The organism is Ferruginivarius sediminum, from assembly GCF_003344765.1.
Classification (GTDB): Bacteria; Pseudomonadota; Alphaproteobacteria; order Kiloniellales; family Rhodovibrionaceae; genus Ferruginivarius; species Ferruginivarius sediminum.
The window spans coordinates 1-53,902 of record NZ_QPMH01000021.1 but is presented as its reverse complement, the minus strand read 5'-3'; the positions used below and the strand labels follow the sequence as shown (position 1 = coordinate 53,902).

Sequence of the window (53,902 nt, the reverse complement as noted above, 5' to 3'; positions counted from 1 at the left end):
CGGCCATCGCCATCGTGCGCTCGTCCATCCGCGGCGCACGCTGTTCCTCCCGCGTGATCGCGACGTCGCCGGCGACAAGGCGCACCTTCTCCGCCCCGATGGGCGTGGAGAGGCTGCTTTCCAGGGTCGCCATACCCGTCAGGTCCAGCGTCCCGGCCTCGTCGTCCCAGCGCGCGACATAGCCGGCGGACCACGACAGGCCGCGCGTGAGGTAACGAAGGGTCAGACTGCGGCTGCCCGCCTCGTCCACCCCGATTCGGAAGGTCGCGCGGGGTTCCGCGCTGAGGTGCTCAGGCAGTTCCGGGAAGACGATGCGACCCTCGGGCTCCACCTCGATACCGCCATCGACGCGCACAACGACGCCACCATCGACGGACAGCAGCGTCGCCGCCTGCTCCACGGGTGTCTTGCCGTTCCGAGCCGGGCGCACCAGCGTCACCTGCTTGCCGACGAAGGCGCCCAGCATCCGCTCGCGGGTGAGCGGCCAGGGGGTGAGTTCCTGGCCCATCAGGCGAATGTCGTCGCCCGAGAGATTCAGGCTCTCCGGCACGATACCGGGGCTGATCGGGCTCATGGCGATCTCGGCCTCGCCGGCCTGCAGTTCCACCGTGCGGTGGCCAGTCACCAGGGCCAGATCGTTGCGATAGATCGACAATTCAGTCGCGGAGGGCGCCTTGGCCCCGGTATCCTCCTGCGCGGCGGCCGGAAGGCCCGAGAGCAGAAGCGCGGCGGCAATCAGCAGGCTGCGGTGCATGGCCCTTGTTGTCCCTTTCGCGTGAACAGGATCGGTTGTCTTGAAAGCCAAGTGTCAGGCGGGCCGGCGCGCACGCAGGGCCGCCGTCAGGGTGCCGTCGTCCAGGTAATCCAGCTCCCCGCCCACGGGGACGCCGTGGGCCAGCCGCGTCACCTTCACACCCAGGTCCGCCAGCCGCTCGCCGATATAGTGCGCCGTCGTCTGCCCGTCCACGGTCGCTGAGAGGGCCAGGATCACCTCGCTCACCTCCTGCTCGCGCACGCGGTCGATCAGCTTGTCGATGTTGAGCTGTTCCGGCCCCCGGCCGTCCAGGGCCGAGAGCGTGCCGCCCAGGACGTGATAGCGCCCGCGAAAGGCCGAGGTGCGCTCCAGCGCCCAAAGGTCGCCGACATCCTCGACCACGCAGACGGCCGCCGTATCGCGCTCGGCATCCCGGCAGATGGCACAGGGATCCTGCGTATCCAGGTTGCCGCACTGCGAGCAGATGCGAATCGACTCGGCGGCCGCCTGCATCGCCTGCGCCAGCGGCAGCATAAGCTGGTCGCGCCGCTTCATCAGGTGCAGCACGGCGCGCCGGGCCGAGCGCGGGCCCAGGCCCGGCACGCGCGCCAGAAGCTGCATCAGGCGGTCGATCTCGCTGTTCGCCATCGGCTGTGGAAGACCCGAGCGCTGTCCCCGATCACATCCCCGGCAGCTTGAAGCCCGGCGGAAGCTGCATGCCGCCGGTCAGATCCTGCATCTGCTCCTGGGTGTACTGTTCGACCTTCGCCTTGGCGTCGTTGGCGGCCGCCAGGACAAGATCCTCCAGCACCTCGACGTCGTTCGGGTCGACGAGCGAGGGGTCGATCTTCACGCCGCGCATCTCGCCCTTGCCGTTCATGGTGACCTGCACCATGCCGCCGCCGGCGGCGCCGGTGACCTCGTGCTCGGCCAGGCGCTCCTGCATCTCCTGCATCTTCTCCTGCATTTGCTGCGCCTGCTTCATCATCTGGCTGAGGTTCTTCATGGCTCCTCGTCTCCTGGGACATCGTCCGGGTCGATCGGCACGCCGTTCTCCGCCGCGCCGTCATGGTCCTCACTTCCGCCGGGCGCCTCCGCGCCGCCGCGATGGGCGATCAGCTTGGCGCCGGGAAAGGCGTCGAGCACTCTCTGCACGTCGGGGTGCGCCATCAGGCGCTGGCGTTCCGCGGCCTCGGCGGCCTCGTCCTGCGCGGCGAGGGTTTCCTCGCCGGCCTGCGAGGACAGCGACACGACCCAGCGCCGGCCGGTCCATTCCGTCAGGCAGTGGCCGAGCCTGCCCGCCAAATCGCGCGGCGCGTACTCGGTCGGGCTCAGCTCGATCATGCCTTCCTCGAAGCGCACCAACCGTACCGAGCGCTTGAGTTCGGCCGCCAGCCGGGTTTCCCGCCGTTCCTGGCACAACGCCACCACGTCACGAAGACTTTGCGGCATCGCTATGGCGGATTCCGCCTTCGGCGCGTCGTCGGGTGGCGGCGGCGCCTCGTCGGCTTGCGGTCCCGGCTCGGGCGCTGGTCCACCGCCGCCGGCAACGGCCTGGGCACCGCCGCCATTCGCGCCGCCAGAGGGCTGCGGCGTCCGCTGCGCCGGCGCGCCGGCACCGCCGTCGGGCCGGGCTTTCGTCTCTCCACCGCCTTCGCGCAACTGGCGCACCAGATCGCCGGGGCTGGGAAGCTCGGCGGCATAGATCAGGCGCAGCAGCACCATCTCCGCCGCCTGCCGGGGCTGCGGCGCGTTCTGCGTCTCCTGCAGCCCCTTCAACAGCATCTGCCAGTTCCGCGCCAGATGCGCGGGGCGCAGCGTACGCGCCATCTCGGCGCCGCGCGTGCGCTCCACCTCCGGCAGGCCGGCCACCGCCTGCGCCTCGCCGACGACCTGCAGGCGCGTCAGGGTGTGCGTCACCTCCAGCATGTCCTGCAAGACGACGGCCGGGTCGGCGCCGGCGTTGTAGAGATCGGCCAGCACCTCCAGCGCCTCGGCCGCGCGGCCGCCCAGCACGGCATCGTAAAGGTCGTAGATGCGCCCGCGGTCGGCCAGGCCCAGCATCTGCTTGACCTGAGCCTCGGCGATGGTGTCGCCCGACAGCGCGATGGCCTGATCGAGCAGCGACAGCCCATCGCGCACCGAGCCGTCGGCGGCGCGGGCCACCATCTCCAGCGCCGCGTCCTCGGCGCTCAGCCCCTCTTTCTCAAGGATGCCACGGAAGTGCGCGGCCAGCGTCTCCTGCTCCACCCGGCGCAGGTCGAAGCGCATGCAGCGCGACAGCACCGTGATCGGGACCTTGCGAATCTCGGTGGTGGCGAAGACGAAGACCACATGCTCCGGCGGCTCTTCCAGCGTTTTCAGCAGCGCGTTGAACGCCTGCTTGGAGAGCATGTGGACCTCGTCCACGATATAGACCTTGCGCCGCGCCGAGACGGGGCGATAGCGCACGCCGTCGATCAGGTCGCGGATGTCGTCGACGCCCGTGCGGCTGGCCGCGTCCATCTCGATGACGTCGACGTGCCGGTCTTCCGCTATCGCGGTGCAATGCTCGCACACGCCGCAGGGTTGCGTCGTGGGGCCGCCCTGTCCGTCCGGGCCGATGCAGTTCAGCGCGCGGGCGATGATGCGCGCGGTCGTCGTCTTGCCCACACCGCGCACCCCCGTCAGGACGAAGGCCTGCGCCATGCGCCCGCTGTCGATGGCGTTCGACAGCGTGCGCACCAGCGCATCCTGGCCGATCAGGTCGGCGAAGTTGGTGGGGCGGTATTTGCGGGCCAGCACCCGGTAGGGCGCGCGCACGGATTCGCCGGTCTCGGCGGCGTGGGGCGTTGCGGCGTCGGTTGGATCGGACATACAGCCGGGCTTTTCGCGCCGTTCTCCCGGCCCGCGCCGATCGGCGCCGGGCCAGACGTGCCGGGTAAGCGGGTGGGAGGCTGAACGAACGACCCGAGTCAGACCGGTTACGGCTGCTTCCTTCCGGACCTGACCGGATTAGCCGGCGACCCGTCCGCCGCCAGCCTCCCGTGCCTGACTATATCAGGATGGCGCCCGACGCAAGCAAGGGGAGGCGATTCAGGTTTCCGCCATCGGCTCCAGGATGATGCGCGAGCCGTCCTTCTTGGTGTTGAACTCAACGCGCACCAGGCGACAGCGATCATCGTACCACAGCTCGCGCGCCATTTCGCCGGTCACGCTGTAGTGCCGCGCCTCGACCTCGCCGTTGCCGACGGGCACCGTCTCCCTCGCGACGAGCTGGCCCTTGATCAGCTTGACCTCGCCGTCCTCGATGTCCATCAGGCCCTGCTCGAACGGCGTGTCGCGGTGCCACAGGCTGGTCGTGACGACATAGCCGGAGACCGAGCGATTCTTCTCGCCGTTCACCACAAGGCGCATCGCCTCGTCGCGACGCTCGCCGCGCAGGCTTTTCTTCTTGCCATCCTTGTTGGTCGTGCTCTCGACAGCGGTCAGCCAGCCCTTTTTCCAGACCTCTTCCGAGCGGTGCTCGTAGCGGTAGACCGGGATGCCCAGCATCTTCACGACGATCTCGATATCGTTGATGGCGATCAGATCGTCGCCGCGGCGCTTGAAGGTGGCGATGTGCTGGCCGATCTCGTCGCCTTCACGCAGCACGCGATAACCGATCGACCCCTCCGGCGGAAACACGCAGCCATCGGCGGCCGCAAGGCGCGGCAGCATGGAAAGGCCGACACCCGCCGCCCCGGCCGCAAGCAAATCCCGACGATTCAACTCAAACATGGCCCCGTCTCACCCCTTTCGGATCCACATCGTTGTATGGTGAGGCAATAATTGGGCAGCGCTTTGGCGCCCGCAAGCACGGAATTGCGCGTCCGACGTGCTTGTGCGATGAAAGCCAAACCATGTCGATTGCACGAATGCCCTACACCGACAGCCCGCTGGACCGCGCGGCGCACTTGCGCGGCGACCCGGACTGGGTAGCGGCGCGCCTGCGCGACCCGGAAAGCCGATTCGTCGCTGTCTGGCGCAATCGCAACCACGTCGACGCCGCGAACGGTGGCGCGCCCGTACCTCTCTACATCGGCGGCGAGTCGGCGGCGCCAGCGCTGGAGGTGGCGGACAACGTCGTTTTCCTGGGCCTGATGGCCTCGCGCGCGGTCTTCGCGCTGGACCTCTCCCCGCTGGAGGAGGATGCGGCGCGAAAGGTGCTGGGCGAGCGCGGCGGCTTCGAGGATCTGCGCACGGTAGGGCCGTTGATGGGACAGGCCGAGGGGGCGCTGCTCGCCTACGCCCGCGGCATCATCTATTGGCACGCCCGGCACCGCTTCTGTCCCCGCTGCGCCGGGCCGACGGAGGTGCGGGATGCCGGGTTTTCGCGAAGCTGCGTGAACGACGGCTGCGAGGCGCGGCATTTCCCGCGCACCGATCCCGCCGTCATCATGCTTGTCCACGACGGCGGCGACCATTGTGTCCTGGGCAGCCACTCACGCATGCCGCCAGGGATGCATTCGACCCTGGCCGGCTTCGTCGAGCCCGGCGAAAGCCTTGAGGAAGCCGTCGCCCGCGAGGTGGCGGAGGAAGTCGGTGTCCACGTCACGCCTGGCAGCGTGCGCTACTTCGCCTCGCAGCCGTGGCCGTTCCCCGCCTCGCTGATGGTGGGCTTCCACGCCCGCGCCCCCCTTGCGCCGCTGAACGTGGACTTCGAGGAGCTGGCCACGGCGCGCTGGTTCCACCGCGACGAGGTCATGAACTCGCGCGAGGACGAGCTGTTCCGGCTGCCACGCGCCGATTCGATCGCCCGCAGGCTGATCCAGGCCTGGCTGGAGGGGCGGGCGTAGGGTTTTCGGGATTTTCGCGGCGACACGGTGAGGGGTAGCCGCTGCGCCGAACCCTAAAGCCCGCCGACGGGTGCACCCTGGCGGAACGGCGAGGCGTGGTAGACGCCGAGGATGCGCACCTCGCGGGAGAAGAACCCAAGCTCCTCCAGCGCCAGCCGCACCGGGCGATGATCGGGGTGCCCCTCGATATCGGCGTAGAACTGCGCGACCGTGAAGCGCGCGTCGAGGATGTAGCTTTCCAGCTTCGTAATGTTGACGCCATTCGTGGCGAAGCCGCCCAGCGCCTTGTAGAGCGCCGCCGGGACCGAGCGGACGCGGAACACCATCGAGGTGATCACCGGCCCGTCGTCCGGGTCCGGATCGATCGGCTCCCGCGACATGATGAGGAAACGCGTCGTATTGTGCTCGGCATCCTCGATATCCTGCGCCAGCGAGCGCAACCCGTAGATCTCGCCCGCCAAGCGCGAGGCCACGGCCGCCTGCGTCTTGTCGCCGAGGCTGGCCACCTCCGCCGCCGCGCCCGCCGTATCGGCGTGCACCACGGGGCGCAGGCCGTTGTCGCGCAGGTACTTGCGGCACTGCGAGAGAGCGTGGACGTGGCTGTGCACCACCGAGATGTCGGAAAGCTCGGCTCCCGGCACGCCAAGAAGCTGATGGTTCACGCCCTGAAAGTGCTCGCCGACGATATGCAGGCCGGAGTCCGGCAGCAGATGATGAATGTCGGCAACACGCCCGGCGGAGGAATTGTCCACCGGGATCATGGCGTATTGCGCCCGCCCTTCCTTCACGGCCGTGAAGGTATCCTCGAACGAGGCGCAGGGCAGTGTCGCCATATCGGGATAGACGGCCCGGCAGGCCATGTCGGAATAGGCTCCGGGAGAGCCCTGGAACGCGATCAGCTTGCTCGGGTCCGTCTGCTCGGACATGCGTTTGTCACCAACGTCAACGTCTCGGAAAACCGCGGGATTGCCTGCGACGCCCCGTCAACCGGCCTGCGCGGCCAGAATGTCGCGAGCCTTGGCGAGATCGGCGGGAGTATCGACACCGAGCGGCACGGTGTCAACGAGGCCCACGTCGATGCGCATGCCGTTCTCCAGCGCGCGCAACTGCTCCAGCCGCTCGCGCTGTTCCAGCAGGCCGGGCGGCAGCGAGACGAATCGCCGTAGCGCCTCCCGGCGATAGGCGTAGAGGCCGATGTGGTGATAAAGGGGCTGCCCGGCGTCGCCACCGTCCCAGGGCACCGCGCTGCGCGAGAAGTAAAGCGCGCGGGCGGTGGTCGATCCCGACGCGAAGGCCGTCGCGACCTTGACGACGTTCGGGTCGTGGCGCTCCGCCGGGTCGCCGATACGCGCGGCGATCGTGGCGATGTCGACCTCCGGCTCCGCCAGCGGCCGCAGGGACGCGCGGATGCTTTCCGGATCGATGGTCGGCAGGTCGCCCTGCAGATTCACCACAACGTCGTGCGCACCGTCCGGATCGATCTGCTCCACCGCTCTGTGCACGCGGTCCGAGCCCGAGGGGAGGCCGGCGTCGGTGAGGACGGCCGTGCCACCCGCGGCCGTGACGACCTCCGCGATTTCCGTCTCGGCGCTGGCCACGACCACCGGGCCGGCATCGGCCTCGCAAGCCCGGCGCCAGACGTGGACGATCATCGGCTCGCCGGCGATCTCGGCCAGCGGCTTGTTCGGCAGGCGCGTCGCGGAAAGGCGGGCGGGTATTGCCACTATTGGGTTCATGCGTGCCGGCTTTCTCCGACGGTTTTGGTGGTGTTTCAGGCTTGCGGCACCAGGCCGCAGGGGCGCGACCAATTGGCGCACCCGATTGCCCTGGCGTGCGAGCGTGCGAGGTTAGCGTCCGGTTGCACGGGGGGAAACCGCTTTCTCCCCTTCACTCTATTGAACGGCCGCACACGTGCGGCTATTGTCTCGCCGCTTTCGAAGGGGCTTCTGGGGTCGTCCGCATGTCGTTGGAACTGAACAAGATCGCTGCATCGGTGCTGACCGCCGGTGTCGTTGCCATGGGTACAGGCTTCATCGCCGACATCCTGATTCACCCGCATGTGCCGGAGGAGCCGCACTATTCGGTCGCGGTGAAGGCGGACGATGGCGGGGCCGAGCCGCAGGAGCCGGCGGGTCCGGAACCGATTCTGCCGCTGCTGGCCGAGGCCGACCCGGCCGCCGGCGAAGGCTCGACGCGTGTCTGCCAGGCCTGCCATTCGTTCGAGAAAGGCGGCCCCAACAAAGTCGGGCCGAATCTCTACGGTCTGGTTGGGAACCAGATCGCCGGTGTGGAAGGCTTCAGCTACTCCAGCGCCCTGTCCGGCAAGGAAGGCGAGTGGACGTATGAGAAGCTGAACGCCTTCCTGTACGATCCCCAGGGCTGGGCGCCCGGCACCAAGATGACGTACAACGGCGTCAAGAAGGTGCAGGACCGCGCCAACATCGTCGCCTATCTGCGTTCACTGGCCGACGAGCCGGCACCGCTGCCCACCGAGGAGGAGATCGCCGCGGTCACGGGCGGTGGCGAGGAAGAGGCCGACGCAGGCGAGGCCGAGCAGGCCGAGGCTGAAATGGCCGAGTCGGGCGAGGCCGAACAGGGCGGCGGCGGCGACGGCATCGCCGCCAAGATCGCGGCGGCGGATCCGGCGGCCGGCAAGAGCGGCTCGCGCGTGTGCATGGCCTGCCACTCGTTCGACGAGGGGGGCCCGAACAAGGTCGGCCCGAACCTCTACAACGTGGTCGGCGCCGACATCGCTTCGGTCGAGGGCTTCAACTATTCCGACGCCCTGAAGAACAAAGAGGGCAACTGGACATACGAAGACCTCTGGGCCTTCCTGGAGAGCCCGCAGGGCTGGGCGCCGGGCACGCGCATGACCTATCCGGGCGTGAAGGATCCGCAGAAGCGCGCCGAGGTAATCGCCTACCTGCGCGAGCAGAGCAAGAACCCGCCGCCGGTCGAGTAGCATCGGTGGCCCGTCGCGGCACGGACCCGGCCCAATGAGCGAACCGCAGGCGCCCGACGACGCTTTGATCGCCCTTGCCGAACGCCTTGCGGATGCGGCAAGGGCGGTCATTCTGCGGCACTTCCGCTCGCCGGTGTCGGTGGACGACAAGCCCGATGCCACGCCGGTCACGGTCGCCGACCGCGAGGCCGAGCAGACGATGCGGGCGCTGATCGAGGAAGCCCGACCCGACGACGGCATCATCGGCGAGGAGTTCGGCAGCGTCCGTACCGACGCCGATTATGTCTGGGTCCTGGACCCCATCGACGGCACCAAGCAGTTCATCACCGGCCGGCCCACGTTCGGCACGCTGATTGCGCTAACCCACCATCGGCAAAGCATTCTTGGCTTTATCGACGCGCCCGGCACCGGAGAGCGCTGGATCGGCGCATCGGGCCGGCCGAGCCTGCATATGGAGCGGGACGGCACGCGCGCCGAGATCCACACGCGTTCTTGCGATTCGCCGGGCAAGGCGGTCCTGTGCACGACCTCGCCCGACATGTACCGCGGCGCCACGGCGCAGTCGTTCCGTCACCTGAAGCAGTCGGTGAAGCTGCCGCAGTTCGGCGGGGACTGCTACAACTACGGGCTGCTGGCCAGCGGTTTCTGCGACATCGTCACCGACGCGGCGATGAGCTACTACGACTACGCCGCGCTCGTGCCGGTCGTCGAAGGCGCGGGCGGCGCGATGACCGACTGGAACGGCAAGCCCCTCGGCCCCGATTCGCCCGGCCAGGTTCTGGCGCTGGGCGATCCGCGAATCCAGGACACGGTGCTCGAAATCCTGAAGGGCTGACCCCGGACTGCCGGGCTCGCGAAAGGCCCTCGCGCCACCGTTCATGACCACGAACGCCATTTTCCTGCCACGCCGAACGGCCATAAGATCACGCTGCCTCTTTACACAGCCATCGGTTTTAAGCTCGATTGCGTCCATGCGCTGCGTGGTTCTCGCCTTTCTGATCGCCCTCGTGACCGGCCCCGCCCTTGCCCAGGCGGTGGACGGCGTCGAGCCGCGCCATGGCGTGGCGATGCACGGCGACGTCAAGTATGGCCCGGATTTCCGGCATTTCGACTACGTGAACCCCGATGCGCCGAAGGGCGGGACGATACGCCTGGCGGCGGAGGGAACCTACGACAGCTTCAACCCCTACATCATCAAAGGGGTCACGGCGGAAGGCGCCGGCCTCGTCTTCGAAACACTGATGGCCTCGTCGAGCGACGAGGCGTTCAGCGAATACGGGCTGCTGGCGGAAAGCGTCTACGTGCCCGAAGACCGCTCCTGGGTGGCCTTCAAGCTGCGCGAGAACGCGCGCTGGCACGACGGGACGCCCGTCACGGTCGAGGATGTGATCTTCTCCCTCAATGTCCTGAAGGAGAAGGGCCACCCCTTCTATCGCTTCTACTACAAGAACGTCGCGAAGGCGCAACGGGTGGGCCCGCGGACCGTGCGCTTCGACTTCTCCGGCGGCGTGAACCGTGAGTTGCCCCTCATCGTGGGGCAGTTGCCGGTCCTGCCGAAACACTACTGGGAGGACCGCGAATTCGGCCAATCGACGTTGCAGCCGCCGCTGGGAAGCGGGCCCTACCGCGTGGCCGACTACGAGCCGGGCCGCTATGTCGTCTACGAGCGCGTCGAGGACTACTGGGGCAAGGATATCCCGGTGAACCGGGGGCGCTGGAACTACGACACGATCCGCTACGACTACTTCCGCGACCCCACCGTCATCCGCGAGGCGGTGAAGTCCGGCACGGTCGACCTGCGCCTGGAGAACCAGGCCAAGGCATGGGCCACCGCCTATGAAGGCCCCGCCGTACGCTCGGGCGAGCTGACGCTGGAAGAGATCGACCACGACCAGCCGACCGGCATGCAGGCCTTCGCCATGAACACGCGGCGTCCGCCCTTCGACAGCCCGAAGGTCCGCGAGGCGATGGCGTACGCCTTCGACTTCACCTGGACGAACCGCAACCTGTTCTTCGGGCAGTACAGCCGGACGGAAAGCTATTTCTCCAACTCCGAACTCGCTTCCAGCGGCGTGCCGACCGGGCGCGAGCTGGATATCCTGGAGCGGTTCCGCGCCCAGCTTCCGCCCGAAGTCTTCACGCAGGAATACGATCCGCCGGAAACCAACGGCGACGGCTATCCCCGCGAGAACCTGAAGGCCGCGCTGAGTCTACTGAACGAGGCCGGCTGGGTGGTGCGCGACATGAAGCTGGTGCGCGAGCGCACCGGCCGCCCCTTCAGCTTCGAGATTCTGCTGGTCAACAAGGCATTCGAGAGGGTGGTCCTGCCCTATGTCGCCAATCTTGAGAAGCTGGGCATGGAGGTGGAGGTGCGCGTCGTGGACAGCGCGCAGTACCAGAACCGCCTGGACAGCTTCGATTTCGACATGATGATCGCGGGCTGGGGCCAGTCGCTGTCGCCCGGCAACGAGCAGCGCGACTTCTGGAGCTCGCAGGCGGCCGAACGCAACGGCAGCCGGAACTACACCGGCCTCGCCGACCCCGTCGTCGACCAACTCATAGATATGATCATCCAGGCGCCCAGCCGCGAGGAGCTGGTCCTGCGCACGCGCGCACTGGACCGGGTCCTGCTGTGGCACCACCTGGTCGTGCCGAACTGGCACATCGGTTATTTCCGCGTCGCCTACTGGGACAAGTTCGGTCGGCCGGAGCTCAACCCGCCCTATGGCCTGCCCTATCTCGACGCGTGGTGGGTGGAGCGTGACAAGGCCGCCGCGGTGAAGACCGCCCAATCCGAGGCCGGAACGCCCGAAAGCGCGGAAGGCGGCGGCGAGACGGCCATTACCGCGATCGTGCTGGCGGCGCTTGCGCTTCTGGCGCTCTTCTTCTTCCGCCGGCATCATGCCGGACGGGCAAGCTGAGGGAGGCCGGCCGAGGCGATGACCAGCTATATCATCCGCCGCCTGATCCTGGTCGTGCCGACGCTGATCGGTGCGATGCTGATCAACTTCCTGATCGTGCAGGCCGCGCCCGGCGGGCCGGTGCAGCAGGTCATATCGCAGGTCACGGGCACCGGCGTCGCGGCGACGCAGCGCGTCACCCAGGCCGGCGGCGAGCTTGAGACCGGGGCGGGTAGCGGCCAGCCCGGCGGCGGTGGCGGCAGCGGCGACGTGCGCGGCGACTACCGGGGCGCCCAGGGTCTGGATCCGGATTTCATCAAGAGCCTGGAAAAGCAATTCGGCTTCGACAAGCCGGCGCACGAACGCTTTCTGCTGATGCTCGGGAACTACGCGACCTTCGACTTCGGGGAGAGCTTCTTCCGCAGCCGCTCGGTCACCGAGCTGATCATCGACAAGATGCCGGTGTCGATCTCGCTGGGCCTGTGGACGACGATCCTGACCTACCTGATCTCGATCCCGCTGGGCATCGCCAAGGCGGTGCGCGACGGCTCGCGGTTCGATTTCTGGACGTCGGTGGTGGTGCTGGTCGGCAACGCGATTCCGGCGTTCCTCTTCGCGGTGTTCCTGATCGTGGTCTTCGCCGGCGGCGCCTACCTCGACTGGTTCCCGCTGCGCGGCCTGGTCTCCGATGACTGGGAGACGTTGTCGTGGCCGATGAAGATCGTCGATTACTTCTGGCACATGGCGCTGCCGCTCCTGGCGCTGGTGGTGGGCAGCTTCGCCGGGCTGACGATGCTGACCAAGAACTCGTTCCTGGACCAGATCAACCAGCAGTACGTCATCACCGCCCGCGCCAAGGGCCTGGCGCAGCGCCGCGTGCTTTACGGCCACGTCTTCCGCAACGCGATGCTGATCGTGATCGCCGGCTTTCCGGTGGCGTTCGTCAACATCCTGTTCACCGGCGCGGTGCTGATCGAGATCCTGTTCTCGCTGGACGGGCTCGGCCTCTTGGGCTTCGAGGCGGTGGTGAACCGCGACTATCCGGTGATGTTCGCCACGCTGTACATCTTCACGCTGCTGGGCCTCGTGCTGCAGCTTATCAACGACATCATGTACACCATTATCGATCCGCGCATCAGCTTCGAGGCGATGAACTGATGGTGGTGCGAGGGATGGCGAACGCGGTTATCAGCCAGTATTGGGGGCACTCCCGATGAGCGTTCCCGCAAGCCAGCGCCGCAGGCGTCCGCAGGACCGTTTCCTCGGCATGCCGATCTCGCCGATCACGCGGCGGCGGCTGCACAACTTCCGGGCCAACGGGCGCGGCTTCTGGTCGCTGTGGTTCTTTCTGATCGTCTTCGGTCTCAGCATCTTCGCCGAGGTGCTTGCGAACGACGAGCCGATCCTCGTCGTCTACGACGGCGAATTGTACCTGCCGATCTTCCACGACTACCCCGAAACGACCTTCGACGGGTATTTTCCGACGAAGACCGACTACAGCGACCCCTTCGTCAAGCAGCAGATCGCCGACAACGGTTTCATGGTGATGCCGTTGATCCCCTATGACCACCGCTCGGTCGACTGGAAGCTGACCGACCCGGCGCCGACCGCGCCAAGCGACCGGCACTGGCTGGGCACCGACGACCAGGCGCGCGACGTGGTGGCGCGGGTGATCTACGGCTTCCGCATATCGGTCGTCTTCGGCTTGCTGATGACCTTCCTCACCACGCTGATCGGCGTCTTCGCCGGCGCCGTCCAGGGGTATTTCGGCGGTTGGGTGGACCTTATTTTCCAGCGCGTGATGGAGATCTTCGGCACGCTGCCGATGCTGATGATCCTGATCATCCTGGCCAGTATCGTGGAGCCGAGCTTCTGGTGGCTTCTGGGCGTCATGGTGCTGTTTGGCTGGCCATGGCCCGTCGGCTATGTGCGCGCCGAGTTCCTGCGCGCCCGCAACCTGGATTTCGTCAAGGCCGCCAAGGCGCTGGGCCTGGCCGACAGCATGGTGATGTTCCGCCACATCCTGCCCAACGCCATGGTCGCGACGCTGACCTTCCTGCCGTTCACGCTGGCGGGGTCCATCACTACGCTGACGGCCCTCGACTTCATCGGCTTCGGCCTGCCGCCCGGCTCGGCCTCGCTGGGCGAGGTGCTGGCGCAGGGCAAGGCGAACCTGCAGGCGCCGTGGCTCGGGCTTACCGGCTTCTTCGTGCTGTCGATCATGCTGAGCTTGCTGTTCTTCATCGGCGAGGCGGTGCGCGACGCCTTCGACCCGCGCAAACTGTTCCAGGGCGAACCGACACCGGCCGAGCCCGGCATCGAGGCGAAAGACACCGCCGTCGCCAGCCGCGCGCAGGGAGGCGGGGCATGAGCATTGCGGTGAAGGCACGGATGGGTTGGGGGAATCCCCCTCACCCTGTCCCTCTCCTCCGACGCGGGGGCGAGGGGACGACAATCGACAGGTTCCCGCGATTCGGCCGAGTGGCCGTACCGGCGCGTTTATCGTTCCCTCGCCCCGCTTCCGGGGAGAGGGACAGGGTGAGGGGCCTATCCCCGGCATGGCGGGCGAAGGGGGCGGAATGACCGAGCGGCTACTCGAAATCTCCCGCCTTGGCGTCACCTTCGGCGGCGGCGAGAACCGCGTGGAGGCGGTGAAGGAGCTGTCCTACGGCCTGGATCGCGGCGAAACGGTCGGGCTGGTCGGCGAGAGCGGAAGCGGCAAGTCCGTGAGCGCGCTGTCGATCATGCAGCTTCTGCCCTACCCGCTGGCCCAGCACCCGCCGGGATCTTCCATCCGCTTCAAGGGCGAGGAACTGGTCGGCGCCGGCGAGGCACGGATGCGTCAGATCCGCGGCAATGAGATCGCCATGATCTTCCAGGAGCCGATGACCTCGCTCAACCCCCTGCACCACGTCGAGAAGCAGGTCAGCGAGCCGCTTCTGGTCCACAAGGGCATGAGCCGCGATCAGGCACGCAAGCGCACGCTGGAACTGCTGGACATGGTCGGCATTCCCGAGGCGCGCAAGCGGCTGGGCGCCTATCCGCACGAACTGTCCGGCGGTCAGCGCCAGCGCGTCATGATCGCGATGGCATTGGCGAACGAGCCGGATCTGCTGATCGCCGACGAGCCGACAACGGCGTTGGACGTCACCATCCAGGCCCAGATCCTGAAGCTGCTGCGCGAGCTTGCACGCGAGTTCGACATGGCGCTGCTTCTGATCACCCACGACCTCAACGTCGTGCGCAAGATGGCCGACGAGATGGTGGTGATGACCCAGGGCGAGGCCGTGGAACAGGGCCCGGCAAAGCAGATTCTGGATTCCCCGCAACACCCCTACACCCAGCGCCTGCTGGCCGCCGAACCCAGGGGCGAATTGCGGCAAGTGCGATCGAACGCGCCGATCGTCGTTCAGGGCCGCGACGTCAAGGTGCACTTTCCCATCAAGAAGGGCGTGCTCAAGCGCACCGTGGACTATGTCCGCGCCGTCGACGGCATCGATCTCACCGTGCGCGCCGGCCACACCGTCGGTATCGTCGGGGAAAGCGGCAGCGGCAAGACGACGCTGGGCATGGCGTTGTTGCGCCTGATCGCATCGCGCGGCGGCATCCGCTTTCAGGAGCGCGACATCCAGGGCCTTCGCCCACGCGAGATCCGGCCGCTACGCCGGGAGATGCAAGTCGTCTTCCAGGACCCCTATGGCTCGCTCTCGCCGCGTCTGTCGGTCGGGCAGATCGTCGAGGAGGGCCTGAAGGTGCACGGCCTTGGCGCCGACAGCGACGATCGCGAACGCCTGATCGTCGAGGCGTTGGAGGAGGTCGGCCTCGACCCGGACAGCCGCTTCCGCTATCCGCACGAGTTCTCCGGCGGCCAGCGCCAGCGCATCGCCATCGCCCGCGCCATGGTCCTCAAGCCCCGCTTCGTCGTGCTGGACGAGCCGACAAGCGCGCTCGACATGTCGGTGCAGGCGCAGATCGTGGACCTGCTGCGCGACCTGCAGAAGCGCAACGACCTCGCCTACCTCTTCATCAGCCACGACCTGCGCGTCGTCCGCGCGCTGGCCGACGACGTCATCGTCATGAAGGACGGCGTGGTCGTCGAACAGGGCCCCTCCGCCGAAATCTTCGACCGCCCGCGGGAGCCCTACACCCAGGCTCTGATGAAAGCGGCGTTCGAGCTGGAGGCGACGGAGACGGGCGTGGTGAGCATGTAAGCTGGCAACCCGTCGAGACCGTGACCCAATCCAAAGTTCGTGCTAGTCAGCCTGCTTTGGTTTGCAACAGTTTCTAGAGACTGGGCGGTTCATGACCATCCTTTTCCAATCGAACCACAGCGGCGACGCGGACGTCTGGCGGCGGATGCTGGCGCGGCACCTGCCGGGGGAGGCGTTCCGGGTCTATCCGGACGAGTTGGGCGACCCGGCGGAGATCGATTACGCGCTGGTCTGGAAGCCGCCGCGCGGGATGCTGGGGAGTCTGCCGAACCTGAAGGCGATCTTCTCCTTGGGCGCGGGGGTCGATCACTTGGCCACCGATCCGGAGCTGCCGACGCACGTCCCCGTCGTGCGCCTTGTCGATCCCGGCCTGACCGAGCGGATGACGGAGTTTGTGACGCTCACCGTCCTGCGCCATCACCGCCGGCTGCGCGAATACGAGGAACTGCAGCGCGCGCACACCTGGGAGGAACTGCCGGTGCCACTGGCGCGCGACCGCCGGGTGGGCGTCATGGGGCTGGGCGAGCTTGGCAGCGACGCGGCGCGGGCCTTGCGCGCGCTGCGCTTCGACGTTGCGGGCTGGTCGCAGTCGCGCAAGGAGATCGAAGGCGTCACCTCCTTCGCCGGCGCGGACGAACTGGATGCTTTCCTAAAGCGTACCGAGATCCTGGTGTGCCTGCTGCCGCTGACCGAGGCCACGCGCGGCATCCTGAACCGCGACACCCTGGGCCGCCTGCCCGAAGGGGCGTGCGTGGTGAACGCCGGGCGCGGACAACAGATTGTCGACGCCGACCTGCTGGCGCTTCTGGACAGCAGCCACATCGCGGAAGCCAGCCTTGACGTTTTCCACGAAGAGCCGTTGCCGGCGGATCATCCCTTCTGGGCCCATCCGCGCGTGCTGGTGACGCCGCACGTGGCCTCCGCCACGCCGCCGGACACGGCGGCCGAGGTGCTGGCGGCGAACATCAAACGGATGCAGCGCGGAGAGCAGCCCTACCCCATCGTCCACCCCGCCAAGGGATACTGACCGGGACAACGCGCACACTGGCCGGAGCGGGAAAAGCGCCCCATCTCTACCAAAGCGAGATGGAGAACCACGATGCCACGAATGCTTGTCCTGCTTGCCGTGATCCTGCTGCTGCCGATGCCCGCGCCGGCACAGGACCTGTCCGCCGGCGACCGCGACGCCATCCGGCAGGTGATCGAAAGCCAGCTCGACGCTTTCCGGCGCGACGACGCGGGAGAGGCGTTTTCCTACGCCTCGCCGATGATCCAGGAGAAGTTCGGCAACCCCGCGAACTTCATGCGGATGGTGCGCGAAGGCTATACCCCGGTTTACCGGCCACGCTCCGTCGAATTCCAGGATCTGAAGATGCAGCAGGGCCGTCCCGCGCAGGAAGTGCTTTTTGTCGGCCCCGACGGGCGCGCCGTCCTGGCCCGCTATTTCATGGAAAGGCAGCCAAGCGGACGCTGGCGGATCGATGGTGTGGTCTTGATGAGGGCACCGGATCGGGTCGTGTGAACGCAAGACGCCATAGGCTACGTCAAACCGTTTCCGCCTGCCGGCTGGCAAGGTCCCCGAACTCGCGCAGGAAGACCGAGCCGGCGACGGTGCGCTGAACCAGGATGCTGCGCTTGTCCGCGTCGTCCTTCTTGCGCCGGATGAAGCCCAGATCGCCCAGCCGGTCCAGCGCCCGCGTCACCGCCGGCTTGGATATGCCCAGGATCGCCGCCAGTCCGCGAACGGTGTGCGGCGGATCCGCCAGATAGACGTGCAAAAGCACGGCCATCTGCCGGGTCGTCAAGTCCGGCTGGCCCTCGGTCATGCCGGCCAGCGTGACCGAATGCCAGAGCGACAAAGCCTGCTTGGGATCGAGTTGCACGGCCCTTCCTCGTTGCATGAACGCAACGAAGTGTAGCGTCTTCAAACCACGGATGGAAGCGCCGATCACGTCCTTTTCGCGGTCCTTACTTGACCGTCACGACGCCGCAACTCGCCAGCGAGGAGACCTTGTGCGACACGCTGCCCAACAGCGCCCCCTCGACATCGCCGACGCCGCGCCGGCCCATGACGATGGTGTCCGCCTTGGTGCGCTCGGCGAACTGCACAATTGTGCGCGCGGGCGGGCCGACCTTGACCTCGGTCTTGAAACCCCTGACGCCGCAGCGCTCGGCACAGGCCTTGGCGGCATCAAGGATCTGCTCGGTCATCTCGTCGAGGACGTATTCCAGGCCGCCGGACAGCTTTTCCAGCTCGATGTAGCGCTTCACGGCCTCGTTGACCTTCAATTCCTTGGTCACCGTCAGGAAGGTCAGCTTGGCGTCGAACCTGGCCGCCAATTCGGATGCCGCCTGCGCCGCACGCTCCGAATGCCTGGAGCCGTCGACGCAGCAAATGATGTTACGGAACATGATCGCGATCCCCCCTGTTCTTGCGGATTGTTGTGGCCGAAGACTACCACGGATCGCTCTACTCGCGTTTTTCCATCGTGCCGGGAACTGTCCGGTTCCCGCCTCAACTCGTGTGTTCGGCGACCCAGCCGTTCAGCGCGGCAAAGGCGGCGCGCAGGCTCATCGCCTCGCCCCCCTTGGGTCGGCCCGGCTTGGCGGCGGTGTTCCAGCCCATAAGGTCGAAGTGGGCCCAGGGCGTGTCCTTCGGTGCGAACTCGCGCAGGAACAGGGCCGCCACGATCGCGCCGGCGAACGGTCCCTCGGCAACGTTGTTGAGGTCGGCCACCGGGCTGTCCAGCCACTTGCGGTAGGGATCGAACAGCGGCAAGCGCCAGACTGGATCCTGCTCGCGCTCGCCGGCGTCCAACAGACGTTTGGCCAGGGCGTCGTCGTTGCTGAAGAGGGCCGGTAGGTCGGGTCCAAGGGCGGAACGCGCCGCCCCCGTCAGCGTGGCGAAATCGATCACCAGATCCGGCTTGTCGCGCTCCGCCTCGGCCAGCGCGTCGGCCAGCACCAGCCGGCCCTCGGCGTCGGTATTGCCGATCTCGACGGTGAGGCCCTTGCGCGTCTGGATGATATCCTGCGGACGGAAAGCATCGCCGGACACGCTGTTCTCCACCGCGGGAATCAGCAGGCGCAGGCGCACCGGCAATTCCGCGCCCATCACCATCTTCGCCAGCGCCAGCGCGTGCGCGGCGCCGCCCATGTCCTTCTTCATCAGCTTCATGCCGGAAGCGGGCTTCAGGTCCAGGCCGCCGGTGTCGAAGCACACGCCCTTGCCGACGATGGTGATCCGCGGCCCCTCCCCGTTGGACCACCGCAGGTCGACCAGCCGGGGTTCCCGCGCGCTGGCGCGGCCGACCGCGTGGATCGCCGGATAATTGCGCTTGAGAAGCTGCTCGCCCGCGATCACCTGGGTTTTCGCGCCATAGCGCTTGCCCTCCGCGCGCACCGCCTCGCCCAGCTCCTCGGGACCAAGGTCGCTGGCGGGGGTATTGATCAGGTCGCGCACCAGGGTGCAGGCCTCGACCGTCCGCCTGACCGTGGCCCGATCCGCCGATTCCGGCCACACCAGTTGGGCCGGCTCGGCCTCCCGCTTCTTGTAGCGGTCGAAGGCGTAGCAGCCCATCGCCCAGCCGACGACCGCCCGGTTCACCGCGTCCTCCTCGACCTCGGGGTCCAGGGAGTAACGGCGGCTGGGCAGCGCCGTCGGCAGACCGGCGTAGGCCCAGATGTCGTCGCGCCGTTCCACGCCCAAAAGGACGCGCTCCACCTCGCCGTTATCGTCCGGCACCAGGGTGTGCGTTCCCGCCTTGGCGGTGAACCCGCTGGAATGCACCCAGGCGGCAACACGGGCCGGTTGACCCGCCAGCCAGCCTTTCAGCGTGTCGGGCGCGATCGGGGTAATGGGCAGGGTCGTGGCATCGGCGCTGTCGACAAGGTACTCCATGCGCTAGGTTCCCCTCTCCGAATTGCTTCCAGCCAGTGCGGGCGGACTCCGTGATAGCGGGATTCCCGCCGGCTGTCTGCCCCCACTGGCGGCGAACCGTCCATGTCGGGCGCGCATCGGCGCCGCTCAATCCGGAAAGGAAATCAGACGGCGGCCGGGCCGCGCATTCAATCCTCCTCCGCGGCTCCGCTATCGGACGGCACCACCTCCGATGGCCCCGGCCGTTCGTCCGGCTCGATCTCGCCGGCCTCGACGTACCAGCGCCGTGCGCCGGGGTGCAGCGGGACGCCCAGGCCGTCCAGCGCGGTCTCCAGCCGGATCAGCTTGCCCTTGGGATGGCCGTTGTCCAGGAGGCGGCGGGTATTCGGATGCCACAGCGCCCGGGTGATCTGGTAGACCGTGTCCTCGTCGATGCTGGCGTCGATGATCCACTGCGCGCCGACCGACAGCGTCTGCGTGTAAGCGACGTTCTGATAGGTGCCGGCGGAGATGCTGTGCGGCGCGAAGAAAGGATAGGCCTCGCGCAGGGTCACCACCTCGGGGCCGAAAAGTGGAAGCAGGTGGATGGCGACATCCTCGGCCAGGTCGGAGATCGCCTTGGCCGGCGTCCCGGCGACGAAGAAGAAGCCGTCAAGCTCCCCCTCGCGCATCATGTCGGCGGCCTGCCCGGCGGGGACGTCGACCTCCTGGATGTCGTCCTTCGACATGCCGAAGGCCTTCAGGATCAACTCCGCGTCGACACGCGTGCCGGAGCCTTTGCGATCCAGCGATATCCGCTTGCCGGCCAGTTCCGGCACGCTGCGCACGCGCGTATCCTCGCGAACCACCAGATGGACGGCTTCGGGATAGAGGTTGGCGATGGCGCGCAGGTTCTCGACCGGCCCCTGGTCCTCGAACAGGCCTTTGCCGTAATAGGCCCAGTAAGCGACATCGGATTGGACCAAGCCGGAATCGAGCGCGCCGCTGGCGAGCCGGCGGACGTTGTCGACGGACCCGTCGGTGGATTGCACCACCGCGATCAGGTTGGGCACGCCGCAACTGCCACCGCGCTCGCACGGGCGGCTGCCCGGCGGATGGCTGATGGCGTTGGCCAGGATGCCGCCAATGGGGAAATAGGTGCCGGCCGTGGACGCCGTGCCGATGCGCAGGAAGCGCAACGGCGCGTCCTCCTGCGAAAATGCGCCGCGCAGGGGCCAAAGCATGGCAGCCCCGGCGACCGTCGTCAGGAAGGTCCGGCGGGTCCATGCTTGGCGGTCGTCCATCGTCTCGGCCCTTCTCGCGTGCGACATCGAGTCTAACACTCCAGCGCCGCCATCACCACTGGCCGGCAGGCCGATTGACGGCCTCGCGCGCGGCCTTTACAGCATTCATCAGCAAGGAATTATACGACCGAATACGGCGAAACCGGGGAGGATCGGGATGAACCTTGCGGCGTTGCTGCGGCGCGCGGGCCAGGCATACGGAGATATGCCGGCGGTGGCCCTGGGTCCACGGACCGTCCTGGATTATGCCGGTCTGGCCCGGCGGTCGGCCGTGCTGGCGGGCGGCCTCCGGGACCGGCTGGGGCTGGCCCCTGGTGCGCGGGTGGCGCTGGTGATGACCAACCATCCCGCCTATGTCGAGATCCTCTACGCCTGCTGGTGGGCGGGCTTGGCCGCCGTTCCGGTGAACGCGAAGCTGCACGAGAAGGAGGTGCGCTACATCCTGGAGTCCAGCGGCGCCGAAACCGTCTTTGCCACGCCGAAGTTGGCCGACGCCCTGGGCCGTGTGGCGGAAGGCCTGCCTGCCTCCAGCCGGGTGATCGACGTGGACAGCGCCGACTACGAAAAGCTGCTGACCGGCGAGCCGGCCCCCATGGCCGAGGTCGCGCCCGACGATCTGGCGTGGCTGTTCTTCACCAGCGGCACGACGGGACGGCCGAAAGGCGCCATGCTGACCCATCGCGTCCTGCAGGCGATGACGCTCAGCTATTTCGCGGACGTCGACTCCATCCGGCCCGGCGAGGCCATCCTCCATGCCGCGCCGATGTCGCACGGCTCCGGCCTCTATATCGCGCCCCACGTTGCCGGGGCAGCCACACAGATCATCCCGGAGTCCGGCGGCTTCGAGCCGGAAGAGATCTTCGACCTGCTGCCCGGCTATCCCGGCACCGCGATGTTCGCCGCGCCGACGATGGTGAAGCGCCTGATGGAGCACCCCGCCGCCGCGAGCGCCGATACCCGAAACCTGAAAACGGTGGTCTACGGCGGCGGCCCGATGTACGTCGCCGACCTGAAACGGGCCATCGACACCTTCGGCCAGGTCTTCGTGCAGATCTACGGACAGGGCGAAAGCCCGATGACCATCACCTGCCTGCCGCGCTGGGACCACCAGAACACCGCCCACCCGCGCTATGAAGCGCGCCTCGCCTCCGTCGGCCGGCCGCACGCGGTCGTCGAGGTCATGATCGCCGACGAGGACGACAGGCCGCTGCCGCCCGGCGAGACCGGCGAGGTGCTGGTGCGCGGGGATTCCGTGATGCCGGGCTACTGGCAGGCGCCCGAGGCGACGGCGGAAACGCTGCGCGGCGGCTGGCTGCACACGGGCGATGTGGGCGCGCTGGACGCCGACGGCTACCTGACGCTGATGGACCGCTCCAAGGATGTCATTATCTCCGGCGGCACCAATATTTATCCGCGCGAGGTGGAGGAAGTGCTGCTCCGCCACCCCGGCGTCGCCGAGGTCTCGGTGGTCGGCAAGCCGCATCCCGAGTGGGGCGAGGAGGTCGCCGCCTTCGTCGTCGCCCGCCCGGACGCGGCGCCGGCGGCAGAAGCACAGGCGCTGGACGAGCTTTGCCTTGGCGAAATCGCGCGCTTCAAGCGGCCGCGCCACTGGTACTTCGTCGACGCCCTGCCGAAGAACAATTATGGCAAGGTGCTGAAGACGGAGTTGCGCAAGCGCCTGCAGGCGGAGGGCGAAGGCGCCGCTTGATAGCGGTACGGCCGCGCGGCTTCGGATCCTGCAACATTCGACCTGACCCGAGCCATGCTTCGAGCCGCCCGCATCCTCTCGATCGCTCTCGCCGCGAGCCTGCTAGCCGGCCCGCTGCCGGCGCAGGACCATTTCACGCCGGTGGAGCGCCGCGAAGCGGTCGGCAACACAATCCGCATCGGCTGGAGCGCCAGGGCCTCGAACGAGGCGACGGCGCAGCTTGCCGCCACCGTTATGCAACGGCGACTGGGCTACCAGGTGCGGCTGGTGCTGGCCGATACGGCATTCCTTTACAGCGCACTTGCCGCCGGAAAGCTGGACGTGATGCTTGGCTCCTGGCAGCCGGACGCGCATGCCACCTACCTGGAAGCGATCGAGGGCCGCGTCGAAGACCTGGGCGTACTCTACGACGGCGCCCGGCTGGGGTGGGTGGTGCCGGATACCCCGGCCAGCGCCGGTATCATCTCCATGAGCGATCTGTCGCGCGCGGACGTGCGGGAGCGCGTGGACGGCCGGATACGTGGCGGCGAGGCCGGCACGGCGGTCATGGCGCTGTCGCAGCGCGCCCTCGAAGTCTACGGGCTGGACGGCTACCGGCTGGAGCCGTCGAACGACGCGGGCCCGTCCCTGACACTGAAACGCGCTATAACGAGGGGCGAGACTGCGGTGGCGGTCGGCCGGCGGCCACACTGGGTCTTCGGCGTTTACGACCTGCGCTTCCTGGACGATCCGGCAGGCGCATTGGGCGGACCGCAGCGCGTCCACGTCCTGGCACGCGACGGCTTCGCCGCCGATCATCCTTGGGCGAGCGCGGTGCTTGGCCGGATGTGGCTGGCGCTGGCGGATGTCGAGGCGCTGATCGCCAGCGGCCGAGAGCGTGGCTACGCGGACGCGGCGGCGCGCTATCTGGATGGTAGCCGCGCCCGCGCCGACTATTGGGTTCACGGACGGATCGAGTAGGCGAAAGAGCGCGCCCCGCCCGCGAAGCTTGGCCTTACCAGGTGCCGGTGTTCTCCATGCTGGCCCAGGGCTCCTTCGGCGCCTGCGCCTCGCCCTTCTGCAGCAGTTCGACCGAGATGCCGTCGGGGGAGCGGACGAAGGCCATGCGGCCATCGCGCGGCGGCCGGTTGATGGTGACGCCGCCGTCCATCAGGCGCTGGCAGGTCTCGTAGATGTCGTCCACGCGGAACGCCAGGTGGCCGAAGTTGCGGCCGCCGCCATAGGCCTCCGGATCCCAGTTGTAGGTCAGTTCAAGCATCGGCGCCTTGTCCTCGCGGGCGCGCTGCTCGTCGTCGGGGGCAGCCAGAAAGATCAGCGTCGCGCGGGCCGGTTCCAGGTCCGTGCGGCTGATTTCCTTGAGCCCCAGCTTGTCGCAATAGAAGTCGAGCGACTCGTCGACGTCGCTGATGCGGACCATGGTGTGGAGGTATTGCATGCCGGCGAACTCCCTGAGCTTGAGCGCGGTTTCGGATTGCCCCGCAATCTAGGCGGCGCACCCCGTCCCGCCAACCCCGCGCCCTTCGAGCGCGTCTGCAACGACGGCGGCATCCGGCACCGTCAGCAGATGAGCGGGGCAAGCGCGGCAGTCGGAGCTACCGAAACCCGGCAGCGGTACGCTAACCCGCCGGTCCGCCTGCACGCCCGCGCGCCACGTGCACTCGTCGCCCTCGGGCCAAACCACCACGCCTACCACCTCGCCGCGCGCCAGCAGGCGGTCGATATGCCAGTGCGGCCGCCGCCCCGCGCGCAAGCGCACGTGCCGTCCGACGCGCGCCGCCAGTCCGCCGGCCCCCTTGGCGCTGCCAAAATAAGCATATAGGCCGGGTGGAAGCGTGCAATCCCGGAAGCGTCGTATATCGCTCAGCGGCAGGGAAGCGCGCAGACGCAGGACCAGCGCGTAGGCGCCCGGCGATGCTGGGATATTGCCACTGTCGCCGCCCGTGCGCATATCAGCTTCCGTCGTGCGAATGGTGGCCCGGCTCCGGTGCCGGTGGCAGGTCGATGCGCTGCCAGACGCGGCGCATCACCTCGAATAGGAAGGCGGTGCTGAGGCCGAAGAGCAGCATTCCACCCGCCCCTTCGAAGCTTGCCAGCAGGCGCCACTTCTCCGACATCGTGACATCGCCGTAGCCCACCGTCGTGAAAGTGGACGTGGAGAAATACAGCGCGGGCTCCAGCGTCGCGAACTCGCCCACCACCATGAAGACCACGGCCCAGATCCACACCTGGACCACATGCGACAGGAACGCGCCCAGCGCGGCCAGCAACAGCAGGTAGAACCGCCAGCGCAGGCGCAGCGGCCTGGGATGCCGGGCTTCTAGCCGCCGCAGCAGCAGCGCCAGACGGTCGAGCACGAAGGCATGGATCGCCACCGAAGCCGCGATCAGCATCGCCCCCGCCAACAGTTGCGCCAGCATCCGGCCCCCTCGCCGTCCCTTACGTCTCCAATGCGTCACATGATCCGGCAGACAATCGACCTTGTCGATATGGGGACATGTCCCGCGATCGTTGGCAGAGAGACGCAACCATCGGCTAGAACAGCTCCGCCTGCCCCGTCGCGCCGCCGCTGTCCAGCGGTTCCACGAGGTCCGGCCCGTCGTTGGCGACGCTGTTGACGCGCGTCGATACAGGGTAGACTGCCATCTTCCCGGCCGGAAAGGGCTTCAGGAGCGCTTCGGCCCGCTCGGCCGCCACCGAGGTGTCGAGCCAAGGGTCGAAATCGGTCGGATCCACGATCACCGGCATTCGCTCGTGGATGTCGGCCAGCAGCGGGTTGGCATCCGTCGTCAGGATGGTGCAGCTTTCGACCGTACTCTGAGTTTCCGGGTCGTTCCAACGTTCCCACAGACCCGCGAAGCCGAAGGGGCCGCCGCCCTTCAGTGTGGCGCGATACGGCTGCTTCGCCGCACCCTTCTTCTGCGGCTTCTTCCACTCATAGAAGCCGTCTGCGACGACAAGGCAGCGCCGTGCCTTGAACGCGGCCCGGAACGCGGGCTTGGTGGCCGCGCTCTCGGCGCGGGCGTTGATCAGGCGGTTGCCGATCGTGGCATCCTTCGCCCAGAACGGGATCAGGCCCCAGCGCAGCAGCACGAGGTGCCGCGCCCCGTCCTCACCCAGGCGCACGGCCGGCACCTCCTGCGTCGGGGCGACGTTGTAGCGCGGCGGCAGGTTCGGCCGCTCCGGCACCTGGAACAGCTTCTGGATCGCCTCCGTCGGCGAGGTGATGGAGTAGCGCCCGCACATGACCCGGCCCTTCTTCTATCCCCCATGGGATCCCGCATGCAGAAACGCGGCGGTGCACGACAATTCATGGTTGGTCATGCCCGCCCGCTTGGCTAGGATCGCGCCAATCTCGCATGCCGCGACGACCGGCGGCGACCACCATAAAGCGCGGAGACCGTCATGGGCCAGTTCGGCATAGGCCAGCCGCTCGCGCGTGTCGAAGATGCACGCCTTCTGACCGGCCACGGCCAGTACACCGACGACATCAACCGCGAGAACCAAGCCTTCATGGTGTTGGTGCGCAGCCCGCACGCCCACGCCGATATCGCCAACATCGACACGGCAGCGGCGCGCGAGGTGCCGGGCGTGCTGGCGGTCTATACCAGCGCCGACCTGGACGCCGCCGGGCTGGGCGACATCCCCTGCATGGCGCCGATACCCGGCAAGGACGGCAAGCCGCCGGTCATGCCGGGCCACCCGATCCTGGCCAGGGGCCGCGTGCGCCACGTCGGCGACCCAGTCGCCGCCATCATTGCCGAAAGCGTGGACGCCGCGAAGGACGCCGCAGAGCTTGTCGAGGTCGACTACGCCGAGCTGCCGCATGTCGTAGACGGCAAGGCAGCCCTGGCGGACGACGCGCCGCAAATCTGGGACGAGGCACCCGACAACGTTTGCCTGCGCTGGGCACAGGGCGACGCCGAGGCGACCGACGCCGCGATCCGCCAGGCGGCGCACGTCACCCGCCTCGAACTGGTGAACAACCGCCTCGTCGCCAATCCGATGGAGCCGCGCGACGCCATCGGCGTCTACGACGCAAAGAGCGAGAGCTTCACCCTGACCGCCGGCAGCCAGGGGGCGCACGACCTGCGCAAATGGCTGGCAAAGCACATCTTCAAGCTGCCGGCCGAGCGCTTCCACGTGATCACGCCGGACGTCGGCGGCGGCTTCGGCACCAAGATCTTCCTCTACGCCGAGTACGCGCTGACGCTGTTCGCCGCGCGCGAGTTGGGCCGGCCGGTGAAATGGACGGCGGAGCGCAACGAGAGTTTCCAGTCCGACGCCCAGGGCCGCGACCACGTGGCCACGATGGAACTGGCCTTTGACGCCGACAACCGGATGATAGCGCTGCGCATGAACTCGGTTGCCAACGTCGGCGCCTACCTATCCAACTTCGGAACCTACGTGCCGACGGGCGCGGTGACGAAGATGCTCTCTGGCCTCTATCGCATCCCGGCGATCTACGCGGAGGTGACTCTGGCCTTCACCAACACCGTGCCGGTGGACGCCTATCGCGGCGCCGGGCGGCCGGAGGCGGCCTATTTCGTGGAGCGCACGGTGGATCAGGCGGCGCGGGAACTGGGCGTCGGCCCGCACCTGCTGCGCCGCCAGAACTTCATCCCGCCCGAGGCGATGCCCTACACCACGGCAACCGGCCTCACCTACGATTCCGGCGAGTTCCAGCGGGTGATGGACGCTGCCTTGGACGCGGCCGGCTGGGGCAATATCGCGCTGCGCAAGTCACAGGCGCGAAAGCAGGGGAAGCTGCGCGGCCTTGGCTTCGCCTGCTATGTCGAGGCCTGCGCTGGACAGATGGGCAGCGAGGATGCCCGCCTGCACATCGCGGAGGACGGCGGCGTCGCACTTTACGTCGGCACGCAGAGCAACGGCCAGGGCCACGCCACCGCCTATGCCCAGATACTCGCCGATGCCCTCGGCATCGACCCGACCAAGGTGACGCTGCATCAGGGCGACACCGACGACCTGCCGAGCGGTGGCGGCACCAGCGGCTCGCGCTCGCTGCTGATGGGCGGCGGCGCGACGGGGTTGGCGGCCGATAAGCTGGTGGACAAGGCCCGCAACTTGGCCGGCTTCGTGCTGGAGGCGGCGCCGGCGGACCTGGAGTTCGAGGCCGGCACCTTCACCGTCGCCGGAACCGACAAGCGCATCACCCTGACAGAGCTTGCCGGCCACGCGGGGCGCGACGACCTGCCGGAAGAGCTGCAAGGCGGGCTGGAGGAGAGCGCCACCTTCGACCCGCCCGACGTAACCTTCCCCAACGGCTGCCACGTCTGCGAACTGGAGGTGGACGAGGAGACGGGGGTCGTCGATATCCTGCGCTACACGGTGGTCGACGACTTCGGCGTCATCGTGAACCCGTCCCTGGCGCGGGGCCAGGTGATGGGCGGCACCGCGCAGGGCATCGGTCAGGCGCTTTTGGAGAACACGCACTACGATCCCGAGTCCGGGCAACTTGTCACGGCCACCTTCCAGGACTACACAATGCCGCGTGCGGACGACGTGCCCGGCATCGACATCCGGTTCCTGGAGGTGCCTTGCGCCACCAACCCCTTCGGCATCAAGGGTGCCGGCGAGGCGGGCGCGATCGGCGCGCCGCCGGCGGTGATGAACGCGCTGGCCGATGCGCTGGCGCCGCTGGGCGTTCACCACATCGATATGCCGGCCACGCCCGACAAGGTTTGGCAGGCGATCCAGGCGGCGAAGGCGTGAGCGGCACGAACCAACGCGGCGGAAGCTGAACAGGCGGAGCGATATGACCGAGGCGACAGCCACCACGAAGGAAGACCTCGACGACCTGCTAGGCGTCATCCGCACCATTGCGGAGCGCGCGGGCAAGGAAATCCTCGCCTACTACGTCGAGGGCGAGGAGATCGAGGTCACCGAGAAGGCCGACAAGTCGCCGCTGACACAGGCGGACCTCGCCGCCGACCGGCTGATCACCAAGGCGCTGGAGACGCTGACGCCCGACGTGCCGGTGATCTCCGAGGAAGGCGTCGAGGAAGGTCGTATCCCGAAGGTGGACCGGCGCTTCTGGCTGGTCGATCCACTGGACGGGACCAAGGAATTCCTGTCGCGCAACGGCGAATTCACGGTGAACATCGCGCTTGTCGAGGACGGCCGGCCGGTCGCCGGCGTGGTCCACGCCCCGGCCCTGGCCATGACGTGGTGCGGCGCCGTCGCGCCGGACGGCAGCCGCCACGCGACCTTCAGCGAGACCGATCAGAAGACGATGAACATCGAGGCCCGGACGATCCCGGCCGAGGGCGCCACCGTCGTCGCCAGCCGCCGTCACGGCGACCCGGAGCAGATGAAGGCCTTCCTCGGCGGCCAGGCCATCGCCGACACGCGCAACGCCGGCAGCTCCATCAAGTTCTGCCTCGTGGCCAACGGCAAGGCCGACATCTACCCCCGCTTCGGCCGCACGATGGAATGGGACACCGCCGCCGGCCACGCCGTCCTCGCCGCCGCCGGCGGTCGCGTGGAAACGGTGGACGGCCAGCCCCTCACCTACGGCAAGCCGGACTTCGCCAACCCGGAGTTCGTGGCTTACGGGAAGGGTTAAACACGGTTGGCGATTGGCCAGTATCGAAGCAGGACTTTGGCGACTGCTTCACGATCTCGCTCCGCCAACCTGCCCTTGCGATCAAGGATAACGGGCTCGTCAACGGTCGCGAGTTTGGGGATGCGCACGACGGACGGAGCAGGAAGGCCCGCGGCGTTCATGTCCTCTATTGGAACGTCGTCCGCCCACCCGTGATTCTTGGCGCTTGTTATTTGCAATAGCCAGTAAAGACCGTATCGCTCGGTAAGCGCAGGCGGTGAGATGACAAGCGCTGGCCGTCGCTTCGAACGATTCTGATCCGCAAACGGGAATGGGACAACCACGATATCCCATTCTCTATAGATCACGGTACGCCTCTTCGTCCGCCTCAGATAACCATTCGCTGAACGCGTGTTCCTGGAATCGGAGAAAGTCCATGTCGATAGGACGCGCTTTTCTGATCACGACCTGATCATCGATAATCTCATAAACGACGCTGTCTCCGGGCCGTACATCAAGATGCTCCCGCACCTCGCGAGGAATTGTCGCCTGTCCCTTTGTCGATACCTTGGACAACGTCGAGCCTTTCCGCTCCATAATCGACCACCTCTACCGTAGGTCCGTAGGACTGCCTTACGGTAAGATATAAGTGCGTGCGGCAAGTGCGCAAGCGCGCTCAAGTTCCCACCAACTCCAGCAACTCGTCCGCCAGCGCGCCGATTTCCGCCGCCGCGCGGCCCTTTGGCTGCATTTCGCCGACGGCGCGACCCTGGGCCAGGGCGGAGGCGAAGACGACGCGGTTACCGATGCGGGCCTGCGTCACGGTGACATCGAAATCCTCGATCTCGGCCAGCATGTCGTCGGTGAGGCGGGCACGCGGCGGGACGCGGTTGAGGACGATGGCGATCGCGCGGCGCTCTTCTTTCGCGAGGTCGAGGGTTGGCCGCGTCGCCCAGACGTCCATCGGCGAGGGCTGCACCGGCACCACGACGAGGTTCGCGGCGCGCACGGCGGCGCGGGCCTCCGTTTCCATGTGCGGCGGGCTGTCGATCACCACGATATCGTGCTGCTGGGCCAGCCGCTCCGCCTCGTTGCGCACGCGCCAGCCCCTGATCTGGGTCACAAGCAGCCCGGCCCCGGCGTTGCCGCTGCGCCGCTCACGCAGCCTGTACCAGTAGGTCAGCGACATCTGCGGGTCGATATCCACCACGGCGACCGACTTCCCCGCCGCCGTCCACGCCACGGCGAGGTGCGCGGCCAGGGTCGTTTTCCCCGCCCCACCCTTCTGCTGGGCCACGGTGAATATCTTGGCCGTCATTGCTGCCCCCCGTACAATATACTGTGAATGAATGGTGCACGTGCGAAAGTCGAAGGGCAACACCCGCCGCCCTTTGCTGCACTGCACGTGAAGTGGCTTGCGAAACAGGCCGCTTGAGTCGCATGCTTGACTCCCGTGGGCGGAAAACCGGTCACGGTTTCGCCGCCGCAAAACCCGTGCGGCGACGCGGCGGGTTTCGCAACCTAGGGCGGAACCACGTCATGAACGAACGGCAAAGAGGCGCCGGTGGCTGAAACCGCCGGCGCCTGTCGTTTATGCCGTCGATGCCCCTTTTTGCCGTCTTACCCTCTTTGCAGGGCCGTGCGAGGCGTTATCCTGCGCGCCGCCATGTCCCACGCCGCCAACGTCCGCCCGGCCAGCGACCCGGCCACCATCGACGCCGCCGCCCGCATCCTGCGCGACGGCGGCCTTGTCGCGTTCCCGACCGAGACCGTCTATGGCCTGGGCGCGGACGCCACCAACGCCCAGGCCGTCGCCCGCATCTTCGAGGCCAAGGGCCGGCCCAGCTTCAACCCGCTGATCGTCCACCTCGCCGACGTGGCAGAGGCCGAGTCCCTGGTGCACCTCGACGCAAGGGCACGCGAAGTCGCCGCGCGCTTCTGGCCCGGTCCGCTTACACTCGTACTGCCGCGCCGCGCCGACTGCCCGGTCTCGCTGCTGGCCAGCGCCGGCCTCGACACCCTGGCATTGCGTGTGCCCGGCCATCCGGTCGCCCATGCCCTCCTGCAAGCGGCCGGCCGCCCCATCGCGGCGCCCAGCGCCAACGCTTCCGGTCGGATCAGCCCGACGACGGCGCGGCACGTGGCCACCTCCCTGGGCAGCCGGGTCGACATGATCGTGGACGGCGGCGCCTGCCCGGTCGGCATCGAAAGCACCGTGATCGACCTCAGCGCTGAACCACCAATCCTGCTGCGTCCAGGCGGCCTTCCGCGCGAGGAGTTGGAAGCCATTCTCGGCCCCCTGGCGGAGAAAGGCGACGCGGCCGGGCCTGCCGGTTCCCCGGGGCGCCTTGCCAGCCATTACGCACCGGGCTGCCCGTTGCGCCTCAACGCCACGCGGGCCGAACCCGACGAAGGCCTGCTCGCCTTCGGCCCGGATGTCCCGGCGGGCGCGGCCGTCACCTGCAACCTCAGCCCCTCCGGCGACCTGCGCGAGGCGGCCGCGCGCCTGTTCGCCTGCCTGCATGAACTGGACCGCCCCGAGTTGACCGCCATCGCGGCGATGCCCATTCCGGAAGAGGGCCTCGGCGCCGCCATAAACGACCGTCTGCGCCGGGCAGCGGCACCCCGCGACGCCTGAACGGTCATGGCCTCTTGGAGGGTCGCCCGCTGGCGCGCTAACCTTCGTCAATGAATGAGATTCTGGAAAAGTCAGACCCGCTGCTCGACCGCCTGAAACAGGTTGTCGGCGCCGGCCACGTCGTCACCGAGGCGGAGGCCCTGGCCCCGCGCCTGATCGATTGGCGCAAGCGCTACCAGGGCGCGGCGCGCTGCATGGTCGAGCCGGCAACGACGGCAGAGGTTGCCGCCGTCGTCCGCGCCTGCGCCGAGACAGGGACGGCTATCGTCCCACAGGGCGGCCACACTGGCCTTGTCGGCGGCAGCACGCCGTTCGAGGACGGCCGGGCGGTCATCCTCTCCACCCGGCGGCTCAATCGCATCCGCGACCTGGACGCAGCCAACAACACCATCACGGTGGAGGCCGGCTGCATCCTGCAGCATATCCAGCAGGCCGCGGACGAGGCCGACCGTCTGTTTCCCCTCAGCCTGGCGGCGGAGGGCACGTGCCAGATCGGCGGCAACCTCTCGACCAACGCGGGCGGGCTCAACGTCCTGCGCTATGGCAATGCACGCGAGCAGGTGCTGGGGCTGGAGGTCGTGCTGGCCGACGGCCAAGTCTGGGATGGCCTTCGGCGCCTGCGCAAGGACAACACGGGCTACGACCTGAAGCAGCTCTTCATCGGTGCCGAGGGCACGCTCGGCATCATCACGGCGGCGGTCCTGAAGCTCCATCCGAAGCCGCGCGAGGTCGCGACCGCCATGGTCGCGGTGCGTGATCCGGCGGCGGCGCTCGACCTGCTGAACGAACTGCAGGAGGCAACGGCACAGTCGGTGGTATCTTTCGAACTGATGCCGCGCCTTGGCATCGACCTTGCGGTGAAGCACGTCGCAGCGGCGCAGGACCCACTGGCGAACCGGCCCGAGTGGTATGCCCTTGTCGAGGTCTCCGGCGGCAGCGGTGACGGCGACCTGAAAGCGGCGCTGGAGCGGACGCTGATGGAAGCCTACGAAGCCGGCACGGTCGCGGACGCGGCGCCGGCGGAGAACGCTGCCCAGCGCGAGGCCTTCTGGCACCTGCGCGAAGCCATCGTCGAGGCGCAGCGTCACGAAGGCGCGTCCATCAAGCACGACATCGCGGTTCCCGTCTCCAGCGTCCCGGCCTTCCTGGACCGCGCCCTCGCCAAGGTCCGCGACATGATCCCGAGTGTACGCCCCGTGCCCTTCGGCCATCTCGGCGACGGCAACCTGCACTTCAACCTGACACAGCCGGAAGACGCTGACGCCGATGCCTTCCTGGCTCGGTGGGAGGAGGTGAACGCCGCCGTCCACGACATCGTCCACGCCTTCGGCGGCTCCATCAGCGCGGAGCACGGCGTCGGCCGCATGAAGGTCGGCGAAATCCAGCGCTTCAAGCCCCCGGTCGAGATCGAGATGATGCGCGCCATCAAGCACACCCTGGACCCGCAGAACATCATGAACCCGGGCAAGGTCGTGGAGGTGTAGGGCGGCGGGGGCTTCGTGCCCGGCACTACCCCCGCCCGGCGGCGATCAGGAACTCGACGTTGCCTTCCGGGCCGCGGATGGGGCTTTCCGTGATGCCGAGGACGTGCCAGCCGGGCAATTCCTCCAGCCATGCGCGAATTCGCTCGCACACCTCATGGTGGAGGTCCGGGTCGCGGACGACGCCGCCCTTGCCGACGCGCTCGCGGCCGACCTCGAACTGCGGCTTGATGAGGGCGATCAGGTGAGCGTTGGCCGCCGCGAGGGCGAGTGCGGCCGGCAGGATCGTTTGCAGGCCGATGAAGCTGGCGTCGCAGACGATGAGGTCCACCGGCTCCGGCACATGCTCCGTCGTCAGGTGACGGGCGTTGGTGCGTTCCAGCACGACGACGCGGCCGTCCTGGCGCAGTCTCCAGGCAAGCTGGCCGTGGCCGACATCGACGGCGTAAACCTTCGCCGCGCCACGGGCGAGCAGGACATCGGTAAAGCCACCCGTGGACGCGCCGACATCCAGGGCCACAAGGCCAGAAGGATCGATGCCGAAGTGATCCAGCCCGTGGACGAGCTTCAAGCCGCCACGGCTGACCCAGGGATGGTCCTGCCCCTTGAGCTCGATTGGCGTATCCGGGGCGACTGGCTGGCCGGGCTTCTCGATCCGCTTCGTTTCGGAATAGACCAGCCCCGCCATCACCAGCGCCTGCGCCCGGGCCCGGCTTTCGGCGAGGCCGCGATCGACCAGAAGCTGATCGACACGGATTTTGGGGGACTTGCTCTTCGCCATTCCTCGACACCGCCGGCGGCGTGGTTTGCAGAGCGCCCGCCCCTTGCGCCCCTACTTTTTCCGCGCCACCACGAAGCGCGCCGTCTGGGCCAGAAGGTCCGCCTCGTCGCCGAACCTCTCCAGGTGGCTGCTGGCGGACTCGACCAGCTCTTCCGCCCGCTTGCGCGCGGCGTCCAGGCCCAGGAGGCCGACGAAGGTCGCCTTGTGCAAGGCCTCGTCCTGGCCAGTGGGCTTGCCGAGCTCTTGCGCGCTGCTCTCCACGTCCAGGATGTCGTCGGCGATCTGGAAGGCCAGGCCCAGGTCCGTGGCGTAGGCGGCCAAGGCGTCGCGCGCGGCCTGGTCGGCGCGGCCCAGCACGGCACCCGCCTGACAGGCGAACCCGATCAGCGCGCCGGTCTTCAGACGCTGCAACTCCGTAACGCCGTCGAGGTCCAGGTCGGTGCGGTCGTCGGAGATGTCGATCATCTGGCCGCCCACCATGCCGCTGGCCCCCGCCGCCGCCGCGAGGCCGCGCACAAGTTCCGCCCGCACGTCGGAGTCATTATGGGTGGCGGAGTCCGCCAGGACCGCGAAGGCCTCGGTCAACAGGCCGTCGCCGGCCAGGATGGCGGTCGCCTGATCGTACTTCTTGTGTACTGTCGGCTTGCCCCGGCGCAGGTCGCTGTCGTCCATCGCCGGCAAGTCGTCGTGGACCAGCGAATAGCAATGCACCATCTCCACTGCCGCTGCGACACGGAGCGCGCGCGGGTCGCGCACATTGAACAGCCGGGCGCTGGCAACCACCAGGAACGGCCGCAGGCGCTTACCCCCGCCCAGCGTGGCATAGCGCATGGCGTCCACCACGCGGCCGCGCGGGCCGACCGCCTTGGGCAGAAGCTGGTCGAGCTGACGGGTGACGGCGGCCGCCGTCCCCTTCATCGCCTCTTCGAGTTCGGTCACCGCTGGCGGCCTATTCCACGTCCAGCGGCTCGGTCGTGGCCGAGCCGTTTTCCGAGAGACGGATCTTCTCGATCTTCGCCTCGGCTTCCTTGAGCTTGGCCTCGCAATGCTGCTTCAGCCGGGCGCCACGCTCGTAGGCGGCAATCGCCTCGTCCAGCTTGCCCTCGCCCTTCTCCAGGCGCTCCACGATCTGGCGCAACTCGGCAAGCGCGTCCTCGAAGCTCATCGCCTGCACATCCGGCGCCTGTCCGCCGCCGTTTTCTTCAGCCATTTGCCCGTTCTCCCTTGCCCCTGAACCAGCGGTGTCCCTGAACGACCGGCCGCGATTGCTGGGCGAATCGGCGGCACTGTAGGAGCCCTGGTACGCCGCAGCAAGACAGGGATGCTCAGGCCCCACGCAGCAGGGCCCGTACGTGGGCGGCGGCGCTGGATGCCATCGACTCCAGCTCGTACCCGCCTTCCAGCACCGAGACCACGCGCCCGCCGTTGGCGCTGCGCGCGACCTTGAGGATCTCCGAGGTCGCCCAGTCGTAGTCGTCCTCGTGAAAACGCAGCGAGGCCAGCGGATCCTTCTCGTGCGCGTCGAACCCGGCCGAGATCAGGATCAGATCCGGCTGAAACTTGGCAAGCTGCGGCAGCACCACGTCGCTGAACACCTGCCGGAAATCCAGCGACCCGGCCATCGGCGCCAGCGGCACGTTGACGATGTTGTTCGCGACACCGCGCTCATCCGGCCGCCCCGTGCCGGGATAAAGCGGCATCTGGTGGGTGGAGGCAAACCAGAGGTCGGGATCGCTCCAGAAGATATCCTGAGTCCCGTTGCCGTGGTGGACGTCGAAATCCACCACCGCCATGCGGTGCAGGCGATGCCTGTCGCGGGCGTGCAGCGCGCCGATGGCGACGTTGTTGAAAAGGCAGAAGCCCATCGCCCTGTCCCGTTCCGCATGATGGCCCGGCGGGCGCACGGCACAGAAGGCGTTGTCGCACTCGCCCGCAACAACGGCATCGACGGCGGCGCAGACGCCGCCCACCGCGCGCAGCACGGCCTCGCGCGAACCCGCGGAGACGGAGGTATCGGCATCGATCTGCGCCATGCCCTCGGCGGGAATGGCGGAAAAGATCCGGTCGATGTAGGCGCGCGGGTGGGCCAGCTCCAGCCGGTCCTCGCCGGCCAGCGGCGCCTCCCGCCTGACCAGCGCGGCGAATTCGGCACCTTCCAGCGCCGTCAGCACCGCCTTCAGGCGCGCCGGGTGCTCGGGATGCATGCGGCCGGGATCGTGGCCGAAACAGTCGATATGCGTGTAGAGTCGTGTGGTCATCCTGCCGTCCTTTGCGGTCGGGACCGCGCCCCGGTGCAAGCCTCTATCTCAGCGGCGTCAAGGGTAGCGGGCATAGCCCGGCGGCGGCTGTCAACGCTTAGATTGATAATTGCAGTAATTTTTGCATCTTGTTTCGATCGCGCTAGTATGACGCGCATTGACCGCGTCTTGCAGCGCAGCCATTTACCGTTCGCGCCGCCCTTGGAGGTTCCCCTGTTCGACGCCACGCCACGCCCGCCCGTTCCGGTTGTCTATATTATCGCCGCCGCACTGATGGCGGCGGCCGGCGCGCTGTTGCCGCCGCCAGCCGCCGCGCAGGGCAATGGCGCCGCTCGCGTGCTGGTCGACGAGGTGCGGGAGGTTCCCCTGGCCCAGACAGCGCCGGTGATCGGCCGGCTCGTGGCCACGCAAAGCGGCGTCGTCGCCGCGCGCGTCGGCGCCCCTGTCGAAGCCTTCCTGGTGGAGGTCGGCGACCGCGTCGAGCGGGACCAGACGCTGGCCCTGCTGGACGACGAGGTGCTTGCGGCCCGCCGCGCCCAGGCAGCCGCCGCCCTGGCCGAGGCGCGCGCGCGTCTGGCAACCCGGCGGGAGCAGCTTGGCCTCGCACGGCAGGAATTCCAACGGCTGGAACGCCTGAAATCCTCGGCCGCCTTCTCCCAGGCGCGCTATGAGGACCAACGCCAGGAAGTCGCCATCGCCGCCGCCGAGGTGGCCTCCGCCGAGGCATCCATCGACTCGGCCCAGGCGGACCTGCAACTCGCCGACATCAACCTGAAGCACGCCGAGGTGCGTGCACCCTATGCCGGGGCCGTCACCCAGCGCATGGTGGAGGCCGGCGCCTATGTCGGCATCGGCGAGCCGCTGGTGCGCATGCTGGCGGACCGCTCCCTGGAGGTCGAGGCGCAGGTGCCGTTCAACCGGCTGGCCGTGCTCAAGGCTGGCGATGTGGTCGACATCGAGCTTGAGGATGGCAGCCGGCATAGGGCACGCATACGCGCCGTGCTGCCGCAGGAAAACCCGCAGACCCGTACGCGTACGGTACGCGCGGTGCCGCGCTTCGACGCCCCGCATCGCCCGCTGGCCAGTGGACAGAGCGTGACCGTGCACGTGCCCCTGGGCGATGCCCGAAACGTGCTGAGCGTGCACAAGGACGCGATAATCCGCAGCGAGGACAAGGCCACCGTCTTTGTGTACATCGACGGCAAGGCCGAAATCCGGCCGGTGCAGCTTGGCGCCGAGGTCGGCAGCCGCTTCGAGGTGCTGGAAGGGCTGGAGCCGGGCGCGCAGGCCGTCGTGCGCGGCAACGAGCGCCTGCGCCCCGGCGACGACCTTAAAATCGAGGATGCGGGCGGCGGAAAGGATGGGAGCGCGGCGGGATGAACCTGATCCGCCTTGCCATCGAGCGTCCGATCGCGGTGATCGCCGCCGTTCTGATGGTGATCATGTTCGGGCTGGTCGCGCTCCAGACCATCCCGATCCAGCTTGCCCCGGACGTGCGCCAGCCAGTGATCACCGTGCGCACGATCTGGCCCGGCGCCGCGCCGGCGGAGGTCGAGCGCGAGATCCTGACCCGCCAGGAAGAGGCCATCAAGGGCGTCCAGGGCCTGGAGCAGATGACCGGCACCGCCGAGACGGGTCGCGCCGACCTGGAGCTGGAGTTCCAGATCGGCGCCGATATGAGCCAGGCGCTGCTTTTGGTTGCCAACCGCCTGGACCGCGTCAGCGGCTATCCCGACGAGGTGGACGAGCCGACGCTGGACACGAGCGGCGCCAACGACAGCCCCATCGCCTGGTTCGTCTTCACCCCGCTCGAGGGCAACGAGCGGCCGCTGCACGAATACGGCGACTTCATCGAGGACACCGTGCAGGAACGCCTGGAACGCGTTCAGGGCGTGGCGCGCGTCAATGTCTTCGGCGGCAGCGAGCGGCAGCTCGAGGTCATCATGAAGCCGGAGTTGCTGGCACGCTACGGCATGACGGTGAGCGACATCGTGGGCACGCTGCGCGAGGCCAATGTCGCCGTCTCGGCCGGCGACGTGGACGAGGGCAAGCGCCGATACGTGGTCCGCACGGAAGGGGAACTGAACACCGTCGAGGCCATTGAGACCGTCGTCCTGCGCACGGAAGCCGAACCTGTAACCGGGCGGCTGAGCCGCGTTACGGTAGGCGACGTCGCCGACGTGGTCTTCGGCTACAAGGAGCCGACGGCGCGGATCCGCTTCAACGGGCAGCCGGCCATCGCCATGAACGCGATCCGCGACACCGGCGCCAATGTCATCGAGACGATGAAGGGCATCGAGGCGGCGCTGGAGGAACTCAACAGCAGTTTCATCCCCCGCGCCGGACTGAAGCTGCAGCAGGTATATAACGAGACCGTCTACATCAACTCGGCCATCGATCTCGTCAACCAGAACATCTACGTCGGCGGTTCGTTCGCGGCCATCCTGCTTCTACTGTTCCTGCGCTCGGTCCGGGCGACGCTGATCGTATCCGTGGCGATCCCGGTATCCGTGATCGGTGCGTTCGTCGCGATGGCCGCGCTGGGCCGCTCCATCAACGTGATCTCCCTGGCCGGGCTCGCCTTCGCCATCGGCATGGTGGTTGACGCCGCCATCGTGGTCCTGGAGAACATCTATCGCCTTCGCGAGGAGGGGTATTCCGCACGCCACGCCGCCTATGAGGGGGCGCGGCAGGTGTGGGGCGCCATCCTGGTCTCGGTGCTCACGACAGTGATGGTGTTCATCCCGATCCTGACGATGGAGATGGAGGTCGGGCAGCTTTTCCGCGACATCGCGGTGGCGATATCGGTGGCCGTGACGCTGTCGCTGATCGTTGCGGTGACGGTGATTCCGGCGCTCTCCCGCCGGCTTCTGGGCTTCGGCTCGCAAGCTGAGGCCGAGAAGTCGGTGACGCGGCTGCCGATTCCCGGCGTGGATCATCTGGCGCGCGGCTTCGTCGCCATCGTGATGGGCCTGCAGCGGAGACTGGTGAAGAGCAAGGCCATGTCGGCGGCGGTGGTCGCCGTCGTCACGGTTATCGCGGCGACCGCGGCCTGGGCCTTCCTGCCGAAGCTGGAATACCTGCCGGAAGGCAACCGCAACCTGGTGCTGGGCGTGATCATCCCGCCGCCGGGCTACAATCTGGAAACCACCTTCGACATCGCCAGCCAGATCGAGGCGGACGTCAAGGACCTCTGGGCCACCGTCTCCGGCCCCGAGCCCGAGGAGGGCGGCCCGCCGAAGATCCAGCGGTTCTTCTTCGTGGCGACGCGCGCCCAGACGTTCGTCGGCGCCGCCGCCGTGCAGGAGCAGCGCGTGAGCGAGTTGATCCCCGTGCTGCGCGGGCCGGTGTTCAAGGAGCCGGGCACCTTCGGCTTCATCAGCCAGCCGTCGATATTCGGCCGTGGCGTGGGCGGCGGACGGAAGATCGAGCTGGATATCCTCGGCCCCGAACTGGGTGACGTTCTGGACGTCGCCAAGCGTGCCGCCCGCCTGATCGGCCAGGCCCTGCCCTTCGACGAAGGCAACCAGTTCCGGCCCAATCCGGGCCTGGAGCTTGGCTCGCCCGAACTGCGGGTGTTCCCCGACCGCACCCGCCTGTCGGACGCCGGGCTGAGCGCGCGGGAACTCTCCGACAGCGTCGACGCCTTCAACGACGGCCTGCGCGTGGACGAGGTGACCGTCGGCACGCAGCGCATGGACCTGATGCTGAAGGGGCCGACCGACAACGTGCGGATGACGCAGGGCATCGGAAACCTCCCCGTGGTGACGCGCATGGGCGAGATCCTGCCCGTCGATTCGCTGGCCAGCGTGCAGCACACCGCCGGCCCCACCGAAATCCGCCACCGCGAGCGTCAGCGCACGGTGACCCTGGAAATCCGCCCCGCCCCGCAGCTTCCGCTGGAAGCCGCCGTGGAGCGGTTGCAGTCCCAGGTTATCGCACCGATAGAACAGGAGGGGTTGCCGCCGGGCGTGCGCTTCGGCATCGCGGGCACGGCCGACAAGCTGACCCAGACGTGGGAGGCAATGGTCTGGGACCTCGCGCTCGCCATGGCCATCGTCTACCTGGTAATGGCGGTGTTGTTCGAAAGCTTCATCTACCCCTTCATCATGATGCTGGCGGTGCCGCTGGCCGCCGCGGGCGGCATCGGCGGGCTGGCGATACTGAATGCCTTCGTCTATCAGCCGCTCGACATGCTGACGCTGCTGGGCTTCGTCATCCTGATCGGCATCGTGGTGAACAACGCCATCCTGCTGGTTCACCAGACGCTCTATCTGATTCGCGAGGTCGGGGAAGACCCTGCGCGCGCCATCATCGACGCGACGCGCAACCGTATTCGTCCGATCTTCATGTCCACGCTGACGTCGGTGTTCGGCATGCTGCCGCTGGTGCTGTTCCCCGGCGCGGGATCGGAGCTTTATCGCGGCCTAGGCTCCGTCGTGGTGGGCGGGCTGTCCCTCTCGGCGCTACTGACGCTGCTCATCGTGCCGCCGATGATGACGCTGCTGGTGGAGCCGCTGGAGAGCCGGGCCCGGCGCCGGGACGAATTCGCCGTCGCGGCGCGTCACCGGGAGGAAGGTGGGCGCGGGGACGCCACCCTGCCGGAGCCGGCGGCCGGGGAATAGCCGTCAGCCGGCCTTGCGGATGGTGAAGCTGTAGACGCCGCCCTCCTCGGTGCTGTCGACCAGTTCGTGGCCCGTCGTTTCGCAGAACGCGCGGAAATCCTGAACCGCGCTTGGATCCGTGGCGTCCACTCGCAGAAGGCCGCCGGCCTCGACCGACTTCATGGCCTTGCGCGCGCGCAGGACCGGCAACGGGCATTTCATGCCCTTGGCATCGAGAAAATGGGATTGGCTCATCGCACCGCGTGAATATGATACTGTTTGACTGTGTTCGGACGTGATTTTACCAACGTGCGTCAAAGCGCGAAAGCGGCGCGGGACGCAAGCTATCATCGTGAAAGGCCTTGAGCGATACGATGAAATACGACGGCATGGAAGAGGCGGCCCGCCAAGCCAGTTTGCTTCTCAAGGCCATGAGCAACGAGCGGCGGCTGGTGATCCTGTGCCACCTCTCGCGCGGCGAGCGCTCGGTCACCGAATTGTGCGACCTTGTCGGCGTCAGCCAGTCGGCGCTGTCGCAGCATCTTGCGAAGCTGCGGCACGACGATCTGGTGGAAACGCGGCGCGAGGCGCAGACAATTTACTACTCCTTGAAAGGACGCGGTGTTCCGAAGATCCTCGATGCACTGTACCATCTGTACTGCGCGGACACTGATACGCCGCAAACGACGCGCGCCCAATAAGGCCCGGCGACGTTCAACTTCCCCCAGATGAACTCAAGGAGATTCAACATGCGGCATCTGCTTGCCGGCGTCCTCTCGCTGGTCATCGCCGTGGCCGTCGCGGTCCCGGCTGCCCAGGCGGGACCCGACGGCCTGATCATGAAGCGCAGCAAGTACTCGGTCACGGAAACCATCGATCGCCTGAAAGGCGCACTCGAGGCAAAGGGACTGACGATCTTCGCACGGGTCGACCATGCGAAGAATGCGGCCGGCGCGGGCCTGGAACTCGGGCCGACGCAGGTGCTGATCTTCGGCAACCCGAAGCTCGGCACGCCCCTGATGCAATCCAATCGCACGATCGCGATCGACTTGCCGCAAAAGGCGCTGGCGTTCGAGGATGCCGAGGGCCAAGTCTGGCTGGCCTATAACGTCCCGGAATACTTGGCGAAGCGCCACGACGTCGAAAACAGGGACGAGGTTGTCGCCAAAATCGCGGGCGCGCTGGACGCTTTCACGGACAAGGCCACCCAGTAAACCGCGCAAACGAGTAAACCGCCACGAACCGGCTCACGCCGATGGGCGGCGCAGCGCCATCCACAGCAGCGCCGCCCATCCGGCCAGGAAGCATGCCCCTCCGACCGGGACGACGGGAATCACCGCCCGCCAACCCGTCAGCCCGGCGACATAGAGGCCACCGCAGAATAGCAGCGTGCCGGCGGTGAAAGCGGCTCCGGCAACAGTAACAATCCGGCCCTTGTATCGATCCGCCAGCATAGCGCATACAAGCAGCGCAAGCGCGTGAACCAGTTGATAGCGCGCCGCCGTTTCAACCCACTCGAGCCTGTCGTCGGGCAAGACACCCTCAAGTCCATGCGCCGCAAAGGCACCTATTGCCACGCCAAGTAATCCATTAATTGCGCCAATAGCTAACCAGCTACGCATTTTTGCATAACGTCCCAAGAACGAGCTTTCCATGAGACCGCACGGTGTAGCCGCGTTGCATGTTACTTACCCAAACGGCCCATTTCCCCCATAGGTTGGTGTTATATACACTGGAATTTGCTTTGGACGTTGGTGAATTCTTCGATCCGGGTCGAGCTATTCGCTGTTCGAATGTGAGAAATTTCCATTTCTGCATTTACAACCCCTACCCAGATACACTAAATAAGCGAGGCATCATCGTGTTTGGTGATGTGGCCCATCGGCGTTGATGATGGGTGAACGACAAAAATAGGCGGGCCGGATAGCGGTGACAACAGAACAGAGTGATAGCGTCATGAAACCAAATCCTGTTGATGTGCATGTGGGCCAACGTTTAAGGCAGCGCAGGGTCCTCGTCGGGCTTAGCCAGGAAAAGCTCGCGCGGATGGTGGGAATCACCTTTCAGCAGGTCCAGAAGTACGAGCGCGGGGCGAACCGGATCGTAGCCAGCCGCTTGTACCAGCTTGCGAAGGTCCTGGACGTTCCCGTCAGCTACTTCTTCGACGAGATCTCGGCGATGGCCGCCAACGATTCCGGGGTGACGCACGAGACGCCGGAATCGGCCGACGGCTACGGTCATGACGTCATGGCCGAGCGCGAGACCCTGGAGTTGGTCCGGGCCTATTACGGCATCCACGACGACCGGGTGCGCCGACGCGCGTTCGAGCTGCTTCGCACGCTGGCGAACCAGCCGATGCTCGAGGAAGACCAGGCGCGCAAGCAGATCTGACGGGCGCGGGCGGCACTGCGTCCAACGTCGAACCGCGCGTGTTCAGCCGGCGTGGCTCCCGCGTTATGATGCGCGACGGGAGGCACGTCGGCATTGAACACCGATCGGCATGCGGCATCTAACCTTGATCCTGTCCCGTTGCTTGGCGATCGCGACGGAATGGCGAATTGCCTGGAACATGTACGCCGCGATGACGCGGCTTCCATCCAGTTACTCGACAGCCCCGTACGGGCCAAGCTGCGGACAGCCGTTGAAGCGTCGAGGTTTCGCCGTGCCCGCGCCGTTGTCGGGACGGGCGACAAGGCCGTCACCCAGGACTTCGAGATTTGCGACCGCGTCGACGGGGCCGGCCTTATCGGCCGGTACGTCGCGGCGAGCGAAGCCCTGGTCAACTCGGGCCTTGAACGACTTACCCCCACGCCCTGCCCGCCGGTCGAGTTCAACGATCTGGTGGCTCAGCGATACCCGCCCGTCGCCTGCGGCATATCGCCGCACCGCGACCACATCCGCTACGTCAATCTTGTCGCCATCCTGGTGATCGCCGGCGCCGGCCGGTTCTTTGTCTGCGACGACCGCGCCGGAACGAACGCGCGAGAGATCCCGGCTCCCGAAGGGAGCCTTCTACTAATGCGCGCGCCCGGCTTCGACGGCAGCCGCCACCGCCCCTTCCACATGCTGGGCAAGGTCACGCGCGAGCGGCTGATCCTCGGCCTGCGGCAGGATGCGCGAAAGCAGCCGGAAACACCCTGACGGCGCTTTGAGCGATGTGGCAATCGGTGCTATCCCTCTGCGCCCGTCAGCCGCACCAAGTGCCTGGAACTTCATGCGAACCGACGACTTCGATTTCGACCTGCCGCGCGAATTCGTGGCCCAGCATCCAGTACGCCCGCGCGACGCCGCGCGTCTGCTGGACGTTGGCGCGACGCTCAGCGACCGGCATGTGCACGACCTGCCGGATCTGCTGCGCCCGGGCGACGTCGCGGTATTCAACGATACCCGCGTCATTCCCGCCCGGCTGTTCGGCCACCGCGACACCGTCAAGGTCGAGGCCACGCTGCACAAGCCCGCCGATGGCAACGGCGACGGCGCCCGCTGGCGTGCCTTCGCCCGCCCCGGCAAGCGGCTGCGGCCCGGCGACACCATCGCCTTCGACGGAGGCCTGAACGCGGCGGTGGAGGAGAAGCTTGAAGGCGGGGAGGTCGTCCTGCGCTTCGACAGAAGTGGCGAAGAGCTTCTCGACGCGCTGGAAACCGCCGGCGCGATGCCGCTGCCGCCCTACATCCGACGGGAGTCCGGTCCCGACCCGCGCGACCGGGAGGACTACCAGACCGTCTTCGCGCAGGCGCCTGGCGCTGTCGCGGCGCCGACGGCGGGCCTGCACTTCACCGAGCGCCTGCTGGACGCGCTGGACCGGCGCGGCGTGAAGCGGGTGACGGTCACGCTGCATGTCGGGGCCGGAACCTTCCTGCCGGTGAAGGCGGACGATCCGCGCGACCACCCGATGCATGCCGAGGCCGGCGAGATCGGCGACGAGGCCGCCCGGACGATCAACGAAGCCAGGGCGGCGGGCGGCCGCGTGGTCGCCATCGGCACCACGGCTTTGCGCCTCTTGGAGACCGCAGCCGGGGAGGACGGCCGGTTGCCGGCGTTCGCCGGGGAAAGCGAGATCTTCATCCTGCCGGGCTATCGCTTCAAGGTCGTCGACCTGCTGTTCACCAACTTCCATCTGCCGCGCTCGACCCTGTTCATGCTGGTCTGCGCCTTCGCTGGCACGGAACGCATGAAGCAGGCCTACGAGCATGCGAAGGCGGCCGGCTACCGCTTCTACTCCTACGGCGACGCCTGCCTGCTGCACCCGGCGGAGACGGCATGACGGAAACCGGTTCGAGCGTGGAATTCGGCTATCGCCTGCTGGCCCGCGACGGCGCGGCGCGGCGCGGGCGCGTGACGACCGCGCACGGAGCGATCGAGACGCCGGCCTTCATGCCGGTCGGCACGGCGGCGACCGTGAAGGCGATGCGTCCTGCCGACGTGCGGGCGACGGGCGCAGAGATCGTGTTGTCCAACACCTACCACCTGATGTTGCGCCCCGGCGCGGAAACCATCGCCCGGCTGGGGGGCCTGCACGCGTTCATGGCGTGGTCCGGCCCGATCCTGACCGACAGCGGCGGCTATCAGGTCATGTCGCTGGCGCAGCTTCGCAAACTCGACGAGGACGGCGTCACCTTCAAGTCGCACATCGACGGCAGCCTCCACAAGCTGACGCCGGAGCGCGCGGTGGAAATCCAGGACCTGCTGGATGCCGACATCACCATGCAGCTCGACGAGTGTCCGCAGGCGGGGCTGGCGAAGGACAAGGTCGCGGAATCGATGCTGATGTCGCTGCGCTGGGCGGAGCGGTGCCGCAAAGCATTCCGGGAGCGGCCGGGCTATGCACTGTTCGGCATCGTGCAGGGCGGCGTCTTCGACGACCTGCGGCGGGAGTCGGCACGGGCGCTGGCGGATATGGATCTGCCTGGCTATGCGGTCGGCGGACTGGCCGTCGGCGAGGGACAGGACGAGATGTTCCGCGTACTCGACGTCACCACGCCGGAGATGCCGGATAACAAGCCCCGCTACCTGATGGGCGTGGGCCGGCCAAGCGACATTATCGGTGCCGTGATGCGGGGTATCGACATGTTCGACTGCGTGCTGCCCACGCGTTCCGGGCGCACCGCGCAGGCGTTCACGGCGGGCGGGACGGTCAACCTGCGCAATTCCCGCCACCGGGAGGACCCGCGTCCGTTGGACCCGGCCTGCGGCTGCCCGACCTGCGCGACCTTCACGCGCGCCTACCTGCACCACCTGTTCCGGGCGGAGGAGATGCTGGGGCCGATGCTGCTGACACAGCACAACCTGTGCCACTATCAGAACCTCATGGCCGGCCTGCGCACGGCCATCGAGGAAGGGCGGTTGGCGGCCTATGCCGCCGAGGTCGAAGCGCGGGAGCGGGCGGGCGACCTGGAACCCCTCGGCGCCATCGCGGGAGGGCGATAACGATGGGCGAGACGAACGAGGACCGGCACCTGACGCAGCTTGGCGGCGAATCCCGCCTGCCGGCATCGCCCGAGGATGCGGTGCTGGAGACGGTCGCCAATCCACATCCGGGCGAAACCTATCTGGTGCGCTTCACCTGCCCCGAGTTCACGTCCCTGTGCCCGGTGACGGGCCAGCCGGACTTCGCGCATCTCGTCATCGACTATGTCCCGGACAAGCTGCTGGTCGAGAGCAAGTCGCTGAAGCTGTTCATGCACAGCTTCCGCAATCACGGCGCGTTCCATGAGGACTGCACCGTCGCCATCGCGAAACGCCTGTGTGCCGCGATGACGCCCGTGTGGCTGCGCATCGGCGGCTACTGGTATCCGCGCGGCGGCATCCCCATCGACGTGTTCTATCAGACCGGCACGCCGCCCGAGGGGCTGTGGCTGCCGGACCAGGGCGTGGCGCCCTATCGCGGCCGAGGCTAGGCGTTTCGAAATGCCCACCTTTTCGGCCTCCCAGCGCCTTACCACCTATCGACCATGAACGCGCCGGACCCGAAGACAGCGATCCGCGACAAGGCCCTGGAGGCCGGCTTCGATGCCGTCGGCTTCACACGGGCGGAGCTTGGCGAGACGGCGCGCGAGGGCCTGGCCGACTATCTTGCGCAAGGCTATCACGGCGACATGGGCTGGATGGCGGAGACCGCCGAGCGGCGCGGCGACCCGCGCACGCTGTGGCCCGAGGCGCGCTCGGTGGTCGTGCTGGCGCAGAACTACGGCCCGGCGCACGACCCATTGACGCTGCTTGAGCATCCCACGCGCGGCGGGATCTCTGTCTACGCCCGCAACCGCGATTACCACGACATCGTCAAGAAACGGCTGAAGCAGCTTGCCCGCTGGATGCACGGCGAGCTTGGCTGCCAGGTCAAGGTCTTCGTCGACACGGCCCCCGTCATGGAGAAGCCGCTGGCCCAGCGTGCCGGCATCGGCTGGCAGGGCAAGCACACGAACCTGGTTTCCCGCGAATGGGGCTCCTGGCTGTTCCTGGGTGAGGTCTTCACCGACCTGGATCTGGCGCCGGACACTGGCGAGCGGGACTTCTGCGGACGCTGCCGGCGCTGCCTGGACGCCTGCCCAACGGACGCGTTTCCTGCGCCCTACACGCTGGACGCACGGCGCTGCATCTCCTACCTCACCATCGAGCACAAGGGGCACATCCCGCGCGAATTGCGCGCGAAGATGGGCAACCGCATCTACGGCTGCGACGACTGTCTCGCCGTCTGTCCCTGGAACAAGTTCGCGCGGCGAACGCGGGAGGAGCGGTTCTTCGACCGGGCCGAATTGACGGCGCCGTATCTCTCCGACCTCGTCCGCTTGGACGAAGCGGGATTCCGCCAGGTGTTCTCGGGCAGCCCGATCAAGCGGGCCGGCAGGGATCGTTTCGTGCGCAACGTCATGATCGCCATCGGCAATTCCGGCGAGGCGGGCCTGATACCCGATGTCCGCGACCGCCTGGGCGACGAATCTCCACTAGTGCGCGCGACGGCCGTCTGGGCGTTGGGCCGCCTGGCGAACGCGGAGACGGTGGAACGGGAGCGTGAGCGCTTTCTACCGGCCGAAACCGACGCGCAGGTGCGCGAGGAATGGAGCGCGGTGCCAGCGGCGCAGACAGCCTGAACCCGCAGCGGGTAAACGCGATCAGCCGCGCCCGCCGCCCTGGCCATCCGTGATGGCGGCGGTGCCGCCGTCGGACTCCTCGCTCTCTCCGTCTTCGGGCAGGCACTGGAAGGCGGCGCGGTTCGGCTGGAGCAAGGGGCACTGGTTCCAGAAGGCGTCGCCGCCAAGGAAGCGGGGTGTCGAGCCCGGCGGACATAGTTCGGCGGCGGCCTGCCGGACCTCTTCGGCGCTGTTGATCAGCCCGCCATAGCATAGTGTTACCACCACGCCGCGCTGCGGCGTCGCCCATGGATTCTCGCCGCCGCCCCTTGGCACGGATACGGACGCGTCTGTTGTTTCGGGGCGGTCCTGTTCGAACAGATTGAACCCCATCGATGGCGGCGCCCCCATGACGCCACCGCCAAAACTGGCACCCTCGTTCGCCCGCATCGGCACCCACGGGGCGGATGCGTCGAACGCCGGCTGCGAGCACGCGGCCAGGCCAAGCCCTATCAAGGTCGCCGTGATCGTCCAGACTGTTCGGCGCGGTCGTCGCATCATCGGCCCCTCCCCGGCCCATTGTGTAGCACGTTACCACCGCGGATGCGCGGCGCGAATCTCCGATTGCCCGGCCTGCCGCCTCACCGTGCCGCAGCCTCCCGAAACCAAGGGCGCGCCGCAAGCGTTGATCTGATAGCAGCCGGCGGGAACAAGGCATAAGCCCGGCCGCAATGAACCCGCCGGAATTCGGAGGAACGCTTAGCGAAGGGGAGTTGGCCATGGAAGCCGTAGCCCGCGTCACGACAATCACCGCAGCCTCCGAGAAAAGCTTTCAGGACGCCGTCGAAAAGGCCGTCGCCCGCGCCAGCAAGACCCTGCGCGGCGTAACCGGCGCCGAGATCGAAAGCCAGAAGGTCAAGGTCGAGGACGGCCGGATCACCGAATATCGCGCGACGGTGAACGTCACCTTCATCCTGGAAGGTTAGGCACAAAGCCTCTTTCCGAAGCAGTAGACGCACAGTGCCGCCGGGAGGGACTGCCTCTGGCGGCATTGACGGCAGGTTCGTGCGCGGCCTGGGCTCGCAAGTCGTTCGGCATCGCTCGAATTGAAGAACTCCAGACACCGCCAGTAAACCGATGCGGCGGAGTGGACTGGGTTTTCTCGATTGTACTCTAAATTGACATGTAAACTTTTGACATTTGTGGGATTGGCAGAACGGCAAAAAGGGTGATTAAATAGCGTTGGCTTCGCGTTGCCTTGGTTGCTTCACCTCACCCCACACCCGATGAAGTACGCCCTCGATAAAGGCGACGCGAAGCCGCTAGCCCCACATGGCGAGATGCGAATCCTCCGCACCGGTGAGGTGTGGCCACAGATTCGTCACGGCGCCGTTCGTCGTGTGCGACGGCAAGTGCCGTCGCGGCAGCCGTCGTCTCCCGAAACACGCGGAACCGCGGCCGTCGTAACGCCTCCTGGGAGCTCTCGTCTCCGTCCCTGCGCGCATCTGTTCCCGTCATAAAAATGTACCCTGCGCCCCGGTATTTGAACTTCTTAACGCGGGCTTAATCCAAATGGTTTAGCGGAATTGCGATCTGTCTGCTGAAACGTGTGTCGAGTTATGAGTAACCGCTCGGAGTCAAAAGGGCGATTGGCGTGGACGAAGGTTGAAACCGACAAGCTTCGGTTGATCCTGAAGAACCATGCGCAATTTCTCGCGCGAAAACCGGGCGGCAAGCGGGCAATGCTCGCCTTTCACGACCTCAGCGGACTGGACCTTCGCGGACTCGACCTTTCGGAAGCGGACATGACGGGCGCCCGCCTGCAGCGTACGCGCCTTGAGCGGACGCAACTGCGCGCCGTCAACCTTTTCGGGGCGGATCTGCGCATGGCGGCGCTCAATCACGCCGACCTCACGCGCGCGGACCTGCGCGGCACCTGCATGCGCGGCGCCGACCTGTCGGATGCAAGCCTGGTGGACGCCGATGTCCGCGAGGCCCAGCTTGCCCGTTACGATGATCGTGGAAACCCGCAGAACCTGGAATTCGAAACGCTGCCGGCGGAGCTTTCGGCCATCGTCGCCCAGCGCGCCGACCTGACGCGGGCACAGCTTTCGAAGGCGATCGCACTGAAGACCGACTTCTCCGGCGCGCGCTTGCAGCACACGAATTTCAGGCAGGCGGATCTCAGGAATTCGATCCTGGTTGGCGCGGCGATGGAAGGTGCCGACCTGCGCGAGGCCGACCTCTCCGGCTCGAAGATGGCCGGCGCCGTGTTGAGCGACGCGCAGATCACCGGGGCGCGGTTTCAGGACGCGGATATCCGCGGCGCCCTGCTCGACACCGGCATGCGCGACGCGCCCGAGTTCTTCGACGCTGTCCGCGCCCGCCTGCGCGAGGACTTGTCGGAGCAACTCGACAACATACTGCAGGAACACAAGCGCTGGGTGGACAGCGACGGCGGAAGCGGCGAACGCGCCAACCTCTGCGACGCCGATCTGAGCGATCTGGACCGCTCTGGCCTTCGGCTGGCCGCCGCGCTGATGGAGCGCTGCGTCCTGCGTGGTGCCCGGCTGGCTGGCTCGAACCTGGCGATGGCACAAGGCCTTTACGCGGACCTGCGCGAATCCGACCTCAGCAAATCCGACCTTCGCGGCGTGAACCTGCAGCAGGCGGCGCTCCACAACGCGGACCTCACGGAGGCCGATCTGGGACCGGTCGAGAATATCGGACGCCAGGGGCAAGTCTGGCGGACGAACCTGGAAAACGCGAAACTTGCCGGCGCCTCGCTGCGCGGTGCCCGCCTGCCGATGGCCCGTCTGGGCGGGGCGGATCTCCGCGGCTGCGACCTTAGGGGATGCGAGCTTCGCGACGCCGACCTCAGTGGGGCGGACCTACGCGACACCGTCCTCACGGACGCCAATCTCGACGGCGCCGCACTGGATAACGCCCGCCGCGAGGACTGATCCGCGCGATTTCAGGCTGTCCTTCCACGGCGTGAGCGCAGACTCGTCCAGCTAACCCTCTGTTCAACCAGACAGAATCAATCAAGACTCCAAAAACGTTTACATTACGTTAAATATGGGGGCATCGCTGCAGGTCGGGGTCGGGACCGGGGGCACCCTAGTTCCTGCATTTGTGCAGCGTTGCCGTGCGCGGGGTGTGCGCGGCACAGAGGGGAGGATTTGGCCAATGACGAGGAAAGGTATCCTCGCCGTTTGGCGAATTATTGCCTATCGGCCGCTCCGAACGACTGCCGGCCTTCTCGCATTTCTCGGGTGCGTGATGCTGTCGGCATCCCGGGACGCCGAAGCCGTCGTTCCGGTCAAAGAGCAGATCCGGTGCCTGGCGCTGACGATCTATTTCGAGGCGCGCGGCGAACCGGGCGACGGCAAGCTGGCCGTCGGACATGTCGTCATGAACCGTGTTGCCGACCCGCGTTTCCCCGACGACGTATGCGACGTGGTGCGTCAAGGCGGCGAAGAGGTCCTGCACCGCTGTCAGTTCTCGTGGTGGTGCGACGGCCTCAGCGACAAGCCGCAGCACCTGGCCGCATGGCGGGAGACGCAGGCGATCGCGCGGCGGGTTTTCTGGCAGTACTCCGACGACCCGACGAACGGCGCCATGTGGTACCACGCGGACTACGTCAGCCCCGAATGGCGGACCATGTTCGCCAAGGGTCCGCGCATCGGTCAGCACATCTTCTATCGCGACCGCGAACGCCACGACGACCGCCCGCAGATCGCCCAGTCGCGATAGGCGGCGGCACGGCATTGCATTGGCAAGGACAGCGACGGGCGCCCAAGGCTGGGGCCCGTCGCCGCGCCGACAATATTCACTTTTGTTCTCTGGGGAATATGCGATGATCGGTCCGTACAAATAAATCACGGGTACGCAACCATGGCGCAGACAATATTCGAGCGTTACGGTGGCTTCTCTTTTGTTCGAAAGATCGTCTCCGCGTTCTACGATAGAGTTATAGATTCACCCGATCTACAGGGGTATTTCGCGAACGTGGAGATGCCGCGGCTGATCGACCATCAGACGAAGTTCGTGGCCCAGATGATGCAGGGCCCCGCTTCGTTCACGGACGAACAGCTTCGCCGCGTGCATCAGCCGCTGGCCATCGGACCGGCCGAGTTCCAGGAGATCACCGAGCTTCTCTGCGAGACCCTGGAAGACTTCGACTTCGACCCGGCGGACATCGATTTCGTGCGCGCGCAGGTACTGCGCCGCGAGCCCTTCATCGTCTCGCGGCACGGCTGAGGTTCTGGCGGCCAGCATGTCTTCCCCCGGTCTTCTTCCGCAGGTGTTCCAGCAGCTCAACCACGCCGTCGCCGTGGCCGATGGCGAAAGCCTGGAAATCCTGGCCGAGAACGCCCGGTTCTTTCAGCTTTTCCCGCCGCCGGCCGAGGGCGGGGAGGACCGGCTCGATATTCGCATCGCCGACCTCAACGTCGAGCGGCTGCGGGACAGGCTGGGGCGCGGCCGCCCCTTCTCGGTGGACCGCGAGGTCAAGGCGGGCGCGCGCACGCTCAGCCTTGCCGTCGATTTCCGCGCCCAGACCATCGACGGCGGCGAGCGCATCGTGGTCGAGGCCCGCGACGTCAGCAAGCAGCGCGAGGCGGAATACATGCTGGATTCCTACTCCCGCCTTGCCGAGCGCCGCGCGCGGGAACTGGAGCGCGAGAAGGAGCGCGTCGAAAAGCTGCTGCTGAACCTGATGCCGCGCACCGTCTACAACGAGCTGCGCGACTTCGGCTCGGCCACGCCGCAGCGCTTCGAGGCCGCCTCGGTCCTGATGCTGGACTTCGTGGGCTTCACCGAGATGGCCGTCGCGCGGGATCCATCGTCCATCGTGGCCGAATTGAACGACATCTTCTCCGCCTTCGACCGCATCAGCGAGCTGTTCGGCTGCGAGCGGATCAAGACGATCGGCGATGCCTACATGGCCGTCTCGGGCGTGCCGGATCCGAACGTCGACCACGCCACCAACGTCGCGAAGTCCGCGCTGCGTTTCCGGCGCTACCTGGAAAAACGCAACGCCGCGCATCCCACGCAATGGCGCTGCCGCATCGGCATCCACACCGGGCCGCTCATCGGCTCGCTGATAGGCATCCAGAAGTATGTCTACGACGTCTTCGGCCCGGCCGTGAACCTCGCCTCTCGCCTTGAGCAGTTCGCCGAGCCGATGCAGATCTGCCTGACAGGCGACACGCAGGCGCTGCTGAACGAGCAGTTCCGAACCGAAGAGCTTGGCGAGTACGACATTCGCGGCTTCGGCTCACAGCAGGTCTTCGCCCTCGTCGGTGAGCGTTCGGTCTAAGCTTCATTCCATTTTTTCACGATACCGTGATTGGCGTGTGATCGCCGTCACTCCGGCCCCAGCGGTTTGCGGGTAATACCGCTTGCCGTCGCGCGGGCTATCCCGCGACGGGAAAAGGAAAGGAGGAGACGAGATCATGACACAGTTCGATATGGCCCGTTCGGCCACAATTCCCCAGGGCGCATCCCTGCCTGTCCGAATCGTCCAGGCGCTTGTCACGGCCATCAACGATTGGTGGGACGAGCGCCGCGCCATCTCCCAGCTTCGTGAGCTGGACGAGCGCATGCTGCACGACATGGGCATCAGCCGCTCGGAGATCGTCGCGGCGGTGCGTGGCGAGATCTACCGCCCCTGACTGGCCTTTTTAAACACCCTGAACGAACCCCGGAGAGAAACATGACGACTTCGACGACCCACGCGGAAACCTTGTGCCTGCACCACGGCCACCGCGCCGATCCGACCACCGGCGCGGTCGCGGTGCCGATCTATCAGACGACCTCGTTCGACCTCGGCACCACCGCACGCGCCGAGGACCTGTTCGCCCTGGCCGAGTTGGGCAACGTCTACACGCGGATCATGAACCCGACGTGCGACGTGCTGGAGCAGCGGGTGGCGGCACTGGAGGGCGGCGCGGCGGCGCTGGCGGTGGCCTCGGGCCAGGCGGCAACGACGA

57 protein-coding genes and 1 other RNA gene (1 of these 58 cut by a window edge) are annotated in these 53,902 nt (G+C 67.2%); 32 read left to right on the top strand and 26 right to left on the bottom strand.

Annotated features, from left to right (window positions below; genetic code table 11):
* The 6 genes from DRB17_RS16800 to DRB17_RS16775 form a co-directional block, all read right to left on the bottom strand.
* A protein-coding gene (locus tag DRB17_RS16800) for a DUF4139 domain-containing protein (protein ID WP_114583385.1) crosses the window boundary here: on the bottom strand, positions 1-754 show its 5' portion. 623 nt of this gene lie to the left of the window's left edge; 754 of the gene's 1,377 nt are visible here — the first part of the coding sequence; it begins with the start codon at positions 752-754; its stop codon lies beyond the left edge, outside the window.
* A 54-nt stretch (positions 755-808) separates the two neighbouring features.
* Positions 809-1,402 carry a recombination mediator RecR gene (recR, locus tag DRB17_RS16795; RefSeq protein WP_114583384.1) on the bottom strand — a complete coding sequence of 198 codons (594 nt, stop codon included), beginning with the start codon at positions 1,400-1,402 and terminating at the stop codon, positions 809-811.
* Between the two features lie 31 nt (positions 1,403-1,433).
* Positions 1,434-1,760, bottom strand: coding sequence for a YbaB/EbfC family nucleoid-associated protein (locus tag DRB17_RS16790; protein ID WP_114583383.1), 327 nt, complete (start codon positions 1,758-1,760; stop codon positions 1,434-1,436).
* Entirely contained in the window at positions 1,757-3,610 is a 1,854-nt protein-coding gene (locus DRB17_RS16785) for a DNA polymerase III subunit gamma/tau (protein ID WP_114583382.1), read from the bottom strand. The genes DRB17_RS16790 and DRB17_RS16785 overlap by 4 nt, the downstream gene beginning before the upstream one ends.
* Positions 3,611-3,682: 72 nt before the next feature.
* Positions 3,683-3,779, bottom strand: an RNA gene (ffs, locus tag DRB17_RS16780) — signal recognition particle sRNA small type.
* 50 nt (positions 3,780-3,829) lie between these two features.
* Positions 3,830-4,513, bottom strand: coding sequence for a DUF6134 family protein (locus DRB17_RS16775; protein ID WP_114583381.1), 684 nt, complete (start codon positions 4,511-4,513; stop codon positions 3,830-3,832).
* Between the two features lie 122 nt (positions 4,514-4,635).
* On the opposite strand from DRB17_RS16775, the gene nudC reads away from it, so the two are divergent.
* Positions 4,636-5,571: an NAD(+) diphosphatase gene (nudC, locus tag DRB17_RS16770; protein WP_114583380.1), complete on the top strand. Its 936-nt coding sequence runs from the start codon at positions 4,636-4,638 to the stop codon at positions 5,569-5,571.
* A gap of 53 nt (positions 5,572-5,624) precedes the next feature.
* Here the strand turns inward: nudC and DRB17_RS16765 are convergent, their stop codons facing one another.
* Together DRB17_RS16765 and DRB17_RS16760 are read right to left on the bottom strand one after the other, a co-directional pair.
* Complete coding sequence (locus DRB17_RS16765; RefSeq protein ID WP_114583379.1) at positions 5,625-6,497, bottom strand: prephenate dehydratase; 873 nt, start codon at positions 6,495-6,497, stop codon at positions 5,625-5,627.
* A 57-nt stretch (positions 6,498-6,554) separates the two neighbouring features.
* Positions 6,555-7,307, bottom strand: coding sequence for a 3-deoxy-manno-octulosonate cytidylyltransferase (locus DRB17_RS16760; protein ID WP_114583378.1), 753 nt, complete (start codon positions 7,305-7,307; stop codon positions 6,555-6,557).
* A gap of 224 nt (positions 7,308-7,531) precedes the next feature.
* Here DRB17_RS16760 and DRB17_RS16755 point away from each other — a divergent pair, with 224 nt between their 5' ends.
* From DRB17_RS16755 to DRB17_RS16720, 8 genes are all read left to right on the top strand, one after another.
* The gene (locus DRB17_RS16755) at positions 7,532-8,533 is read left to right on the top strand and encodes a c-type cytochrome (protein WP_114583377.1); all 1,002 of its coding nucleotides are present in this window, start codon (positions 7,532-7,534) and stop codon (positions 8,531-8,533) included.
* A gap of 34 nt (positions 8,534-8,567) precedes the next feature.
* A complete protein-coding gene (hisN, locus tag DRB17_RS16750) occupies positions 8,568-9,368 on the top strand; it encodes a histidinol-phosphatase (RefSeq protein ID WP_114583376.1) in 801 nt (266 codons plus the stop codon).
* 136 nt (positions 9,369-9,504) lie between these two features.
* Entirely contained in the window at positions 9,505-11,454 is a 1,950-nt protein-coding gene (locus tag DRB17_RS16745) for an extracellular solute-binding protein (protein ID WP_114583375.1), read from the top strand.
* Positions 11,455-11,472: 18 nt separating this feature from the next.
* On the top strand, positions 11,473-12,591 hold the full coding sequence (locus DRB17_RS16740; protein ID WP_114583374.1) for a microcin C ABC transporter permease YejB: 1,119 nt from the start codon (positions 11,473-11,475) through the stop codon (positions 12,589-12,591).
* Between the two features lie 55 nt (positions 12,592-12,646).
* A complete protein-coding gene (locus DRB17_RS16735; RefSeq protein WP_241503876.1) occupies positions 12,647-13,804 on the top strand; it encodes an ABC transporter permease in 1,158 nt (385 codons plus the stop codon).
* Between the two features lie 208 nt (positions 13,805-14,012).
* Positions 14,013-15,644, top strand: a complete 1,632-nt coding sequence (locus DRB17_RS16730; protein ID WP_114583401.1) for an ABC transporter ATP-binding protein — start codon at positions 14,013-14,015, stop codon at positions 15,642-15,644.
* Between the two features lie 91 nt (positions 15,645-15,735).
* The gene (locus DRB17_RS16725) at positions 15,736-16,671 is read left to right on the top strand and encodes a 2-hydroxyacid dehydrogenase (RefSeq protein WP_114583373.1); all 936 of its coding nucleotides are present in this window, start codon (positions 15,736-15,738) and stop codon (positions 16,669-16,671) included.
* A 72-nt stretch (positions 16,672-16,743) separates the two neighbouring features.
* Complete coding sequence (locus DRB17_RS16720; RefSeq protein ID WP_206607926.1) at positions 16,744-17,166, top strand: DUF4864 domain-containing protein; 423 nt, start codon at positions 16,744-16,746, stop codon at positions 17,164-17,166.
* Positions 17,167-17,188: 22 nt separating this feature from the next.
* Here the strand turns inward: DRB17_RS16720 and DRB17_RS16715 are convergent, their stop codons facing one another.
* The 4 genes from DRB17_RS16715 to DRB17_RS16700 all read right to left on the bottom strand — a co-directional run bounded on the left by DRB17_RS16715 (position 17,189) and on the right by DRB17_RS16700 (position 20,834).
* Positions 17,189-17,527: a MarR family winged helix-turn-helix transcriptional regulator gene (locus DRB17_RS16715; protein ID WP_421779148.1), complete on the bottom strand. Its 339-nt coding sequence runs from the start codon at positions 17,525-17,527 to the stop codon at positions 17,189-17,191.
* A gap of 85 nt (positions 17,528-17,612) precedes the next feature.
* On the bottom strand, positions 17,613-18,056 hold the full coding sequence (locus DRB17_RS16710; protein ID WP_114583372.1) for a universal stress protein: 444 nt from the start codon (positions 18,054-18,056) through the stop codon (positions 17,613-17,615).
* Positions 18,057-18,159: 103 nt separating this feature from the next.
* The gene (locus DRB17_RS16705) at positions 18,160-19,545 is read right to left on the bottom strand and encodes a leucyl aminopeptidase family protein (protein WP_114583371.1); all 1,386 of its coding nucleotides are present in this window, start codon (positions 19,543-19,545) and stop codon (positions 18,160-18,162) included.
* Between the two features lie 167 nt (positions 19,546-19,712).
* Positions 19,713-20,834 carry a TAXI family TRAP transporter solute-binding subunit gene (locus DRB17_RS16700; protein ID WP_206607925.1) on the bottom strand — a complete coding sequence of 374 codons (1,122 nt, stop codon included), beginning with the start codon at positions 20,832-20,834 and terminating at the stop codon, positions 19,713-19,715.
* 130 nt (positions 20,835-20,964) lie between these two features.
* On the opposite strand from DRB17_RS16700, the gene DRB17_RS16695 reads away from it, so the two are divergent.
* Together DRB17_RS16695 and DRB17_RS16690 are read left to right on the top strand one after the other, a co-directional pair.
* Positions 20,965-22,515 carry an AMP-binding protein gene (locus DRB17_RS16695; protein ID WP_114583369.1) on the top strand — a complete coding sequence of 517 codons (1,551 nt, stop codon included), beginning with the start codon at positions 20,965-20,967 and terminating at the stop codon, positions 22,513-22,515.
* Between the two features lie 54 nt (positions 22,516-22,569).
* Positions 22,570-23,475 (top strand): glycine betaine ABC transporter substrate-binding protein, encoded by a 906-nt coding sequence (locus DRB17_RS16690; protein ID WP_114583368.1) that lies wholly within the window; start codon positions 22,570-22,572, stop codon positions 23,473-23,475.
* A 34-nt stretch (positions 23,476-23,509) separates the two neighbouring features.
* Here the strand turns inward: DRB17_RS16690 and DRB17_RS16685 are convergent, their stop codons facing one another.
* The 4 genes from DRB17_RS16685 to DRB17_RS16670 form a co-directional block, all read right to left on the bottom strand.
* Positions 23,510-23,950, bottom strand: coding sequence for a VOC family protein (locus DRB17_RS16685; RefSeq protein WP_114583367.1), 441 nt, complete (start codon positions 23,948-23,950; stop codon positions 23,510-23,512).
* Positions 23,951-23,998: 48 nt separating this feature from the next.
* Entirely contained in the window at positions 23,999-24,463 is a 465-nt protein-coding gene (locus DRB17_RS16680; protein WP_114583366.1) for a GIY-YIG nuclease family protein, read from the bottom strand.
* Between the two features lies 1 nt (position 24,464).
* Positions 24,465-24,932, bottom strand: a complete 468-nt coding sequence (locus tag DRB17_RS16675; protein WP_114583365.1) for a potassium channel family protein — start codon at positions 24,930-24,932, stop codon at positions 24,465-24,467.
* A gap of 115 nt (positions 24,933-25,047) precedes the next feature.
* Positions 25,048-25,758, bottom strand: coding sequence for an SOS response-associated peptidase (locus DRB17_RS16670; RefSeq protein ID WP_114583364.1), 711 nt, complete (start codon positions 25,756-25,758; stop codon positions 25,048-25,050).
* A 159-nt stretch (positions 25,759-25,917) separates the two neighbouring features.
* Here DRB17_RS16670 and DRB17_RS16665 point away from each other — a divergent pair, with 159 nt between their 5' ends.
* Together DRB17_RS16665 and cysQ are read left to right on the top strand one after the other, a co-directional pair.
* On the top strand, positions 25,918-28,245 hold the full coding sequence (locus DRB17_RS16665) for a xanthine dehydrogenase family protein molybdopterin-binding subunit (protein WP_114583363.1): 2,328 nt from the start codon (positions 25,918-25,920) through the stop codon (positions 28,243-28,245).
* A 43-nt stretch (positions 28,246-28,288) separates the two neighbouring features.
* On the top strand, positions 28,289-29,098 hold the full coding sequence (gene cysQ / locus DRB17_RS16660; RefSeq protein ID WP_114583362.1) for a 3'(2'),5'-bisphosphate nucleotidase CysQ: 810 nt from the start codon (positions 28,289-28,291) through the stop codon (positions 29,096-29,098).
* On the opposite strand, the gene DRB17_RS16655 is transcribed toward cysQ, so the two are convergent.
* From DRB17_RS16655 to parA, 3 genes are all read right to left on the bottom strand, one after another.
* Complete coding sequence (locus DRB17_RS16655; protein WP_241503877.1) at positions 29,095-29,421, bottom strand: type II toxin-antitoxin system PemK/MazF family toxin; 327 nt, start codon at positions 29,419-29,421, stop codon at positions 29,095-29,097. The genes cysQ and DRB17_RS16655 overlap by 4 nt on opposite strands.
* A 13-nt stretch (positions 29,422-29,434) precedes the next feature.
* On the bottom strand, positions 29,435-29,674 hold the full coding sequence (locus tag DRB17_RS16650) for an AbrB/MazE/SpoVT family DNA-binding domain-containing protein (RefSeq protein ID WP_114583360.1): 240 nt from the start codon (positions 29,672-29,674) through the stop codon (positions 29,435-29,437).
* Positions 29,675-29,753: 79 nt separating this feature from the next.
* Entirely contained in the window at positions 29,754-30,395 is a 642-nt protein-coding gene (parA, locus tag DRB17_RS16645) for a ParA family partition ATPase (RefSeq protein ID WP_114583359.1), read from the bottom strand.
* Between the two features lie 348 nt (positions 30,396-30,743).
* Here parA and DRB17_RS16640 point away from each other — a divergent pair, with 348 nt between their 5' ends.
* A complete protein-coding gene (locus DRB17_RS16640; RefSeq protein WP_114583358.1) occupies positions 30,744-31,715 on the top strand; it encodes an L-threonylcarbamoyladenylate synthase in 972 nt (323 codons plus the stop codon).
* A 50-nt stretch (positions 31,716-31,765) separates the two neighbouring features.
* On the top strand, positions 31,766-33,199 hold the full coding sequence (locus DRB17_RS16635) for an FAD-binding oxidoreductase (RefSeq protein WP_114583357.1): 1,434 nt from the start codon (positions 31,766-31,768) through the stop codon (positions 33,197-33,199).
* A gap of 25 nt (positions 33,200-33,224) precedes the next feature.
* Here the strand turns inward: DRB17_RS16635 and DRB17_RS16630 are convergent, their stop codons facing one another.
* The 4 genes from DRB17_RS16630 to DRB17_RS16615 form a co-directional block, all read right to left on the bottom strand.
* Complete coding sequence (locus DRB17_RS16630; protein WP_114583356.1) at positions 33,225-33,977, bottom strand: TlyA family RNA methyltransferase; 753 nt, start codon at positions 33,975-33,977, stop codon at positions 33,225-33,227.
* A gap of 51 nt (positions 33,978-34,028) precedes the next feature.
* Positions 34,029-34,895: a polyprenyl synthetase family protein gene (locus tag DRB17_RS16625; RefSeq protein ID WP_114583398.1), complete on the bottom strand. Its 867-nt coding sequence runs from the start codon at positions 34,893-34,895 to the stop codon at positions 34,029-34,031.
* Positions 34,896-34,926: 31 nt separating this feature from the next.
* Positions 34,927-35,187: an exodeoxyribonuclease VII small subunit gene (locus DRB17_RS16620; protein ID WP_114583355.1), complete on the bottom strand. Its 261-nt coding sequence runs from the start codon at positions 35,185-35,187 to the stop codon at positions 34,927-34,929.
* A gap of 115 nt (positions 35,188-35,302) precedes the next feature.
* Entirely contained in the window at positions 35,303-36,235 is a 933-nt protein-coding gene (locus tag DRB17_RS16615; RefSeq protein WP_114583354.1) for a histone deacetylase family protein, read from the bottom strand.
* 147 nt (positions 36,236-36,382) lie between these two features.
* On the opposite strand from DRB17_RS16615, the gene DRB17_RS16610 reads away from it, so the two are divergent.
* Both DRB17_RS16610 and DRB17_RS16605 read left to right on the top strand, forming a co-directional pair.
* Complete coding sequence (locus tag DRB17_RS16610; protein WP_161958867.1) at positions 36,383-37,615, top strand: efflux RND transporter periplasmic adaptor subunit; 1,233 nt, start codon at positions 36,383-36,385, stop codon at positions 37,613-37,615.
* Entirely contained in the window at positions 37,612-40,860 is a 3,249-nt protein-coding gene (locus DRB17_RS16605) for an efflux RND transporter permease subunit (RefSeq protein ID WP_114583353.1), read from the top strand. The genes DRB17_RS16610 and DRB17_RS16605 overlap by 4 nt, the downstream gene beginning before the upstream one ends.
* 3 nt (positions 40,861-40,863) lie before the next feature.
* Here the strand turns inward: DRB17_RS16605 and DRB17_RS16600 are convergent, their stop codons facing one another.
* Positions 40,864-41,094 carry a sulfurtransferase TusA family protein gene (locus DRB17_RS16600; RefSeq protein ID WP_114583352.1) on the bottom strand — a complete coding sequence of 77 codons (231 nt, stop codon included), beginning with the start codon at positions 41,092-41,094 and terminating at the stop codon, positions 40,864-40,866.
* Between the two features lie 119 nt (positions 41,095-41,213).
* Here DRB17_RS16600 and DRB17_RS16595 point away from each other — a divergent pair, with 119 nt between their 5' ends.
* Positions 41,214-41,540 (top strand): ArsR/SmtB family transcription factor, encoded by a 327-nt coding sequence (locus DRB17_RS16595; protein WP_114583351.1) that lies wholly within the window; start codon positions 41,214-41,216, stop codon positions 41,538-41,540.
* A gap of 48 nt (positions 41,541-41,588) precedes the next feature.
* Positions 41,589-42,053 carry a DUF302 domain-containing protein gene (locus tag DRB17_RS16590; RefSeq protein WP_114583350.1) on the top strand — a complete coding sequence of 155 codons (465 nt, stop codon included), beginning with the start codon at positions 41,589-41,591 and terminating at the stop codon, positions 42,051-42,053.
* A gap of 33 nt (positions 42,054-42,086) precedes the next feature.
* On the opposite strand, the gene DRB17_RS16585 is transcribed toward DRB17_RS16590, so the two are convergent.
* Positions 42,087-42,494 carry a DUF423 domain-containing protein gene (locus tag DRB17_RS16585; RefSeq protein WP_206607924.1) on the bottom strand — a complete coding sequence of 136 codons (408 nt, stop codon included), beginning with the start codon at positions 42,492-42,494 and terminating at the stop codon, positions 42,087-42,089.
* 301 nt (positions 42,495-42,795) lie between these two features.
* Between DRB17_RS16585 and DRB17_RS16580 the strand changes: the two genes are divergently transcribed.
* From DRB17_RS16580 to queG, 6 genes are all read left to right on the top strand, one after another.
* Positions 42,796-43,230 (top strand): helix-turn-helix domain-containing protein, encoded by a 435-nt coding sequence (locus DRB17_RS16580; protein ID WP_114583348.1) that lies wholly within the window; start codon positions 42,796-42,798, stop codon positions 43,228-43,230.
* Positions 43,231-43,389: 159 nt separating this feature from the next.
* Complete coding sequence (locus tag DRB17_RS16575) at positions 43,390-43,980, top strand: hypothetical protein (protein WP_114583347.1); 591 nt, start codon at positions 43,390-43,392, stop codon at positions 43,978-43,980.
* Between the two features lie 73 nt (positions 43,981-44,053).
* Positions 44,054-45,103, top strand: coding sequence for a tRNA preQ1(34) S-adenosylmethionine ribosyltransferase-isomerase QueA (gene queA / locus DRB17_RS16570; RefSeq protein WP_114583346.1), 1,050 nt, complete (start codon positions 44,054-44,056; stop codon positions 45,101-45,103).
* On the top strand, positions 45,100-46,266 hold the full coding sequence (tgt, locus tag DRB17_RS16565; protein WP_114583345.1) for a tRNA guanosine(34) transglycosylase Tgt: 1,167 nt from the start codon (positions 45,100-45,102) through the stop codon (positions 46,264-46,266). The genes queA and tgt overlap by 4 nt, the downstream gene beginning before the upstream one ends.
* A 2-nt stretch (positions 46,267-46,268) precedes the next feature.
* Positions 46,269-46,736: a preQ(1) synthase gene (queF, locus tag DRB17_RS16560; protein WP_114583344.1), complete on the top strand. Its 468-nt coding sequence runs from the start codon at positions 46,269-46,271 to the stop codon at positions 46,734-46,736.
* A gap of 54 nt (positions 46,737-46,790) precedes the next feature.
* Positions 46,791-47,927, top strand: coding sequence for a tRNA epoxyqueuosine(34) reductase QueG (gene queG / locus DRB17_RS16555; protein ID WP_114583343.1), 1,137 nt, complete (start codon positions 46,791-46,793; stop codon positions 47,925-47,927).
* A 21-nt stretch (positions 47,928-47,948) separates the two neighbouring features.
* Here queG and DRB17_RS16550 read toward each other — a convergent pair whose 3' ends face one another.
* Entirely contained in the window at positions 47,949-48,467 is a 519-nt protein-coding gene (locus tag DRB17_RS16550) for a hypothetical protein (RefSeq protein WP_114583342.1), read from the bottom strand.
* A 218-nt stretch (positions 48,468-48,685) separates the two neighbouring features.
* Between DRB17_RS16550 and DRB17_RS16545 the strand changes: the two genes are divergently transcribed.
* The 7 genes from DRB17_RS16545 to DRB17_RS16515 all read left to right on the top strand — a co-directional run.
* The gene (locus tag DRB17_RS16545; RefSeq protein WP_114583396.1) at positions 48,686-48,892 is read left to right on the top strand and encodes a dodecin family protein; all 207 of its coding nucleotides are present in this window, start codon (positions 48,686-48,688) and stop codon (positions 48,890-48,892) included.
* 663 nt (positions 48,893-49,555) lie between these two features.
* Positions 49,556-50,869, top strand: coding sequence for a pentapeptide repeat-containing protein (locus DRB17_RS16540; RefSeq protein WP_161958866.1), 1,314 nt, complete (start codon positions 49,556-49,558; stop codon positions 50,867-50,869).
* Between the two features lie 319 nt (positions 50,870-51,188).
* The gene (locus tag DRB17_RS16535) at positions 51,189-51,662 is read left to right on the top strand and encodes a cell wall hydrolase (RefSeq protein WP_161958865.1); all 474 of its coding nucleotides are present in this window, start codon (positions 51,189-51,191) and stop codon (positions 51,660-51,662) included.
* A 141-nt stretch (positions 51,663-51,803) separates the two neighbouring features.
* Positions 51,804-52,169, top strand: a complete 366-nt coding sequence (locus DRB17_RS16530; RefSeq protein WP_114583339.1) for a truncated hemoglobin — start codon at positions 51,804-51,806, stop codon at positions 52,167-52,169.
* 16 nt (positions 52,170-52,185) lie between these two features.
* Complete coding sequence (locus tag DRB17_RS16525) at positions 52,186-53,229, top strand: adenylate/guanylate cyclase domain-containing protein (protein WP_114583338.1); 1,044 nt, start codon at positions 52,186-52,188, stop codon at positions 53,227-53,229.
* 136 nt (positions 53,230-53,365) lie between these two features.
* Positions 53,366-53,584, top strand: coding sequence for a DUF1127 domain-containing protein (locus tag DRB17_RS16520; RefSeq protein ID WP_206607923.1), 219 nt, complete (start codon positions 53,366-53,368; stop codon positions 53,582-53,584).
* A gap of 41 nt (positions 53,585-53,625) precedes the next feature.
* The coding region (locus DRB17_RS16515; protein ID WP_193725745.1) for a PLP-dependent transferase at positions 53,626-53,902 on the top strand (277 nt) is incomplete at its 3' end.

What these genes read in the sequence shown, in the direction of transcription:
- recR (WP_114583384.1), bottom strand. Translation starts at nt 1,402, where the DNA reads ATGGCGAACAGCGAGATCGACCGCCTGATGCAGCTTCTGGCGCGCGTG.
- DRB17_RS16790 (WP_114583383.1), bottom strand. Translation starts at nt 1,760, where the DNA reads ATGAAGAACCTCAGCCAGATGATGAAGCAGGCGCAGCAAATGCAGGAG.
- DRB17_RS16785 (WP_114583382.1), bottom strand. Translation starts at nt 3,610, where the DNA reads ATGTCCGATCCAACCGACGCCGCAACGCCCCACGCCGCCGAGACCGGC.
- DRB17_RS16775 (WP_114583381.1), bottom strand. Translation starts at nt 4,513, where the DNA reads ATGTTTGAGTTGAATCGTCGGGATTTGCTTGCGGCCGGGGCGGCGGGT.
- nudC (WP_114583380.1), top strand. Translation starts at nt 4,636, where the DNA reads ATGTCGATTGCACGAATGCCCTACACCGACAGCCCGCTGGACCGCGCG.
- DRB17_RS16765 (WP_114583379.1), bottom strand. Translation starts at nt 6,497, where the DNA reads ATGTCCGAGCAGACGGACCCGAGCAAGCTGATCGCGTTCCAGGGCTCT.
- DRB17_RS16760 (WP_114583378.1), bottom strand. Translation starts at nt 7,307, where the DNA reads ATGAACCCAATAGTGGCAATACCCGCCCGCCTTTCCGCGACGCGCCTG.
- DRB17_RS16755 (WP_114583377.1), top strand. Translation starts at nt 7,532, where the DNA reads ATGTCGTTGGAACTGAACAAGATCGCTGCATCGGTGCTGACCGCCGGT.
- hisN (WP_114583376.1), top strand. Translation starts at nt 8,568, where the DNA reads ATGAGCGAACCGCAGGCGCCCGACGACGCTTTGATCGCCCTTGCCGAA.
- DRB17_RS16745 (WP_114583375.1), top strand. Translation starts at nt 9,505, where the DNA reads ATGCGCTGCGTGGTTCTCGCCTTTCTGATCGCCCTCGTGACCGGCCCC.
- DRB17_RS16740 (WP_114583374.1), top strand. Translation starts at nt 11,473, where the DNA reads ATGACCAGCTATATCATCCGCCGCCTGATCCTGGTCGTGCCGACGCTG.
- DRB17_RS16735 (WP_241503876.1), top strand. Translation starts at nt 12,647, where the DNA reads ATGAGCGTTCCCGCAAGCCAGCGCCGCAGGCGTCCGCAGGACCGTTTC.
- DRB17_RS16730 (WP_114583401.1), top strand. Translation starts at nt 14,013, where the DNA reads ATGACCGAGCGGCTACTCGAAATCTCCCGCCTTGGCGTCACCTTCGGC.
- DRB17_RS16725 (WP_114583373.1), top strand. Translation starts at nt 15,736, where the DNA reads ATGACCATCCTTTTCCAATCGAACCACAGCGGCGACGCGGACGTCTGG.
- DRB17_RS16720 (WP_206607926.1), top strand. Translation starts at nt 16,744, where the DNA reads ATGCCACGAATGCTTGTCCTGCTTGCCGTGATCCTGCTGCTGCCGATG.
- DRB17_RS16710 (WP_114583372.1), bottom strand. Translation starts at nt 18,056, where the DNA reads ATGTTCCGTAACATCATTTGCTGCGTCGACGGCTCCAGGCATTCGGAG.
- DRB17_RS16705 (WP_114583371.1), bottom strand. Translation starts at nt 19,545, where the DNA reads ATGGAGTACCTTGTCGACAGCGCCGATGCCACGACCCTGCCCATTACC.
- DRB17_RS16700 (WP_206607925.1), bottom strand. Translation starts at nt 20,834, where the DNA reads ATGTCGCACGCGAGAAGGGCCGAGACGATGGACGACCGCCAAGCATGG.
- DRB17_RS16695 (WP_114583369.1), top strand. Translation starts at nt 20,965, where the DNA reads ATGAACCTTGCGGCGTTGCTGCGGCGCGCGGGCCAGGCATACGGAGAT.
- DRB17_RS16690 (WP_114583368.1), top strand. Translation starts at nt 22,570, where the DNA reads ATGCTTCGAGCCGCCCGCATCCTCTCGATCGCTCTCGCCGCGAGCCTG.
- DRB17_RS16685 (WP_114583367.1), bottom strand. Translation starts at nt 23,950, where the DNA reads ATGCAATACCTCCACACCATGGTCCGCATCAGCGACGTCGACGAGTCG.
- DRB17_RS16680 (WP_114583366.1), bottom strand. Translation starts at nt 24,463, where the DNA reads ATGCGCACGGGCGGCGACAGTGGCAATATCCCAGCATCGCCGGGCGCC.
- DRB17_RS16675 (WP_114583365.1), bottom strand. Translation starts at nt 24,932, where the DNA reads ATGCTGGCGCAACTGTTGGCGGGGGCGATGCTGATCGCGGCTTCGGTG.
- DRB17_RS16670 (WP_114583364.1), bottom strand. Translation starts at nt 25,758, where the DNA reads ATGTGCGGGCGCTACTCCATCACCTCGCCGACGGAGGCGATCCAGAAG.
- DRB17_RS16665 (WP_114583363.1), top strand. Translation starts at nt 25,918, where the DNA reads ATGGGCCAGTTCGGCATAGGCCAGCCGCTCGCGCGTGTCGAAGATGCA.
- cysQ (WP_114583362.1), top strand. Translation starts at nt 28,289, where the DNA reads ATGACCGAGGCGACAGCCACCACGAAGGAAGACCTCGACGACCTGCTA.
- DRB17_RS16650 (WP_114583360.1), bottom strand. Translation starts at nt 29,674, where the DNA reads ATGGAGCGGAAAGGCTCGACGTTGTCCAAGGTATCGACAAAGGGACAG.
- parA (WP_114583359.1), bottom strand. Translation starts at nt 30,395, where the DNA reads ATGACGGCCAAGATATTCACCGTGGCCCAGCAGAAGGGTGGGGCGGGG.
- DRB17_RS16640 (WP_114583358.1), top strand. Translation starts at nt 30,744, where the DNA reads ATGTCCCACGCCGCCAACGTCCGCCCGGCCAGCGACCCGGCCACCATC.
- DRB17_RS16635 (WP_114583357.1), top strand. Translation starts at nt 31,766, where the DNA reads ATGAATGAGATTCTGGAAAAGTCAGACCCGCTGCTCGACCGCCTGAAA.
- DRB17_RS16630 (WP_114583356.1), bottom strand. Translation starts at nt 33,977, where the DNA reads ATGGCGAAGAGCAAGTCCCCCAAAATCCGTGTCGATCAGCTTCTGGTC.
- DRB17_RS16625 (WP_114583398.1), bottom strand. Translation starts at nt 34,895, where the DNA reads ATGAAGGGGACGGCGGCCGCCGTCACCCGTCAGCTCGACCAGCTTCTG.
- DRB17_RS16620 (WP_114583355.1), bottom strand. Translation starts at nt 35,187, where the DNA reads ATGGCTGAAGAAAACGGCGGCGGACAGGCGCCGGATGTGCAGGCGATG.
- DRB17_RS16615 (WP_114583354.1), bottom strand. Translation starts at nt 36,235, where the DNA reads ATGACCACACGACTCTACACGCATATCGACTGTTTCGGCCACGATCCC.
- DRB17_RS16610 (WP_161958867.1), top strand. Translation starts at nt 36,383, where the DNA reads ATGACGCGCATTGACCGCGTCTTGCAGCGCAGCCATTTACCGTTCGCG.
- DRB17_RS16605 (WP_114583353.1), top strand. Translation starts at nt 37,612, where the DNA reads ATGAACCTGATCCGCCTTGCCATCGAGCGTCCGATCGCGGTGATCGCC.
- DRB17_RS16600 (WP_114583352.1), bottom strand. Translation starts at nt 41,094, where the DNA reads ATGAGCCAATCCCATTTTCTCGATGCCAAGGGCATGAAATGCCCGTTG.
- DRB17_RS16595 (WP_114583351.1), top strand. Translation starts at nt 41,214, where the DNA reads ATGAAATACGACGGCATGGAAGAGGCGGCCCGCCAAGCCAGTTTGCTT.
- DRB17_RS16590 (WP_114583350.1), top strand. Translation starts at nt 41,589, where the DNA reads ATGCGGCATCTGCTTGCCGGCGTCCTCTCGCTGGTCATCGCCGTGGCC.
- DRB17_RS16585 (WP_206607924.1), bottom strand. Translation starts at nt 42,494, where the DNA reads ATGGAAAGCTCGTTCTTGGGACGTTATGCAAAAATGCGTAGCTGGTTA.
- DRB17_RS16580 (WP_114583348.1), top strand. Translation starts at nt 42,796, where the DNA reads ATGAAACCAAATCCTGTTGATGTGCATGTGGGCCAACGTTTAAGGCAG.
- DRB17_RS16575 (WP_114583347.1), top strand. Translation starts at nt 43,390, where the DNA reads ATGGCGAATTGCCTGGAACATGTACGCCGCGATGACGCGGCTTCCATC.
- queA (WP_114583346.1), top strand. Translation starts at nt 44,054, where the DNA reads ATGCGAACCGACGACTTCGATTTCGACCTGCCGCGCGAATTCGTGGCC.
- tgt (WP_114583345.1), top strand. Translation starts at nt 45,100, where the DNA reads ATGACGGAAACCGGTTCGAGCGTGGAATTCGGCTATCGCCTGCTGGCC.
- queF (WP_114583344.1), top strand. Translation starts at nt 46,269, where the DNA reads ATGGGCGAGACGAACGAGGACCGGCACCTGACGCAGCTTGGCGGCGAA.
- queG (WP_114583343.1), top strand. Translation starts at nt 46,791, where the DNA reads ATGAACGCGCCGGACCCGAAGACAGCGATCCGCGACAAGGCCCTGGAG.
- DRB17_RS16550 (WP_114583342.1), bottom strand. Translation starts at nt 48,467, where the DNA reads ATGATGCGACGACCGCGCCGAACAGTCTGGACGATCACGGCGACCTTG.
- DRB17_RS16545 (WP_114583396.1), top strand. Translation starts at nt 48,686, where the DNA reads ATGGAAGCCGTAGCCCGCGTCACGACAATCACCGCAGCCTCCGAGAAA.
- DRB17_RS16535 (WP_161958865.1), top strand. Translation starts at nt 51,189, where the DNA reads ATGCTGTCGGCATCCCGGGACGCCGAAGCCGTCGTTCCGGTCAAAGAG.
- DRB17_RS16530 (WP_114583339.1), top strand. Translation starts at nt 51,804, where the DNA reads ATGGCGCAGACAATATTCGAGCGTTACGGTGGCTTCTCTTTTGTTCGA.
- DRB17_RS16525 (WP_114583338.1), top strand. Translation starts at nt 52,186, where the DNA reads ATGTCTTCCCCCGGTCTTCTTCCGCAGGTGTTCCAGCAGCTCAACCAC.
- DRB17_RS16520 (WP_206607923.1), top strand. Translation starts at nt 53,366, where the DNA reads ATGACACAGTTCGATATGGCCCGTTCGGCCACAATTCCCCAGGGCGCA.